The sequence below is a fragment of the Eubacterium sp. ER2 genome (genome assembly GCF_000765215.1).
Classification (GTDB): Bacteria; Bacillota; Clostridia; order Lachnospirales; family Lachnospiraceae; genus Claveliimonas; species Claveliimonas intestinigallinarum.
On the sequence record NZ_JPJE01000006.1, the window covers coordinates 56787 to 113313 of the forward strand.

At 54.8% G+C, this 56527-nt stretch carries 60 protein-coding genes (2 of these 60 only partly in view); 50 read left to right on the forward strand and 10 right to left on the reverse strand.

What is annotated here, in order from left to right:
• From NI21_RS0102675 to nspC, 6 genes are all read left to right on the forward strand, one after another.
• Positions 1-356, forward strand: the 3' portion of a protein-coding gene (locus NI21_RS0102675; protein WP_033124699.1) for a DUF47 domain-containing protein. Its footprint begins 268 nt before the window's first position; only the last 356 of its 624 coding nucleotides appear in the window; the start codon falls outside the window, past its left edge; its stop codon occupies positions 354-356.
• Between the two features lie 472 nt (positions 357-828).
• The gene (locus NI21_RS0102680; protein ID WP_033124700.1) at positions 829-2295 is read left to right on the forward strand and encodes an aminotransferase class I/II-fold pyridoxal phosphate-dependent enzyme; all 1467 of its coding nucleotides are present in this window, start codon (positions 829-831) and stop codon (positions 2293-2295) included.
• A gap of 3 nt (positions 2296-2298) precedes the next feature.
• Positions 2299-3150 carry a polyamine aminopropyltransferase gene (speE, locus tag NI21_RS0102685; protein WP_033124701.1) on the forward strand — a complete coding sequence of 284 codons (852 nt, stop codon included), beginning with the start codon at positions 2299-2301 and terminating at the stop codon, positions 3148-3150.
• Positions 3140-4000 carry an agmatinase gene (gene speB / locus NI21_RS0102690; protein WP_033124702.1) on the forward strand — a complete coding sequence of 287 codons (861 nt, stop codon included), beginning with the start codon at positions 3140-3142 and terminating at the stop codon, positions 3998-4000. The genes speE and speB overlap by 11 nt, the downstream gene beginning before the upstream one ends.
• A gap of 30 nt (positions 4001-4030) precedes the next feature.
• The gene (locus NI21_RS0102695; protein ID WP_033124703.1) at positions 4031-5233 is read left to right on the forward strand and encodes a saccharopine dehydrogenase family protein; all 1203 of its coding nucleotides are present in this window, start codon (positions 4031-4033) and stop codon (positions 5231-5233) included.
• Positions 5234-5242: 9 nt separating this feature from the next.
• Positions 5243-6388, forward strand: a complete 1146-nt coding sequence (gene nspC, locus NI21_RS0102700; protein WP_033124704.1) for a carboxynorspermidine decarboxylase — start codon at positions 5243-5245, stop codon at positions 6386-6388.
• Positions 6389-6418: 30 nt separating this feature from the next.
• Here the strand turns inward: nspC and NI21_RS0102705 are convergent, their stop codons facing one another.
• Positions 6419-7297, reverse strand: coding sequence for an AraC family transcriptional regulator (locus NI21_RS0102705; protein ID WP_081957951.1), 879 nt, complete (start codon positions 7295-7297; stop codon positions 6419-6421).
• Between NI21_RS0102705 and NI21_RS0102710 the strand changes: the two genes are divergently transcribed.
• From NI21_RS0102710 to yfcE, 5 genes are all read left to right on the forward strand, one after another.
• Positions 7263-8546 carry a beta-galactosidase trimerization domain-containing protein gene (locus NI21_RS0102710; protein WP_052083827.1) on the forward strand — a complete coding sequence of 428 codons (1284 nt, stop codon included), beginning with the start codon at positions 7263-7265 and terminating at the stop codon, positions 8544-8546. The genes NI21_RS0102705 and NI21_RS0102710 overlap by 35 nt on opposite strands.
• A gap of 20 nt (positions 8547-8566) precedes the next feature.
• Complete coding sequence (locus NI21_RS0102715) at positions 8567-9919, forward strand: glycoside hydrolase family 30 beta sandwich domain-containing protein (RefSeq protein WP_242842798.1); 1353 nt, start codon at positions 8567-8569, stop codon at positions 9917-9919.
• Between the two features lie 25 nt (positions 9920-9944).
• Positions 9945-11468 carry a family 43 glycosylhydrolase gene (locus NI21_RS0102720; RefSeq protein WP_033124706.1) on the forward strand — a complete coding sequence of 508 codons (1524 nt, stop codon included), beginning with the start codon at positions 9945-9947 and terminating at the stop codon, positions 11466-11468.
• Between the two features lie 288 nt (positions 11469-11756).
• Positions 11757-12524: a hypothetical protein gene (locus tag NI21_RS0102725; protein WP_033124707.1), complete on the forward strand. Its 768-nt coding sequence runs from the start codon at positions 11757-11759 to the stop codon at positions 12522-12524.
• Complete coding sequence (gene yfcE / locus NI21_RS0102730; RefSeq protein ID WP_033124708.1) at positions 12521-13066, forward strand: phosphodiesterase; 546 nt, start codon at positions 12521-12523, stop codon at positions 13064-13066. Before NI21_RS0102725 ends, yfcE begins: the two co-directional genes overlap by 4 nt.
• A 32-nt stretch (positions 13067-13098) precedes the next feature.
• On the opposite strand, the gene NI21_RS0102735 is transcribed toward yfcE, so the two are convergent.
• Positions 13099-13728, reverse strand: a complete 630-nt coding sequence (locus NI21_RS0102735; protein ID WP_052083828.1) for a YitT family protein — start codon at positions 13726-13728, stop codon at positions 13099-13101.
• 222 nt (positions 13729-13950) lie between these two features.
• Here NI21_RS0102735 and NI21_RS0102740 point away from each other — a divergent pair, with 222 nt between their 5' ends.
• The 3 genes from NI21_RS0102740 to NI21_RS0102750 are packed head-to-tail and all read left to right on the forward strand — an operon-like array spanning position 13951 to position 16623.
• A complete protein-coding gene (locus NI21_RS0102740; RefSeq protein ID WP_033124710.1) occupies positions 13951-14934 on the forward strand; it encodes an AraC family transcriptional regulator in 984 nt (327 codons plus the stop codon).
• Entirely contained in the window at positions 14927-15652 is a 726-nt protein-coding gene (locus NI21_RS0102745; protein ID WP_033124711.1) for an ABC transporter ATP-binding protein, read from the forward strand. Before NI21_RS0102740 ends, NI21_RS0102745 begins: the two co-directional genes overlap by 8 nt.
• Positions 15653-15690: 38 nt before the next feature.
• Positions 15691-16623, forward strand: coding sequence for a SufD family Fe-S cluster assembly protein (locus tag NI21_RS0102750; protein ID WP_033124712.1), 933 nt, complete (start codon positions 15691-15693; stop codon positions 16621-16623).
• Positions 16624-16717: 94 nt separating this feature from the next.
• On the opposite strand, the gene NI21_RS0102755 is transcribed toward NI21_RS0102750, so the two are convergent.
• Positions 16718-17740 (reverse strand): LacI family DNA-binding transcriptional regulator, encoded by a 1023-nt coding sequence (locus tag NI21_RS0102755; protein WP_033124713.1) that lies wholly within the window; start codon positions 17738-17740, stop codon positions 16718-16720.
• 307 nt (positions 17741-18047) lie between these two features.
• On the opposite strand from NI21_RS0102755, the gene NI21_RS0102760 reads away from it, so the two are divergent.
• From NI21_RS0102760 to NI21_RS0102880, 25 genes are all read left to right on the forward strand, one after another.
• Complete coding sequence (locus tag NI21_RS0102760) at positions 18048-18677, forward strand: hypothetical protein (protein WP_033124714.1); 630 nt, start codon at positions 18048-18050, stop codon at positions 18675-18677.
• Between the two features lie 26 nt (positions 18678-18703).
• The gene (locus NI21_RS0102765; RefSeq protein ID WP_033124715.1) at positions 18704-19918 is read left to right on the forward strand and encodes a sugar MFS transporter; all 1215 of its coding nucleotides are present in this window, start codon (positions 18704-18706) and stop codon (positions 19916-19918) included.
• An 87-nt stretch (positions 19919-20005) separates the two neighbouring features.
• Positions 20006-21379: an NCS2 family permease gene (locus NI21_RS0102770; protein ID WP_033124716.1), complete on the forward strand. Its 1374-nt coding sequence runs from the start codon at positions 20006-20008 to the stop codon at positions 21377-21379.
• A gap of 24 nt (positions 21380-21403) precedes the next feature.
• Entirely contained in the window at positions 21404-22816 is a 1413-nt protein-coding gene (locus NI21_RS0102775; RefSeq protein WP_033124717.1) for an NAD(P)/FAD-dependent oxidoreductase, read from the forward strand.
• A gap of 138 nt (positions 22817-22954) precedes the next feature.
• Positions 22955-23773 (forward strand): hydroxyethylthiazole kinase, encoded by an 819-nt coding sequence (gene thiM, locus NI21_RS0102780; protein WP_033124809.1) that lies wholly within the window; start codon positions 22955-22957, stop codon positions 23771-23773.
• Positions 23760-24389, forward strand: coding sequence for a thiamine phosphate synthase (gene thiE, locus NI21_RS0102785; protein WP_033124718.1), 630 nt, complete (start codon positions 23760-23762; stop codon positions 24387-24389). The genes thiM and thiE overlap by 14 nt, the downstream gene beginning before the upstream one ends.
• Positions 24386-25087, forward strand: a complete 702-nt coding sequence (locus NI21_RS0102790) for an HAD family phosphatase (RefSeq protein ID WP_138302795.1) — start codon at positions 24386-24388, stop codon at positions 25085-25087. Before thiE ends, NI21_RS0102790 begins: the two co-directional genes overlap by 4 nt.
• Positions 25084-25878 carry a bifunctional hydroxymethylpyrimidine kinase/phosphomethylpyrimidine kinase gene (thiD, locus tag NI21_RS0102795; protein WP_033124720.1) on the forward strand — a complete coding sequence of 265 codons (795 nt, stop codon included), beginning with the start codon at positions 25084-25086 and terminating at the stop codon, positions 25876-25878. The genes NI21_RS0102790 and thiD overlap by 4 nt, the downstream gene beginning before the upstream one ends.
• A gap of 156 nt (positions 25879-26034) precedes the next feature.
• Positions 26035-26466, forward strand: coding sequence for a hypothetical protein (locus NI21_RS0102800; protein WP_033124721.1), 432 nt, complete (start codon positions 26035-26037; stop codon positions 26464-26466).
• Between the two features lie 136 nt (positions 26467-26602).
• Positions 26603-26914, forward strand: a complete 312-nt coding sequence (locus tag NI21_RS0102805; protein ID WP_033124722.1) for a hypothetical protein — start codon at positions 26603-26605, stop codon at positions 26912-26914.
• A gap of 3 nt (positions 26915-26917) precedes the next feature.
• On the forward strand, positions 26918-27964 hold the full coding sequence (locus NI21_RS0102810) for a V-type ATPase subunit (RefSeq protein ID WP_033124723.1): 1047 nt from the start codon (positions 26918-26920) through the stop codon (positions 27962-27964).
• Positions 27961-29907 (forward strand): V-type ATP synthase subunit I, encoded by a 1947-nt coding sequence (locus NI21_RS0102815; protein WP_033124724.1) that lies wholly within the window; start codon positions 27961-27963, stop codon positions 29905-29907. The genes NI21_RS0102810 and NI21_RS0102815 overlap by 4 nt, the downstream gene beginning before the upstream one ends.
• Positions 29908-29909: 2 nt before the next feature.
• Positions 29910-30344 (forward strand): ATP synthase subunit C, encoded by a 435-nt coding sequence (locus tag NI21_RS0102820; protein ID WP_033124725.1) that lies wholly within the window; start codon positions 29910-29912, stop codon positions 30342-30344.
• Between the two features lies 1 nt (position 30345).
• Positions 30346-30654 (forward strand): V-type ATP synthase subunit F, encoded by a 309-nt coding sequence (locus NI21_RS0102825; RefSeq protein WP_033124726.1) that lies wholly within the window; start codon positions 30346-30348, stop codon positions 30652-30654.
• Positions 30655-30672: 18 nt separating this feature from the next.
• On the forward strand, positions 30673-31260 hold the full coding sequence (locus NI21_RS0102830; protein WP_242842799.1) for a V-type ATP synthase subunit E: 588 nt from the start codon (positions 30673-30675) through the stop codon (positions 31258-31260).
• Positions 31247-33019 carry a V-type ATP synthase subunit A gene (locus NI21_RS0102835; RefSeq protein WP_369792759.1) on the forward strand — a complete coding sequence of 591 codons (1773 nt, stop codon included), beginning with the start codon at positions 31247-31249 and terminating at the stop codon, positions 33017-33019. Before NI21_RS0102830 ends, NI21_RS0102835 begins: the two co-directional genes overlap by 14 nt.
• Before the next feature lie 17 nt (positions 33020-33036).
• Positions 33037-34467, forward strand: a complete 1431-nt coding sequence (locus NI21_RS0102840; RefSeq protein WP_033124728.1) for a V-type ATP synthase subunit B — start codon at positions 33037-33039, stop codon at positions 34465-34467.
• A gap of 182 nt (positions 34468-34649) precedes the next feature.
• Complete coding sequence (locus tag NI21_RS0102845) at positions 34650-35273, forward strand: V-type ATP synthase subunit D (RefSeq protein WP_033124729.1); 624 nt, start codon at positions 34650-34652, stop codon at positions 35271-35273.
• A gap of 308 nt (positions 35274-35581) precedes the next feature.
• Positions 35582-35923, forward strand: coding sequence for a hypothetical protein (locus NI21_RS0102850; protein WP_033124730.1), 342 nt, complete (start codon positions 35582-35584; stop codon positions 35921-35923).
• Positions 35924-35937: 14 nt separating this feature from the next.
• A complete protein-coding gene (locus tag NI21_RS0102855) occupies positions 35938-36246 on the forward strand; it encodes a DNA-binding transcriptional regulator (protein WP_033124731.1) in 309 nt (102 codons plus the stop codon).
• 85 nt (positions 36247-36331) lie between these two features.
• Positions 36332-36661, forward strand: a complete 330-nt coding sequence (locus tag NI21_RS0102860; RefSeq protein ID WP_052083830.1) for a hypothetical protein — start codon at positions 36332-36334, stop codon at positions 36659-36661.
• Positions 36662-36840: 179 nt separating this feature from the next.
• Positions 36841-37356: an RNA polymerase sigma factor gene (locus tag NI21_RS0102865; protein ID WP_033124732.1), complete on the forward strand. Its 516-nt coding sequence runs from the start codon at positions 36841-36843 to the stop codon at positions 37354-37356.
• Positions 37357-38178 (forward strand): hypothetical protein, encoded by an 822-nt coding sequence (locus NI21_RS0102870; RefSeq protein WP_033124733.1) that lies wholly within the window; start codon positions 37357-37359, stop codon positions 38176-38178.
• Positions 38163-39053: an ABC transporter ATP-binding protein gene (locus NI21_RS0102875; RefSeq protein ID WP_033124734.1), complete on the forward strand. Its 891-nt coding sequence runs from the start codon at positions 38163-38165 to the stop codon at positions 39051-39053. The genes NI21_RS0102870 and NI21_RS0102875 overlap by 16 nt, the downstream gene beginning before the upstream one ends.
• 1 nt (position 39054) lies before the next feature.
• Positions 39055-40326, forward strand: a complete 1272-nt coding sequence (locus NI21_RS0102880; protein WP_033124735.1) for a hypothetical protein — start codon at positions 39055-39057, stop codon at positions 40324-40326.
• A 34-nt stretch (positions 40327-40360) separates the two neighbouring features.
• Here the strand turns inward: NI21_RS0102880 and NI21_RS0102885 are convergent, their stop codons facing one another.
• The gene (locus NI21_RS0102885) at positions 40361-41350 is read right to left on the reverse strand and encodes an AraC family transcriptional regulator (RefSeq protein ID WP_033124736.1); all 990 of its coding nucleotides are present in this window, start codon (positions 41348-41350) and stop codon (positions 40361-40363) included.
• A gap of 201 nt (positions 41351-41551) precedes the next feature.
• Between NI21_RS0102885 and NI21_RS0102890 the strand changes: the two genes are divergently transcribed.
• Genes NI21_RS0102890 through NI21_RS0102910 form a run of 5 tightly spaced genes read left to right on the forward strand, consistent with a single transcriptional unit; the run spans position 41552 to position 46715 of the window.
• Positions 41552-42691, forward strand: a complete 1140-nt coding sequence (locus tag NI21_RS0102890; RefSeq protein WP_033124737.1) for a Gfo/Idh/MocA family protein — start codon at positions 41552-41554, stop codon at positions 42689-42691.
• A gap of 49 nt (positions 42692-42740) precedes the next feature.
• Positions 42741-43742, forward strand: coding sequence for a sugar phosphate isomerase/epimerase (locus NI21_RS0102895; protein ID WP_033124738.1), 1002 nt, complete (start codon positions 42741-42743; stop codon positions 43740-43742).
• A gap of 19 nt (positions 43743-43761) precedes the next feature.
• Positions 43762-44796, forward strand: a complete 1035-nt coding sequence (locus NI21_RS0102900) for a TIM barrel protein (RefSeq protein WP_033124739.1) — start codon at positions 43762-43764, stop codon at positions 44794-44796.
• An 18-nt stretch (positions 44797-44814) separates the two neighbouring features.
• Complete coding sequence (locus NI21_RS0102905; RefSeq protein WP_033124740.1) at positions 44815-45648, forward strand: class II fructose-bisphosphate aldolase; 834 nt, start codon at positions 44815-44817, stop codon at positions 45646-45648.
• An 8-nt stretch (positions 45649-45656) separates the two neighbouring features.
• Entirely contained in the window at positions 45657-46715 is a 1059-nt protein-coding gene (locus tag NI21_RS0102910) for a carbohydrate kinase family protein (RefSeq protein WP_033124741.1), read from the forward strand.
• 20 nt (positions 46716-46735) lie between these two features.
• Here the strand turns inward: NI21_RS0102910 and NI21_RS15970 are convergent, their stop codons facing one another.
• Positions 46736-48370: a sensor histidine kinase KdpD gene (locus NI21_RS15970; RefSeq protein WP_147581157.1), complete on the reverse strand. Its 1635-nt coding sequence runs from the start codon at positions 48368-48370 to the stop codon at positions 46736-46738.
• Positions 48342-49055, reverse strand: coding sequence for a response regulator transcription factor (locus NI21_RS0102920; protein ID WP_033124742.1), 714 nt, complete (start codon positions 49053-49055; stop codon positions 48342-48344). Before NI21_RS0102920 ends, NI21_RS15970 begins: the two co-directional genes overlap by 29 nt.
• Before the next feature lie 163 nt (positions 49056-49218).
• Between NI21_RS0102920 and NI21_RS0102925 the strand changes: the two genes are divergently transcribed.
• The 3 genes from NI21_RS0102925 (at position 49219) to NI21_RS0102935 (ending at position 51743) form a co-directional block, all read left to right on the forward strand.
• The gene (locus NI21_RS0102925; protein ID WP_033124743.1) at positions 49219-49722 is read left to right on the forward strand and encodes a PH domain-containing protein; all 504 of its coding nucleotides are present in this window, start codon (positions 49219-49221) and stop codon (positions 49720-49722) included.
• Positions 49709-51223, forward strand: a complete 1515-nt coding sequence (locus NI21_RS0102930; protein WP_033124744.1) for a PH domain-containing protein — start codon at positions 49709-49711, stop codon at positions 51221-51223. Before NI21_RS0102925 ends, NI21_RS0102930 begins: the two co-directional genes overlap by 14 nt.
• 97 nt (positions 51224-51320) lie before the next feature.
• Positions 51321-51743 carry a sugar transporter gene (locus NI21_RS0102935; RefSeq protein ID WP_033124745.1) on the forward strand — a complete coding sequence of 141 codons (423 nt, stop codon included), beginning with the start codon at positions 51321-51323 and terminating at the stop codon, positions 51741-51743.
• 166 nt (positions 51744-51909) lie between these two features.
• Here NI21_RS0102935 and NI21_RS0102940 read toward each other — a convergent pair whose 3' ends face one another.
• From NI21_RS0102940 to NI21_RS0102955, 3 genes are all read right to left on the reverse strand, one after another.
• Positions 51910-52371 carry an Hsp20/alpha crystallin family protein gene (locus NI21_RS0102940; protein ID WP_033124746.1) on the reverse strand — a complete coding sequence of 154 codons (462 nt, stop codon included), beginning with the start codon at positions 52369-52371 and terminating at the stop codon, positions 51910-51912.
• Positions 52372-52683: 312 nt separating this feature from the next.
• Positions 52684-53700 carry a YARHG domain-containing protein gene (locus NI21_RS15975; protein WP_052083853.1) on the reverse strand — a complete coding sequence of 339 codons (1017 nt, stop codon included), beginning with the start codon at positions 53698-53700 and terminating at the stop codon, positions 52684-52686.
• A 135-nt stretch (positions 53701-53835) separates the two neighbouring features.
• Positions 53836-54495 (reverse strand): DUF6198 family protein, encoded by a 660-nt coding sequence (locus NI21_RS0102955; protein ID WP_330635878.1) that lies wholly within the window; start codon positions 54493-54495, stop codon positions 53836-53838.
• 273 nt (positions 54496-54768) lie between these two features.
• On the opposite strand from NI21_RS0102955, the gene NI21_RS0102960 reads away from it, so the two are divergent.
• The 3 genes from NI21_RS0102960 to NI21_RS0102965 are packed head-to-tail and all read left to right on the forward strand — an operon-like array spanning position 54769 to position 55899.
• Positions 54769-55029: a hypothetical protein gene (locus tag NI21_RS0102960; protein WP_033124749.1), complete on the forward strand. Its 261-nt coding sequence runs from the start codon at positions 54769-54771 to the stop codon at positions 55027-55029.
• 19 nt (positions 55030-55048) lie between these two features.
• On the forward strand, positions 55049-55210 hold the full coding sequence (locus NI21_RS16855) for a hypothetical protein (RefSeq protein WP_171031491.1): 162 nt from the start codon (positions 55049-55051) through the stop codon (positions 55208-55210).
• Positions 55210-55899 (forward strand): HAD family phosphatase, encoded by a 690-nt coding sequence (locus NI21_RS0102965; RefSeq protein ID WP_033124750.1) that lies wholly within the window; start codon positions 55210-55212, stop codon positions 55897-55899. Before NI21_RS16855 ends, NI21_RS0102965 begins: the two co-directional genes overlap by 1 nt.
• A 129-nt stretch (positions 55900-56028) precedes the next feature.
• Here NI21_RS0102965 and nagB read toward each other — a convergent pair whose 3' ends face one another.
• Positions 56029-56527, reverse strand: partial view of a glucosamine-6-phosphate deaminase gene (gene nagB, locus NI21_RS0102970; RefSeq protein ID WP_033124751.1) — the 3' portion only. The gene runs 239 nt beyond the window's last position; 499 of the gene's 738 nt are visible here — the last part of the coding sequence; the start codon falls outside the window, past its right edge; the stop codon is at positions 56029-56031.

Sequence of the window (56527 nt, forward strand, 5' to 3'; positions counted from 1 at the left end):
AGGCGGAGGAGGTCTTCATCCGCATCTACATGAACAATGTGCAGACCATCCGTCCGGACGCCCTCAGGATGCTGGACATCGTCATCGCCTGCACGGAGGAGGTGTGCGCCCTTGTGAAGGAGTTCCCGGATTTCCGCCGCTCCAAAAAGCTGAATGAGAGTATCATCCGCATCAACTCCCTGGAGGAGCAGGCGGACAGGATCTATTTTGCCAGCATGAGGGCGCTCCATACGGAGGTAGGAGATGTGCTGGAGATCCTGGCCTGGAGAGAGATCTACACCTACCTGGAGAAGTGCGCGGACGCCTGCGAGCACGTGGCGGACGTGGTGGAAGAGGTTGTGATGAAAAATTCCTAGACCGGTTTTTTTCGAAAATATTTCTTGCATGTTTACAAAAAATATGATATAAGTAAACACGTATGGAAAACAGATATGGCTTCCATGCAAATATTTTTTCGGCAGCAGAGAGACAGGCTGCCTTATTGATTGAGTTAGAAGCTCAAATTTTATAAGTTGGTTACTTTATAACCAGTGTGCAAAAAGGCATACAAAACTTGTGAAACGGTCAATAAGAGTAGTAAAAGTAAAAATATTTGCTATATAGACTCTAAAAGGTCCCATATCTGTCCATAACATGACACCAGGAAACGCGAAAGGATTTTTCTGCGGGTGTGTCTGTATGTATATTTGTGATAGAGTGATGAAACGCAAGTGGAAGGTGCCCTTCTGCCTGCGTTTTTTTGTTCTGCCGGAAAGTCCCTGGGACGCCCGGGCAGGATAAGAGTCCTCCGGCGGGACCGCAGGCGCTGCAGGAAGGAGTGAGTGAAGCATGAAAAAATATGTACAGGAGGATGCCCCCATCTACGAGGCGCTGGAGCAGTTCCGGAGGATGCGGATCGTGCCCTTTGACGTGCCGGGGCACAAGAGGGGAAGAGGGAACCCGGAGCTCTCAGAGCTTCTGGGGGACAGGTGCGTCAATATCGATGTAAACTCCATGAAGCCGCTGGACAATCTGTGCCATCCGGTCTCTGTGATCAAGGCGGCGGAGGAGCTGGCGGCGGAGGCCTTCGGGTCGGCCCACGCCTTTCTCATGGTGGGCGGCACCACATCGGCGGTCCAGAGCATGGCCCTGGCCTGCTGTAAAAAGGGGGATAAGATCATCATGCCGAGGAATGTCCACAGGAGCATTATCAATGCCCTTGTCCTGTGCGGCGCAAGGCCGGTGTATGTGAACCCGGATGTGGACCGGCATCTGGGGATCTCCCTTGGCATGAAAGTGGAGCAGGTGGAGCAGGCCATCCGCGACAACCCGGACGCGGTGGCCGTGTTTGTGAACAACCCCACATACTACGGCATCTGCTCCGATCTTCGGACCATTGTGGAGGCGGCCCACAGCCACGGCATGAAGGTGCTGGTGGACGAGGCCCACGGCACCCACTTTTACTTCGGGGAAAACTTCCCTGTGACAGCCATGGCCGCAGGGGCGGATATGGCGTCGGTGAGCATGCACAAGTCCGGCGGGAGCCTGACCCAGAGCTCCCTCCTCCTGGTGGGGAAGGACATGCACCCCGGCTACGTGCGGCAGATCATCAATCTGACCCAGACGACCAGCGCCTCCTACCTGCTGCTTTCCAGCCTGGACATCTCCAGGAGAAATCTGGCCCTGCGGGGGAGGGAGGCCTTCGCGAAGGTAGCGGAGCTGGCAGAGTACGCGCGGGAGGAGATCAACCGGATCGGCGGCTACTACGCTTTTGGCGATGAGCTGGTGAACCGGGACAGCGTCTATGCCTTCGACCCCACAAAGCTGTCTGTCCACACCCTGGACATTGGCCTGGCCGGCATCGAGGTGTACGACATCCTGCGGGATGAGTACGACATCCAGATCGAGTTCGGGGATCTGGGAAACATGCTGGCTTACCTGTCCATCGGCGACAGGAAGCAGGAGGTGGAGCGCCTGGTCAGCGCCCTGGCGGACATCAAGCGGCGTTACCAGAAGGACAAGACAGGTATGCTCTCCCAGGAGTACATACCGCCCCGGGTGGTGATGACGCCCCAGGAGTCCTTCTACGCGCCCAAGGAACAGCTCCCCATCCAGGAGGCGGAGGGGCGGATCTGCAGTGAGTTCGTCATGTGCTATCCGCCGGGGATCCCCATCCTGGCGCCGGGGGAGGAGATCACGGACGAGATCATCGAGTACATCCTCTACGCCAAGGAGAAAGGCTGCTCCATGACCGGGCCGGAGGATGAGAAGATCGAGAAGCTCAATGTTGTCACAGAGAAGAAGGGAGGCGTGTAGACCATGGAAATGTGGTTTTCAGATGAACACACAGAGGACGTGAAGCTGTCCATCCGCATCAAGGAACAGCTTTTCAGCGCCCAGAGCGAGTTCCAGCGGATCGATGTGCTGGACTCCCGGGAGTTCGGCCGGATCCTTGTGGCGGACGGGGACCTGATGCTGACAGAGAAGGATGAATTCATTTACCACGAGATGATCACCCACGTGCCCATGGCGGTGCACCCCCATGTGGAGGACGTGCTTGTCATCGGCGGGGGCGATGGCGGTGTGGTCCGGGAGCTGATCAAGTACGAGGAGATCCGCCACATCGATGTGGTGGAGATGGATCCCCTTCTTGTGGAGGTCTGCCGGAAATATATCCCGGAGATCGCCTGCAGTCTCAACGATGAGAGGGTGGAGATCTTTCACGAGGACGGCCTGCGGTTCATCCGCTCCCAGACGGACCGGTACGACCTCATCATCATCGACTCCCCCAACCCCTTCGGACCCGGGGAGGGACTGTTCACAAAAGAGTTTTACGGGAACTGCTATAATGCCCTCCGGGAGGACGGCATCATGGTCAACCAGAATGAGAGTCCTTTTTACACGGAGGAGGCTTTCCAGTGCCAGCGGATGCACAAGCGGATCGTGGAGACCTTTCCCATCTGCCGGGTGTACCAGGCCCACCTGCCCTCCTACCCGTCGGGGCACTGGCTCTTTGGCTTTGCGTCAAAGAAGTACCACCCCCTGGAGGATTTAAACGCTGTGGCCTGGAAGCTGAAAGGCATCCGCACAAGATACTATGAACCAAGACTGCACGCAGGGGTGTTTGCACTGCCTGTCTATGTGGAGGAGCTGCTGGAAGATGTTGAATAAAAATATTGTAGATTACATGGGATGTGACTGTACCTACGAGGAGGCGGACATTGTCCTTTACGGGGCGCCCTTTGACTCCACCACCTCCTTCCGGCCGGGGACCCGCTTTGCCGGAGGCGCCATCCGGGCGGACTCCTACGGGCTGGAGACTTACAGCCCTTACCAGGACAGAAGCCTGGAGGAGTGCCGGGGCTTTGACATGGGAGATCTGGAGCTGGCCATCGGAAGCTCGGAGAAGGTGCTGGATCAGATTGAGGAGACGGCCGGGGAGATCTTCCGGGACGGGAAGCTGCCCTTCCTCATCGGGGGAGAGCACCTGGTGACCCTGGGAAGTGTCCGGGCGGCGGCCCGGAAATATCCGGATCTTCACATCCTGCACTTTGACGCCCACACGGACCTGCGGGAGGATTACCTGGGGGTGGAGCTGTCCCACGCCTGCGTCCTTCGGCGGTGCTGGGAGCTGCTGGGGGATGGCCGCATCCACCAGTTCGGCATCCGCTCCGGGGAGAGGGCGGAGTTTGGCTGGGCCCGGGAGGGACACACGGATCTTCATCCTTTCACCCTGGAGGGACTGGGGGAGACGCTGGAGAAACTGAAGGGCGTCCCGGTGTACTTCACAGTAGATCTGGATGTGATGGACCCTTCCGTCTTTCCCGGGACGGGAACGCCGGAGCCGGGAGGCGTAAGTTATATGGAGCTGCAGAGAGCCGTGACGGAAGTGTGCCGGAAGGCAGAGGTCATCGGGTGCGACGTGACAGAGCTGAGCCCGCCTTTTGACCCCACAGGGGCTTCCACGGCCGCGGCATGCAAGATCATAAGGGAGATGCTCATCGCCCTTGGAACAAAATAGAAAAGAGAGAAGAAAAGGAGGATATTAGAAATGGGAAAAGTACTGATCATCGGATGCGGAGGAGTGGCCAGCGTGGCTATCCAGAAATGCTGCCAGAACAGCGAGGTGTTTTCAGAGATCTGCATCGCCAGCCGCACCGTGTCCAAGTGTGACGCGCTGAAGGAGAAGCTGGAGGGCACTACAAAGACAAAGATCACCACCGCCCAAGTGGATGCGGATAACGTGGAGGAACTGAAAGCGCTCATCAGAAAAGTGGAGCCGGAGGTGGTGCTGAACCTGGCTCTTCCCTACCAGGACCTTCACATCATGGACGCCTGCCTGGCCTGCGGCGTACACTATGTGGACACGGCCAACTACGAGCCCGAGGACACGGCAAAATTTGAGTACAAATGGCAGTGGGCCTACCGGGACGCCTACGAGAAGGCAGGCCTTACAGCCCTTCTTGGAAGCGGTTTTGATCCGGGAGTGACCAGTGTGTTCTCCGCCTACGCGCTGAAGCACTATTTTGACGAGATCAACTATATCGACATCCTGGACTGCAATGCGGGAGACCACGGCTATCCCTTTGCCACCAACTTCAACCCGGAGATCAACATCCGGGAGGTGTCCGCCAAAGGCTCCTACTGGGAGGACGGACACTGGGTGGAGACAGAGCCCATGGAGATCAAGCGGGTCTACAACTTCCCGGAGATCGGCCCGAAGGATATGTATCTTCTCCACCACGAGGAGATCGAGTCGCTGGCTCTCAATATCCCTGGCATCAAGAGGATCCGCTTCTTTATGACATTCGGGGAGAGCTATCTCACTCACCTGCGGTGCCTGGAGAATGTGGGGATGACCTCCATTGAACCCATTATGTTTGAGGGGAAAGAGATCGTGCCCCTGCAGTTCTTAAAAGCCGTACTGCCGGATCCCTCCTCCCTGGGACCGCGGACAAAGGGAAAGACAAACATCGGCTGCATCTTTGTGGGAAAGAAAGACGGAAAAGAGAAGAAGATCTACATTTACAATACCTGTGATCACCAGGAGTGCTACAAAGAGGTGGGCTCCCAGGCAGTGGCCTACACTACAGGCGTGCCGGCCATGATCGGCGCCATGATGATCTTAAACGGCACATGGAAGAAGCCGGGCGTGTATAATATGGAAGAGTTTGACCCGGATCCGTTCATGGAAGCGCTGAACAAGTGGGGACTTCCCTGGAAGGTCAGCGAGGACCCGGAGCTGGTGGACTAGGAGAGAAAGATGAGAGAAAGCAAGATACATACGCCCTGCTACATCGTGCAGGAGCGGGCGCTCAAGGAAAATCTGGAGCAGCTTGCCGGCCTGGCCCGGGAGACGGGATGCCGGATCCTGCTGGCTCAGAAGGCCTTCTCCATGTTCCGGGTCTACCCCCTCATAGGAAACTATCTGGCAGGGACCACAGCCAGCGGCCTCTACGAGGCCAGGCTGGGGGCGGAGTGCATGGGGAAGGAGAACCACATCTTCTCCCCCGCCTACCGGGAGGAGGAGATGGGCGAAATCCTCTCCCTTTGCGGACACGTAGTCCTCAACTCCCCCCAGCAGATACGGAGATACAAGAGGCAGATCCTGGCGGCGGGGAGGAGCCCGGGACTTCGTGTCAATCCGGAGTGCTCCACCCAGGAGGGCCACGCCATCTACGACCCCTGCGCCCCCGGCTCCCGGCTGGGGACTACCCTCTCCCAGCTTGAGAGGGCCCTTGCGGAGACGCCGGACCTGCTGGAGGGGATAGAGGGGCTGCATTTCCACACTCTGTGCGAGCAGGACGCGGACGCCCTGGCAGTGACCCTGGATGCAGTGGTGGAAAAGTTCGGTGTGTACATGGCGAAGATGAAGTGGGTGAACCTGGGCGGAGGACATCATATCACCCGCCCGGGGTACCACATGGAGACGCTGAAGCAGTGCATCCGCCGGGTGCAGAAGCTCTGCGGAGGGACAGTCTATCTGGAGCCCGGGGAGGCGGTGGCGCTGCAGGCCGGGACGCTTCGGACCAGTGTGCTGGAGATCACGGAAAACGGCGTGCAGACAGCCATCCTGGACGCATCTGCCGCCTGCCACATGCCGGATGTACTGGAGATGCCCTACCGCCCGTCCCTTTCCGGGGCAGGCCTTCCGGGCGAAAAGCCTTTTACATACCGTCTGGCAGGCCCCACCTGTCTGGCGGGGGATGTGATCGGAGACTACTCCTTTGACCGGCCCCTGGAGACCGGGGACGTGCTGGAGTTCCAGGACATGGCCATCTACTCCATGGTAAAAAACAATACATTCAACGGCATGGCCCTTCCGGATATTGTCCTTGAGAGGGAGGACGGGAGCAGGGAACTGGTGCGCCGGTTCGGCTATGAGGATTTTAAAGGCAGGCTTTCGTAAGCCTGCCTTTTCCGTGGCCGTGCGGGAAGCTCAGAATTCCCGCACGCCGTACTGATCCCTGTACTGCTTCAGCGTCATGCCGGTGTGCTTCTTGAAGGTCTTTCCCAGATGGCTCTGAGAAGAAAAGCCCAGGTAGGCGGCGATCTCACTGTAGGAGTAGGGGGAGTAGGAGAGCAGGTTTTTTGTCAGCCCGACCTTTTCGCGCAGGATAAAATCCGTGATGGTGAGACCCTCGTGCTGGCGGAAGATCTCGGACAGATAATTGGCGTTCAGGTACAGCTCGTCGGCAATGTCCTGGATGCGGATTTTTTCATGGAGATGCTTGAATATATAGTCCTTGCACTGGTCCACCCGGGGGTTCTGGTCTTTCCTTGGCCGGCCTGCCTTCTGGGAATTTAAGTCCGCCACCATCTCTGCATATTTGAATTCAAACTGGTGCATCATGTTCAGCAGGACAGCCGTGTCTGATTCCTCCTCCAGCTTCTGGATGAAGACGTCGCTCATGGAGAAGGATACCTCCGGGAGAAGGCCGCCTCTGATGGCTGCACGGCTTGCCAGCGTGACCACCACAATGCCCCGGTTGCGCATGTGGCGGACCTCGTCTTTGGCCAGTGTCCCGATCTTTCCCGTGTAGTCCTCCTGCAGGCTGCGCCGGAGCATGCCGATGTCCCCGTGCTCGATGCTGGAGAACTCCCGCAGCTCCTGGTCGTAAGGATTGTGGGGCTGCTCCTGCTCCCTCCGGTCAAAGACCAGGGAGGAGAAGTCCTCCATGATGGCGTCGTCCATGGAGCTGTCCATGCAGTTGGCGGTCACCAGGTCGTCCCGGGAGAGGAAGCTGGTGTGCAGCAGGTTGTAGACGAGGAGCACATGGGAGGTGAAGTCGGAGAACTCGCACTCCGGGGCAGACATTGCCCAGGACGGGTATTCCTATTGCGTACAGCCGGATCTCAATCACTATGAGGCATCGAAGTGCGTAGACCTTGCGGGCACGGATATCTACTTTCCCACCCAGGATGAGCTGACCGGAACGGAGGCAGCATTTGGCGGGGACTCCATACGAAGCCTGAAGAATGAAAATTATCTGGTGCTGGAGAGCCAGACTCAGGCATTCAAGTACTGGACTCCTTATCCGGGACAGCTCCGGCTCCACGCCTACAGCCACCTGGCCAGCGGCGCTATAGGGGAGCTCTACTGGAACTGGCACTCTATCCACAACGGGTATGAGACCTACTGGCGCGGCATACTGAGCCATGACCTGCTTCCAAATCCGGCCTACACAGAGATATGCGATATCGGCCGGGAATGGAAGGAACACGGGGCGGAGCTGGCCGGGCTGAAGAAAAAGAACCGGATTGCTCTCCTTGTGGACAACCGCTCACTGACTGCTCTTCAGTGGTTCCCCATTGACAGGGACTTAAGCTACAACGATGTGGTCCGGTGGATGTACGACAGCCTCTATGAGCTGAACCTGGAGTGCGACGTGGTGGACGCCCACGCCCTGGAGGAGGACCGTTACGATATGATCGTCACCCCGGCCCTCTACTGCGCCGGGGAGGAGCTCATTCACCGCCTTGACGCCTTTGTAAAGCGGGGCGGAGTCCTTGTCAGCTCCTTTCGCTCCTTTGTGGCGGATGAGCACTCCAGCGTGTACCCGGATGTCCAGCCCCATGGACTGACGGACTGCTTCGGAATGACCTACAATCAGTTCACAGAGCCCGGCAGGACTTCCATCGCAGGAGAGAAGGTCCGGTATTTTATGGAGCTTCTAAAGCCGGAGACAGCGGAGGCGAAGGCATCCTATGCGCACCCCTACTGGGGGCAGTACGCGGGGATCACGAGGAACCGCTGCGGAGCCGGAGCTGCCTGGTACGTGGGCTGCTGCACGGAGAAGAGGCTTCTGAAGGATGTGTACAGGCAGGCAGCGGCAGACGCGGGAATTTCCCTGCCATCCTGTGAGTGGCCTGTCACTCTCAGAAGCAGTGAGACAGAGGACGGGAGAAGGCTGCACTTTATCCTCCACTACAGCCAGGAGGAGCGGACAATCCCCTGCCCCTTTGATCACGGGACAGACATTCTGACAGGGAAAAGCTATGACAGGCAGGCTCCGATCCATCTGAAGGACTGGGATGTGGTGATCCTGGAGGAGAGACGGAAGTAAAAGCGTGGAGGAGAGAGGAAATGCTGCATTTATATATGGCAGAGAGCCCGGAGAGACTTTATCCGGAGCGAAGAGAAGAACAGTATACATTTATCCCGGAGGACGGCACAGAGAACGAGGTGGTCAATCTGTATCCTGACGTCACCTTCCAGACTATGGAGGGCTTTGGAGGGGCTGTCACAGACGCGGCCGGATATGTGTTTTCCAGGATGGACAAAGCCAGGCAGGAGGAGCTGCTGGACATGTATTTCGGGGAGGAGGGCATGCACTACAACCGGGTGCGCCTTCACATGGACAGCTGCGATTTTTCCACCCGGCTCTACTCAGCCGTGGAGGACGAGACAGACGATAATCTGGACACTTTTTCCTTTGCTCACACGGAAAAACACATGATTCCTCTCCTGGAGGCGGCCCAGAAGAGAGCGGGGAAAAAGCTGAAGATCATGCTCTCCGCCTGGTCTCCGCCGGAGTTCATGAAGACAAACGGGAGCCGCATCGGAGGCGGCTCCCTGAAAAAGGAGTACTACGGGAGATGGGCCCGGTATCTGTGCCGCTACATTGAGGAGTTTGAAAAGAGGGGCTATGAGGTGGAGCGCATGTCCCTCCAGAACGAACCCGCCGCCGTGCAGACATGGGACTCCTGCGTCTACACGGTGGAGGAGGAAAAGATATTTCTGCGGGATCACCTCTTCCCGGAGATGAAGAAGAGAGGGCTGGAACACGTGGAGATCTTTGGCTGGGACCACAACAAGGAGCGGCTTTTTGAGAGGGCCCGGGGGCTCATCGATGAGAGGACGGACTCCATGATCACAGGGCTGGCCTTTCACTGGTACAGCGGGGATCATTTTGAGGCCCTGGATCTGGTGCGGCAGATGTACCCGGACAAGAAGCTGATCCTGTCCGAGAGCTGTCTGGAATTCGGAAAATACGACAAGGACTTGGAGACGGAGAACGCCATCCGCCTCTCCCACGATATGATCGGGAACCTGAACCACGGCATGTCCGCTTTTTATGACTGGAACATCCTGCTGGACGGCCAGGGCGGCCCCAACCACCAGGACAATTTCTGTGACTCGCCCTATCTCTACCATGAGGAGGAGGGACGCCTGGAGGAGAGGAGGATCTGCCGGTATTACTGGCATTTCGCCCACTTTATCGAGGCCGGGGCTGTCCGCATCGCCCACACGAAGTACACGGAGAAGCTGGATATGACGGCCTGGAAAAATCCCTCCGGTGACATTGCCTGCATTTTCATGAACAAGTCAGACGAAACGCTGCCGGCGGTGATCCGCATGGAGGGAGAACTCTGTCCTATCGAACTGGAGCCAAGGGCTATCGCCAGCTGCGTGATCAAAGAAGAAAGAGAAGCATGAGAGAGACTGGAAGGAGAGAACAGACATGATAACAAATCCAATTATTCCCGGGTTTAATCCCGATCCATGTATATGCCGGAAGGGGGAGGACTACTATCTGGCGGTGTCCACATTCGAGTGGATGCCGGGCCTTCCGGTCTACCACTCCAGAGACCTGAAGCACTGGGAGCTGTACACCCATGTGATCACCGACGATGAGAAGGTGGACTTAAAGAAGCTGCCATCCGCCAAGGGGATCTGGGCCCCCTGGAGCGAGCCCGTGTATCTCCATTCCTCAGGCTTTGACGCCTCTCTCTTCCACGACGATGACGGACGCAAGTACGTGGTGGCCCTGGAGTGGGAGACAAGAGAGGGCTACGAGAAGCCGGGAGCCATCTGCATGGTGGAGTATGACCCGGAGAAGAAGGAGATCAAAGGGTATCCGAAGCGGATCTGGAACGGGGGAACAGACCGGGGCTGCATTGAGGCTCCTCACCTGACCAAGAAAAACGGCTATTACTATATTATGTGCGCGGAGGGTGGCACTGGTTATAACCACTGTGTCACCATGGGCCGATCCCGCAGCGTGTGGGGCCCCTACGAGAAGGATCCCACCAACCCCATCCTTACCTCTGTGCCAGGAGAGTCCTACGAGAGACACAACCCGGATCATTTAAAGCCCAAATACTATAACCCGGACTCCGTCCTTCAGAAGGCGGGGCACGGCAGCTATGTGGAGACGCCGGCGGGGGAGGTCTACATGGTCTTTCACGTGTCCAGGCCCTTTGTCCCGGAGCTGTGCTGCACTCTGGGACGGGAGACGGCGATCCAGAAGATGATGTGGACCGAGGACGGGTGGCTCCGGTCTGCCTCCGGAAGCAACATGGCCCAGGAGGAGACGCAGGAGAGCTCTCTGCCGGAGCGCCCGCTGCCGCAGACGCCGGATTTTGATGACTTTGACAGTGGGGAGCTGGGAAATTGGTACTATGCCCCCAGGATCATTCCCCGGAGATTTGCGGATGTGAAAGCCAGGCCCGGCTGGGTGCGCCTCCGGGGACAGGAGTCCAGGACGTCCCTCAACAGGGTCAGCATCCTTGCCAGAAAGCTGACAAGTGTCTACGCCCGGATCACCACGAAGATGGAGTTCCTGCCTGAGGTGCACCAGCACAGTGCGGGCCTCATCCTCTACTACGACAATATGAACTACATCAATCTCCGGAAATATTACAGCGAGACGCTGGGAGGAAGCGCCCTGTCCATCATCCACCTGGAGAACGGCGTGAAGACGGAGTTCCTCAATACCAGGACTGCTGTGGAGGACTGTCCCATTTACCTGCGTCTCTGGATCCAGGGGAGAAAGTCCTGGTTCGAGTGGAGCTACGATGGGGAACACTACACGAAGATCGGCCGGATCTTTGAGACGGCGAAATTCTCTGACGAGTACTGCCAGTACGGGGAATTCACCGGCACGATGGTAGGCCTGACCTGCGCGGACAGGGTGAGGCACCAGCACTGTGCGGATTTTGATTTCTTCGAGTACATCGCCGATGAGACAAAGCCGGTAGATTAGTATATGGGGACGTAATATTTTTCAAAAGTATTACGTCCCTCTTTCTATGTCACATATTCTTGCGGCGGCGGTGGAAGTGTGCTATCCTGTTGACAGGCATTATTTTTCTCATATTCTTATGTGGCATCTGTCATGTCAAAGAAGGGCCGGGAGTATCTCCGGCGTTCCTGTCAGAAATCTTAATGCTTATTTTCACAATCAGAGTAAGCAGAGAGGTTTCAAAGGAAGGAGAGAAATATTTCTGAATGTCTTCTGAGGCCTCCTGCGAAAATTAAAGGAGGAGGGCCTATGGAACAGAAGACAAGGCTGCAGTGGCACCCGGCGTTTGCAGCTGTTCTCAGGATTGAGCTGGAGAAGGAGCTTGACCGGCTGGAGATTGAAGATGAGGTCCAGCTGACGAAAAAACCGCTGCAGATGGATGTGTTGCTCATCAAAAAGGACGGGGAGAAGCCAATCGAAAAGAATATTGGCCGCATTTTCAGGAAGCACAATATCATTGAGTACAAGTCGCCGGGAGATAGCCTGAGTGTAAACGATTTCTATAAAGTATACGGCTATGCATGTATTTACCAGTCTGACACGGACAGGGTGATGGAGATCCGTCCGCAGGAGCTGACGCTGACATTTGTGTGCAGCCGTTTTCCGAGAAAGCTGCTGCAGCATTTGCGGGGCAATCTGCGCAGGGGCAGAGAGATTGAAGAGCTGATGGAGAGGTATGAGGAACACAGTCATTCCCGGTGGTATCAGTCGGCGATGGATCTGATCGTCCGGGCCAACTGGGAGAAAGTGAAGGAGGAGAAGGATATGTGCGAAGCGTTAAGAGAACTGTTTGCGGATGAGCTTCAGGAGTCGGAAGATGCTGGAGCGGAGAAGCAGATCATTTCCGTCGTGTGTAAGAAGCTGGAGAAAAACAGAGGGGTGTCTGAGATTTCTGAGGCCTTGGAGGAGCCGGAGGAAAAGATCCGCCTCATCTGTGAGGCCGCCGCGGACTATGCGCCGGATTATGACGTAGATAAAATATACAATAAGCTGAGAGAAGGAGAGAGCAGGAAATGAAGATACTGATCGCATCTGACATACACGGGAGCGCCTATTACTGCCGCTGCCTTTTGGAGAGATACCGGGAGGAGAAGCCGGATAAGCTGCTCCTTCTGGGGGATATCCTCTATCACGGCCCCAGGAACGACCTGCCCCGCGAGTACGCGCCCAAGGAAGTGCTGGCTATGCTCAACAAGGTGAAGGAGGAAATCCTGTGCGTCCGGGGGAACTGTGACACGGAGGTGGATCAGATGGTGCTGGAGTTCCCAATCCTGGCGGATTACTGCATTTTGTATACCGGAGACAGGATGATCTTCGCAACCCACGGGCATCAGCACAATACAGCCCATCCCCCTATGCTGAAAGAGGGAGACATTCTTCTGCACGGGCACACCCATGTGCCGGTGCTTGAGGAGTTTGATGGAAAATACTATATCAATCCCGGATCCGTGTCCATTCCAAAGGAGAACAGTGCCCACAGCTATATGATGCTGGAGGACGGCGTGTTCACCTGGAAGGATGTGGAGACGGGAGAGACATACAAGGAGGCAGCGCTGTAGGGCGCTGCCTCCTTTATGCCGGGCAGTTTTCCTCATGCCCGTGCGGCTCTTTTTTTCCCGTACCGCAGCGGTTCCGACACATGTCTTCGGAAGAAGGCAATGACAGGCCCCATGAAAAAGGCTGTGATCACAGTGCCAATCCCCACCGTGGCATGCAGGGAGAAGCCGATGACAACACAGATTACATCGGTGGTGATGCGAAGATACTGGAACTGGAACCGGGTGTGGGCGTCCAGGTACAGGGCGATGACATCGTAGGTGGACACGCCCAGATCTGCTGTGAAATACAGAGCGGCAGCCAGGCTGACGAGAAGGACACCCGCCACAAGAAAGACGCATTTCAGAGCGAGGCCGGGATGGGGGAAGAGAGTGTCCCAGACCCATCCGGAGAACTCGGCCACATAGCCCAGGAGAAAGAGGTTGATAAAGGTGCCCAGACCGATCTTTGCCCTGTCCATGAAGAACATGGCGGCCAGCAGGATCAGATTCAGAATCATATAAAAGGTGCCAAAGCCTATGGAGGTCAGATTCCACACACCGTGGGCAAAGACCTGGAAGGGATCCATGCCGAAATCAGAGAAGTTGAACATGCCCACGGCGATACCGTTCAGGGTGATCCCGCAGACAGTCATCAGGATACGTCTTGTCTTTTCGTTTTTCATCACTTTATCTCTCCTTTGCGATTGAACAGGCAGTACCGGAAATGCTTCTGTCAGGACTCGCCAACAGCCTGGTTTGAGGCAGCCTGTCCTGTAATCGGGCTGCCCCACTTGACATACCGGGTGTATACTATATAATTATAGTGCCGGAAACATCCAGCGTCTGTCAAATTCAGACCAATTTATATAATATTTGTACCAGAAATGATAAAGGAGGGGACATGCGTGAGCTATCTGCAGACACAGGACAGGATCCGGGTGGACCAGAGGATGTACGAGCTACAGAAGCACGGGACAAAGGAGTTCCCCTTCCAGGTATATTTTAATGATTTCCCGCACTTTCGGGATCATCTTGAGGACTGGCACTGCCATGCCGAGATGGAGTTTACCGTGGCGCTCAAGGGGGCCTTTGAGTGCGGACTGAATGAAAGGCGGTACAGGATCGAGGCGGGAGAAGGTATATTTGTGAATTCGGGCGTGCTGCATATGTACCGCGCCCTCGGCAAATACGAGGACAGTGAGAGCATATCCATTGTCTTTCTCCCCCAGTTTCTCTCAGGAGGGACGGAGAATCTGATCTTTCATAAATTCATTGAGCCGGTCATGGAGGATGCCGGGATGCGGGGAGAGCCTCTGCGCCGCGGAAGCGGCTGGCAGGAGGAGCTGCTCGTCTGTCTGCGCAGGCTGTACTGTCTGAGCAGAGAGGACGGCTGGCTGACAGAGATGCGCCTTAGGAACCAGCTCTCCCAGGCATGGGAGCTTTTTATCAGAAACTATGCCAGGGGGGACGAGGCGGCGGAAAAGCCTTCCAGGGAAATGATCTATGAGGAGAGGGCAAGGAGGATCCTGCAGTTCATCCAGGAGCACTACTGTGAGGACATCACAGTGGAGGATGTGGCGGAGCAGGTCCACATCAGCAGGACAGAGTGCTTCCGGTGCTTTCAGAAGATCACCGGGCAGAGCCCTAAGAGCTATCTGAACAGTTACCGGATCAGACAGGCTATGCGCCAGCTGGAGACAACGGATGACAGTATCACAGCGATCTGTTTTTCATGCGGGTTCAACAGCATGAGCTATTTTGTGAAGCGGTTCCGGGAGAGCGCCGGCATCTCGCCGGGAAAATACCGGGAACTGACAAGACGAAAGGGAAACACAGAGGAGCTGAACATGAATACGCAGCAAAAGAAAGGAGATCAGGAACATGCTTGAAGTAAAGAACCTGACTTTTAAAGTGAATGAAAACGGTGTGGAGCGAAGCATCGTGAAGGATATCAGCTTTACCGTGGAGAACGGGGAGATGCTGGTGATCACAGGGCCCAATGGGGGAGGGAAATCCACCCTGGCAAAGGTGCTGATGGGGATTGAGAAGGCGGATGCCGGACAGATCATCCTGGACGGGGAGGATATCTCCGGATATGATATCGACCACCGCGCAAAAGCGGGAATCGGCTTTGCCTTCCAGCAGCCCCCGCGATTTAAGGGGATGACAGTGGACCGCCTGCTGTCCTTGGCGGCAGGTGAACCGCTTCCGGAGCAGGTGGCCTGCCGGATGCTCAGTTCGGTGGGACTGTGCGCGAAGGAGTATTTAAAGAGGGAGATCGACGGGACGCTCTCAGGAGGAGAGATGAAGCGGATCGAGATCGCCACAGTGCTGGCCAAGAGCCATAAGCTGTGTATTTTCGATGAGCCCGAGGCGGGCATTGACCTGTGGAGCTTTTCCATGCTCATACAGCAGTTTGAAAGAATCCACGAGAAGAAGGATCAGATGCTGATCCTGATCTCCCACCAGGAGAGGATCATCCGCATGGCGGACAGGATCATGGTCATTGACGATGGACGGATCAAGAATATCGGCCCGAGGGAGGAAGTGCTCCCCACGCTCCTCAAGGAGGAGCCGTCCTGCACATGTATGGATCAGCAGGCGTAAGAAGCGGAAGAAAGCAAAAAGAGAGGAGAAGATGACAGATGCCAGCATTATTAGATAAGATCACAGAACAGGTGCTGCGGCAGATAGACAGCGGCTCCGGATTTAAGCAGGAGGGCGCTTTCAATCTCCGCCAGAACGGAATTTCCCTGTGCCACGGCAGCACGGAGCATATTAAGATAAAGAAAAAGGAAGACAAGCCTGGTATAGATGTATATATAGACGGGGACACAAAGGGCGAGCAGGTGCATATCCCGGTTGTGGTGAGCGCCTCCGGCATGGTGGATATTGTGTACAACGATTTCTATATCGCTGACGGCGCGGACGTCACGATCGTAGCCGGCTGCGGCATCCACAACAGCGGCTGCGATGAGAGTCGTCACGACGGTATCCATGCCTTCCACGTGGGGAAGGGGGCCAATGTCCGCTACGAGGAGAAGCACTACGGTGAGGGTGAGGGAACAGGAGCCCGGGTCCTGAATCCGGTGACAAAGATCTATATGGAAGAGGATTCCATGTTTACCCTGGATACGGCCCAGATCAAGGGCGTGGACTCCACCGTGAGAGAGACTGAGGTGACTATGGGAGCCGGAGCGAAGCTCTATGTGGTGGAGAAGCTGATGACCCACGACAATCAGAAGGCGGAGTCCAACATGGCCGTTTACATGAAGGGGGAGGACAGCTCCGCCCAGATTATCTCCCGGTCTGTGGCAAAGGGAAGCTCTACCCAGGTCTTCCATCCAAGGGCTGTGGGAGAGGCAAAATGCCACGCCCACATCCAGTGCGACTCTATTATCATGGATGAGGCGCAGGTGCGCTCCATCCCGGAGATCGACGCCCGCCATCTGGACGCGGCAATCATCCATGAGGCTGCCATCGGAAGGATCAACAACGAGCAGCTCATCAAGCTGCGCACCTTCGGAATGACTGAGGAAGAGGCAGAAGGCGTGATCGTGGAGGCGTTTTTGAATTAAGTTCATAAGAGCTGTTATATCAGGAACATAATCGTAGATTTAATAAAGGACAGGTAAATGAGGTGGAATTCCACTTTATTTACCTGTCCTTTGATTATCTTTGTGTATACATTTTTTCAGATCCCCGCAAACGTATTTCCGGAATCAAAGATGTACGGATTTTTTCGTGATTTGTTGAAGAGGAGATACGTTTTAAGATAGTTTCGGCGGCATATTCACCTATACTAAAGGTTCTTTTGACTATGGAGGTGATATTAAAATTCAGGCTCCAAAGCAGCTCTACATCACCAAACGCCACGATTGATATATCTTTTCCAATCTGTAGATCATGTGTCAAAAGATATTTTACAAGTCCCAGGGTAAAAATGGTATCAGCAGTAAAAATAGCTGTTGGAGGTGGGCTGAGTGAAAACAGGTCGGAAGCCATTTCATAGGCGGTATCAATTTTTGAAGGCCCAAATTTTACATAATTTGGATTGACGGGTTTTCCGCAATTTGTCAAAGCATCAATATATCCTTGATGACGCTGATGCATATAGAGAATTTCAGGTTTTCCGCACATGATAGCAATTCTCTCATGACCATTTCTGAGCAGAAGAGATGTGGCATCAAAGGCGCCTTCCTGTTCAGCCATGAAAATGTTGTCAAAACTGGAACACTTCATATCTCTTCCTACAACTACAACGGGAACAGATAAATCCTGCAGAGCAGAGATGGTTGCAGGCAGAAAGGCCCCTTTATTATTGACCGGAGAAATGATAATCCCGTCAATATTTTGGTGAGAGAGTTCTCTGATTAGCTCCAGTTCTTTTTTTTCGTCTTCGTTAGAAGAAAAGTACATGATGTTAAAATGCGCTTTTTCGAAAGGATCGTTCAGTCCGGTCAAGATCTCGGCGTAAAAGCTGTCTGTGATGTTAGGGAGTAGGACGGCTATGGTGTTATAGGTTTGTACCTTGACTGTTTGACCTTTCGGACGCTGATAATTTGTCTGAATGAGAATTTCTTCCACCAAATCTCTGGTTTCTTTTTTTACATATCCGTTCCCGTGTATTACACGGGAAACAGTAGCAACGGATACGCCTGCCATCTGAGCGATATCCCTGATAGTAGCTGCCATTTTTTACCTCGCTTGCATTTATACAAAGTAGTAGTGTTTATAGACCCTCTCCAAGGTCTGAATAATCTGTTTTATAATTGTTAATTTATTATATCATATCTCTCTTGCGAAAGCCAACGGTTGAAGTGTAACAAAGTGAATGAAATTACATGTAAAATTGTGTATTATTGCACATATAAAATGTAATTAAATTGTAAAAAATGCGAATTGAATAGAGAGAGATGTATTGATATAATTGCAAATATAAAGGATCCGGATAATATGTAGCATGTTACACAAACTAAATAAAAGAAAGAGGTAAATAGAGATGGCAGAATTTATGAAATATGATCCGTGGGCTAAGATTACAACAAGAAATGGATTTGCAGGCGATGAGATTATCTCAATGTTGCAAAAGTCGATCAGAAAAGCAAAAGAAGAGAATGCAATCAGAGCGGCTTATGAGATGTATATTACAAGTCCTCAAATGGAAGAAAAGCTGTGGAGACGTCTGCTGGCCATTAGTGTAGAGGATATTGGATTCGGAGATCCAAATGCCTGCGTCTATGTATGGACGTTAAATCAGATCCGCAAAGAATTTCTCTATGCAGACGGGGACAGGTCTCTGTTTTTTATTCAGGCTATCAGGTATCTTTGCAGATGTAAAAAAGAACGTTCCTCGGATCATATCAAATGCAGGATTATGGCGGAGTTTGAACACGGGAAAACACTGGAAATACCTGATTATGCGTATGATATGCATACCCAGAAAGGGAAAGCAATGGGCCGTGATGTGATTCATTTCCTTGAAGATGCCAGCTGTGTTACACCAGAGCTTGAGGATGAGGAGTTTAAAAAGATAAAGGCAGACTATATCAAATTTTGTAAGGAAGATAAAGACAGGATGGAGGGTAGGCCGGAAACAGAGCCTTTTGAATACAATGGATGGCAGTATTGATAGCTGATTGAGAAAGAGGTGATACTATGGAAAAAACTGTGAGTAATGGGATAAGGATGCACGCTTTTTATGTGTTTATGCTTATTTTTATGATTGCATTGGCAGTTACGACTACATTTATTGGCAATCTGACGCCCAATATTATTGAGCATTATGGCCTTAATTATTCACAGGCGGGAAATATAAATCTGTTTTTTCAGATTGGCGGCTTCGCATCTCTTTTACTTGGTGCCTTTTTTTCTGATAAGACGAAAAAAAGCAATATTATTATAGCTGCGGCCATTGTGATGAGTGCAGGGCTTTGCCTTATTGGTCTGGTACCGCCGTATATTTTTCTCCTGATCATTTTATTTGCTCTAGGCATGTCAACACAGATATTGAATATCCTTACATCAGGGTATACATGTGATATTGTATGTGCAGAAAAACAGAGCGGTTATGTAACATTTTTGCTGTCCTTTTACAGCATAGGATCCACAGTTGCTTCACAGCTCTCGATACGGCTTGAAGATTTTGTGTGGACGTCCCGATTTCTTATCATAGGGATTGCCAGCGGTGTATTATCATTATTGTTTCTGGCGTCAAAGCTTATTTTAAAAGAACCTGATAATATCGGAATTGAGGAGGCGGCATCTGTAGAAAGGGCGGAGAAAAATCCATATTCGCTGGCCCATCTTGGAAAAATGCTTCACAATTACAGATATTTTCTAATTCTGATCATGGCATTTTTATATACGGGACACCAGACAACCATTACAATGTGGTTCCCTACCTATCTGACAGAGGATCTGAAATTTTCAGCTGCTTTCATGGGCAGTGTGATTTCGCTATACTGGACCGGAGTGCTGATCGGGCGCATATTATATACTTTTGTTTTTAAAAAGATAAAGGCGGCAGTGTTTATAATGGTCACATCTATCCTCGGAAGCGTGCTGCTTGCTGTGGCCATTCTGGGCGGAACGCAGATCCTATGGCAGATAGGAGTGGCTGGCCTTGGAATTCTGACGGGAGCCTTGTTTCCCCTGTTTATTATGTTGGGATGCTCTCTTTTCCCGCAGAATTCCGGAAGTGCAAGCTCCTTTGTGGGTGTAGCTTTTGCACTGGGTTCTGCACTGTTCCCCTATATGCTTGGCTTTGTGGCAGAGTATGTGGAACTGAGAATTGCTATATATATTTCAGTATTAGCGTTGTTGGTTATCGGTATTTTGATTCCAGCAGGAAGATTTAACAGTGATAAATAATAGCAGAGCAAGGTGCGGTATAGGAAAAGGTATGTCGCACCTTGGTTTCTGTATAGATTATCAGATATTGTGGAAGAGAGGAAGAAAATGAAGAAGCAGTTAGATAAAATTTTTCATCTGAGCGACAATAATACAAATATAAGGACAGAACTTGTTGCGGGAATCACTACATTTATGACTATGTCATACATTCTTGCGGTTAATCCATCGCTTCTTTCGGAGACGGGGATGGATAAAGGAGCTGTTTTTACGGCGACTGCTCTGGCTGCATTTGTCGGAACGTGGGCTATGGCATTGCTGTCAAATTACCCGGTTGCCCTTGCTCCTGGTATGGGACTGAATGCCTATTTTGTGTATACTGTTGTACAAAGCATGGGATATACATGGCAGATGGCATTGGCGGCAGTTTTTATAGAAGGAATCATATTTATTATATTGTCCTTGTCTCATGTCAGAGAGGCTTTGTTTAATGCAATTCCTCAGAATCTCAAAAATGCGGTTTCTGTAGGCGTAGGAATTTACATTGCGTTTATAGGGCTGCAAAATGCAAAGATTGTTGTGGATAGCACGACTCTTGTTAAAATATACTCTTTTAAAAATTCTATTGATGAGGGAATGTTTAACCGTGAAGGAATTACAGTTGTACTGGGGCTGATAGGGATTCTGATTACATCTGTTTTAGTGATAAAAAAGGTGAAAGGAAATATTCTGTGGGGAATTTTGATCACTTGGGGATTGGGGATTATCTGTCAGCTGACGGGGGTATATACACCAGGTGAAGGCGCTCCCAGCCTGCTGCCGGATTTTTCAGGTGGTATCTCTGTACCGAGTCTTGCGCCTACTTTTATGAAATTTGATTTTTCGCAGGTTTTCTCTTTGGAATTTTTAGTTGTTATGGCCGCGTTTCTTTTTGTGGACATGTTTGATACATTGGGAGCACTGATCGGAATAGCTGGGAGGGCCGATTTGTTGGACAAAGATGGAAAGCTGCCTCATATAAAAGGTGCGCTGACTGCTGATGCAATTGCTACAACAGTCGGAGCCGTATTTGGTACATCCACTACAACCACCTATATAGAAAGTGCCTCAGGAGTAGAAGAAGGAGGGCGTACGGGCCTGACGGCGATCATAACGGGCCTGCTTTTTTTGGCGGCACTTTTCTTGTCTCCTGTTTTTCTGGCTATCCCGTCATTTGCGACGGCACCGGCACTGGTTGTTGTTGGTTTTCTGATGATGACATCTATTACCAAGCTGGATTTTGAGGATATGACGGAGACAATTCCCTGTTTTATTGCTATAATCGCTATGCCTTTTATGTACAGTATCTCAGAGGGTATTGCAATGGGTATTATTTCATATGTTATAATTAATGTCGTATGTGGTAACGCCAAAAAGAAAAGAATAACACTGCTGATGTATATTCTCATGGCGATCCTGCTGATAAAATATATATTGATTTAATTTGTACAATGGAAAGGACAAGTTATGAAAAAATATGACGTGATCATTATCGGGGCAGGCCCGTCCGGGATCTTCTGCGCCTGCCGCCTGAAAGAGCTGGATCCGGACATAGAGATACTGATGATCGAGAAAGGGCGGTCCATAGAGGACCGCTCCTGCCCCAAGCGGGTGACAAAGGAATGTGTGGGATGCCGTCCCTGCTCCATCACCACCGGCTTTGCCGGGGCGGGGGCCTTCTCCGATGGAAAGCTGTCCCTCTCCCCGGATGTGGGAGGCACCCTGCCGGAAATACTGGGGTATGACAGGACACAGGAGCTGATCCGCAGGGCAGATGAGATCTATCTGAAATTCGGCGCGGACAAAAAGGTCTATGGTATCGATGACCCGGATGCCATTGACACCATACGGACAAAGGCCATCCGCGCCAATCTGAAGCTCATCGAATGTCCCATCCGCCATCTGGGGACAGAGGAAGGCTACAAGATTTACGCAAGGCTCCAGCAGCATCTGCTGGACGCGGGTGTGGAGATTTTATTCCGCACTATGGTCCGGGATATCCTGGTGGAGGACGGCCGGGCCGTGGGCGTTGTGACGGAGGACGGACAGGAGTACCGCGCCGGGGCTATCGCGGCCGGCGTGGGAAGAGAGGGCTCCGAATGGTTTGCAAGGCTGTGTGAAAACCACCAGATCCAGACAAAGAGCGGCACAGTGGACGTGGGTGTCCGGGTGGAGGTCCGGGACGAGGTCATGAAGGAGCTGAACGAGAAGCTCTACGAGGCCAAGCTTGTCTACTATACCCCCACATTTGACGACAAGGTGCGGGTGTTCTGCACCAACCCCTCAGGGGAGGTGGCCACAGAGTACTACGACGGCGGACTGGCTGTGGTAAACGGACACGCCTACAAGTCCCGGGACATGAAGACGCGGAACACCAATTTTGCCCTCCTCGTGTCCAAGAATTTTACCGAGCCCTTCAAGTCCCCCATTGAATATGGAAAACACATTGCCCAGCTTGGAAATATGCTGAGCGGTGGAAAGATCCTTGTGCAGAGGTACGGGGATCTGAAGAGGGGACGGCGGACAACCGAGGAGCGGCTTGTGCGAAGCAATGTAGTGCCAACCCTGAAGGATGCAGTGCCCGGGGATCTCTCCCTTGTGCTGCCTCACCGGATCATGACAGCCATCCAGGAGATGATAGAGGCTCTGGATAAGGTGACGCCCGGCATTGCCAGCGATGAGACCCTGCTCTACGGCGTGGAGGTGAAGTTTTACTCCAACAAGGTGGTGACGGACAGACAGTTCCGCACCTCCCTTCCAGGGCTCTACGCCATGGGGGACGGCGCATCCATCACAAGAGGGCTGATGCAGGCCTCTGCCAACGGGCTGTGTGTGGCGGAATGTATCGACGCAGAGCGAAAAGAGAATACGCAGGCATAGCTCCTGCATGACAACGCCCGGCTCTTGTATTTTTACAGGCCGGGCGTTATACTGTAACTAATTTTCCGGTACAACCGGGAAAAAAGAAAGAGGAGGGAGAACGGCATGAACGGGGAAGAGAGACGGGAGAGAGGCGGTATGTCCATGGCGGAGCAGGCGGCGCTGCTGCTGGACAGACTGCAAAGGAGAAGGCCCCTTGTCCACTGCATCACCAACTATGTGACCGCCAACGACTGCGCCAACATCCTCCTGGCCATAGGGGCCTCCCCCATCATGGCGGACGACCCGGAGGAGACGGAGGAGATCGCGGCTGCGGCCTCCGCCCTTGTCCTCAACATGGGAACCCCCTCCAGGCGGAAGCTGGAGGCCATGATCCGTGCCGGCAGGAGGGCCAATGAAAAAGGAATTCCCGTGATCCTGGACCCGGTGGGGGCAGGCGCCTCCCGGCTTAGAAGAGAGATGGCAGAAAGCCTCATCCGGGAGGTCAGAGTGGACATCCTGCGTGGCAATGTGTCGGAAGTCTCCTTTGCGGCGGGCCTTGCCTCCCGTGAAAAGGGGGTGGACGTATCCGAGGCGGACCGGGGGATCGACCGGACAGAGGCGGCCCTGGCGGCGGCCAGGCGACTTGGCTGCACTGTGGCAGTGACCGGCGAGGTGGACGTGGTGACTGACGGAAGACGGACGGCCAGGATCCGGGGCGGCAGCTCCATGATGGCCAGGGTGACCGGGACCGGCTGTATGACCAGCGCCCTGGCAGGGGCCTTTGCCGGAGCAGAAAGAGGAGATGCCTTCCCCGCTGCTGTGGCTGCTCTGGCATCCATGGGGATCGCCGGGGAGACGGCCTTTGAGAAGGCAGGACATTTAGGATGCGGCAGCTTTCATATAGCCCTCCTGGATGCCGTGGGAGGCCTGAACGAAAAAAGTATAAGGGAGAGAGCAGAAATTGAAGAAGGATAAGATTGATTATACATTATATCTGTGCACGGACCGGGGACTTATGAGCACAGACACTTTGGAAGAAGCGGTAGAGCAGGCAGTCAGAGGAGGCTGCACCGTGGTGCAGCTCCGGGAGAAGGACTGCACGTCCCTGGAGTTTTATGAGACCGCGAAAAAGGTCAAGAAGATCACGGACAGATACCAGGTACCTCTCATCATCAACGACCGGGTGGACATTGCCCTGGCTGTGGATGCGGACGGCGTCCACGTGGGACAGGACGATCTTCCGGCAAAGGAGGTCAGGAGGATCCTGGGACCGGACAAAGTAGTCGGCGTATCTGCCGGGTGTGTGGAGGAGGCCGTGAAGGCGGCCGCAGACGGGGCGGACTACCTGGGAGTGGGAGCCATGTACGCTACCAGTACAAAGGAGGACGCGGATGTCACCTCCAGGGAGGAGCTTCTTCGGATCCGGGCGGCTGTGGATATTCCTATCGTGGTGATCGGCGGCATCAACCAGCATACCTATCAGAACTTTAAGGGCATTGGCATTGACGGCCTGGCCGTGGTGTCGGCAGTGATCGCGGCGGAGGATATTGAAAAGGCGGCCAGGGAGCTGTCAGAAGGCTTTCGCAGTTGAAACGAGAATGGCAGGAGAGGAACCAGGGAATGATAAAGTACAACGGAAAAATGTGGGAGGGCGCAGTGTTTGACCTGGACGGGACGATCCTGGACTCCATGTGGATCTGGGAGAGCGTAGACGGCAGGTTCCTTGCAAATCACGGCCTTCCCGTTGAGGAGAGCTACCTGAAGGCCCTGACCAATATGAATTTTCCCCAGGCGGCAGCCTACACAAAGGAGCGGTACGCCATGGCGGAGAGCGAGGCGGCCATCATGGAGGAGTGGTATGCCCTGGCCAGGGGGATGTACGAGAAGGAGATCGGCCTGAAGCCCCACGCGGCGGAATACCTGGAGTACCTGCATCGGGCAGGTGTGAAGATCGCCGCGGCCACATCCTCGGAGCCGGTGCTCTTTGAGGCGGCTCTCAAAAACAACGGAGTCTACGACTATTTCCACACCTTTGCCCTCTCGTCGGAGACGCCCCACGGGAAGGACACGCCGGAGGTATACTGCCTGGCGGCCAAAAGGCTGGGGACAGAGCCCCAGAGGAGCATTGTGTTCGAGGATATTTTAAAGGGGATATGCAACGCCAGACAGGCCGGATTTTACACCGTGGCCGTGGAGGATAAGTCCGCCGCGGAGGAGATGGAGCAGATCCGGGCGGAGGCGGATGTGTACATTACAGACTACAGACAGATGAAGGAGATTGAAAAATGAAGTGTGTGCTGACTATAGCCGGGAGCGACTGCAGCGGAGGCGCAGGCATCCAGGCGGACATTAAGACCATGGAGGCAAACGGGGTGTATGCTATGAGCGCGGTGACGGCCCTGACGGCCCAGAATACCACCGGCGTGTACGGAATTATGGAGTCCACGCCGGAGTTTCTTGAGAGCCAGCTTAACTGTGTCTTTTCAGATATTTTTCCGGACGCGGTGAAGATCGGCATGGTCTCCTCCGTACCCCTCATCCAGGTGATCGGGGACAGCCTTACAAAGTGGAAGGCTTCCAATATCGTGGTGGACCCGGTGATGGTATCCACAAGCGGCAGCAGGCTCCTCAAGGAGGATGCCCAGGCGGCGCTTATGGAGAGACTTTTGCCGCTGGCGTCAGTGATCACCCCCAACATCCCGGAGGCGGAGGTGCTGACAGGAATGTCCATCGTCAGTGAAGAGCAGATGGAGGAGGCGGCCTGCCGGCTGGGAGAGCTGTACCCGGGGGCGGTGCTGATCAAGGGGGGACACCAGGTCAGCGACGCCAACGACCTGCTGTATGATCAGGGAAAGCTGGTCTGGCTGCGGGGAGAGCGCATCGACAACTCCAACACCCACGGCACCGGATGCACCCTGTCCTCGGCCATTGCCAGCAATCTGGCCAAGGGCTTTTCCATGGAGGAGAGCATCCGCAGGGCAAAGGCCTATATCTCCGGAGCTCTTCGGGCAGGCCTTGACCTTGGCAAGGGGAGCGGTCCCATGAACCACGGCTATGGGATCCCGGAGATCGAGCTGTAGACAGAGAAGAAAATTTTCCTCCAGAGTATATAAAGGCGTATTCTGGCCCATACTATCTGTATCGGGGACCTTCGCCGGCCCGGCATGCCGGAGCCGGCAGGACAGGTGCCGGGGACAGTGCGGCAAGCAAATATGATAAAAAGGAGTCGTGGATGTATGGGTGAGCAGACAAGAAAGCTTTTGGAGGAGTGCAGCAAGGGGTGTAAGATGGCCATAGGCAGCATAGATCAGATCCAGGAGCACGTAAAGGACAGGAAGCTGAAGGAGCTGATCAGTGGCTACAGAAAGAAGCACAGAGATCTGGAGGAGGAGAGCGGAGCCCTTCTGGCAAAAGAAGGAGAGGGGGCGCCGCCGGCAGGGCTGGCCGCATCGGCCATGTCCTGGATCACTACCAACGTGAAGCTGATGATGGACGAGAGCAGCAGCAGGATCGCGGGGCTCCTCATGGACGGCTGCAACATGGGCGTCCAGGGGATCACAGAGGCAGCCAACAGGTATAAGGAGGCCTCCCGGGAGAGCCGATCCGTGGCGGAAAAGCTGGTGAAGCTGGAGGAGCAGTTCGCAAAGGATTTGAAAGTGTATTTATAAAGGTAAGGCGCTGATTTCAGATATGGAACCAGCGTTTTTTTAATATACTGAAATATTTCCAAAATCCTTTGCTTTTTTTGCGCAAAAGGTGTACCATTAGGGTAAATTGGCATTTCGTACAAAAAGGAGGCTTGTTATGGACTCTGTTATCAACAAATTGACTGAAATTGAAGAGGCCGCTTCTGCCATTGTCTCCCATGCGGAGGAGCAGAAGGCGGCTCTGGACAAGGAGTACGAAGAGAAGAGGAAGGCCTTTGACGAGGAACTGGAGGAGAAGACACAGCGAAAGCTGCAGGCGATCCGGGATGAGCTGGAGGGGGAAAAGAAGCGGCTCCTTCACGGACAGTCGGCGGGAAGCCAGAACTCTATCCAGCTCCTGCGGCAGGAGTATGAGGCAAACCATACAAGGTATGCCAGGGAGATCCTGGAGCGGATCACAGAGGTGTAGCCTATGGGAAATTTACTTGCTTACAGCGGCATTGCCACAAAGGTGAGGGCTATGGAGGCGAAGCTTCTGGGACCGGGGAATTTTGAGGAGATTGCAGCCATGAAGAGCGTGCCGGAGGTGGTCTCCTGGCTGATCCGGAATTCCACCTACAAGGAGGTGCTGGAGAGCCTGGATCCGGAGCTGATCCACAGGGGAAATATTGAGAAGCTCCTGCAGCTCTCCCTCTATCACGACTACACGAAGATTTACCGGTTCTGCAGCCTGGAGCAGAGGAAGTTCCTGCGGCTGTATCTGAAACGGTATGAGGTGGAGCTGATCAACTACTGCCTCCGCATTGTCATCAACCACTACCAGGAGCCCTTTGACCTGAACTACAAGAAGGAATTTTTTGACAGGTATTCCCGGATTTCCATCGAAAGGCTGATCCGGTCCAGGACCACGGATGAGCTCATCGAGAACCTGCGTGACACGGAGTACTATGAGACTTTGAAAAAAATGCGGGACGGGCGGGCGGTGACTCTTTTTGACTATGACCTGGCTTTGAACCTGTACTATTTTACGACTATGTGGAAGGGCAGGAAAAAAGTGCTGAAAAAGAAAGAGCTGGAGATTTTCACCAGGGACTGCGGCTCCAAGATCAACCTTCTGAACATTCAGTGGATCTACCGGGCCAAGAAGTATTTCAGCCTGGCGCCGGCAGACATCTACGCGCTGCTCATACCCATCCACTACAAGCTGCGGACAGAGCTGGTGCAGGAGATGGTGGAGGCCGAGACGATGGAGGATTTTGACAGGGCCGTTGCAAAGACAGCCTACGCCCGGCACAGTCATTTTTCAGATGAATATACAATAGAAAAAATGTATGGGGACTGCCTGTATCATCTCTATCTGACGGACCGCAGGAACAATCCGTATTCCATTGCCTGCATCAACACCTATCTCTTTTTGAAGGAGCAGGAGCTGGAGAAGCTGACAACAGCTATGGAGTGCGTCCGCTACGGCGTTTCGCCAGATGAGACACTACAGTATGTGGGAGGTCGCAAATTATGATCGTGAAAATGAAATTTATCAATATATCAGGGCCCAGAGACGACATTGACCGGGTGATGGACCTGTATCTGTCCAGGTACGAGATCCAGCTCGAGTCAGCCCTCTCGGAGCTGAAGACCGTGGAGAACCTGCGGCCCTTTGTGGAGATCAACCCCTACAGGGACGCCCTTCTGAAGGCCCAGCAGTATGTGGGGTATTTGAGCGAGCCGGAGAAGATCACGCCGGATACATCCATGGGGCTGGATGACATATTTGAGCTGATCCGGGCGACCAACGAGGAGTACCTCACCTTCCAGTCCCGAAAGGATGTGCTGAAGAGGAAGCAGGAGGAGCTGCAGGCAAAGCAGAAGGTCATCGAGCCCTTCCGGCCCATGGACGGGGACCTGGGGAAAATCCTTTCCTTTAAGTACATTACCTGCCGGTTCGGAAAGCTGCCGGCGGAGCAGTATCAGAAGATGGAAAAATATCTCATGAACGACCTGGGAGCCATCTTTGTGAAGGGGCAGCAGGACGAGAGCAGCGTATACGGCGCCTATTTTGTCTCTCCGGGGGAGGCCCAGAAGGTGGACGCCGTATTCCGGTCCCTCCACTTTGAGCGAATTGAGATCCCGCCCCAGTACAAGGGGACGCCGGAGCAGGCCTGCCGGGATCTGACACAGCAGATATTTGACATCCAGAAGGAGATGGACGACATAGACAAGGAGGCTGCGAAGATGCTGGGCGAGAAGGCCCCCCGGCTGGTGGCGGCCCGGAACCGGCTGGAGGAGCTGGCGCACAACTTTGACGTGCGAAAGATGGCCGCCAGGGTGGCGGACAAGAAGGAGGACTACTACATCCTCTGCGGCTGGATGGCGGACGACGACGTGGAGAAATTCATGGAGGAGTCCAAGGACGACGACAAGATCTTCATCGTGGTGGAGGACGACCATGACAGCTACTTCGGGGAGCCCCCCACCAAGCTGGAGAACCCGAAGATCTTCAAGCCCTTTGAGATGTTTGTGCGGATGTACGGCCTTCCGGCTCACGGGGAGATCGACCCCACCGTGTTCGTGGGGATCACCTACTCCTTTATCTTTGGCGTCATGTTCGGAGATGTGGGGCAGGGGCTTCTCCTGGTCATAGTGGGAGCGCTGATCTACCATTTCAAAAAGGCACCCCTGGCGGGTATCATCGCCACGGCGGGAGTCTTCTCCACGATCTTTGGATTTATGTTCGGGAGTATTTTTGGATTTGAGGACATCATAAAGCCGCTGTGGCTGCGGCCCATTGACCACATGACCACCCTTCCCTTTGTGGGCAAGCTGAACACGGTGTTCATCGTGTCTGTGGCCTTTGGAATGGGGATCATTATCATAGCCATGATCCTGCATATCGTCAACGGCCTGAGGGAGCACGATACCCAGGGAACCTGGTTTGACGCCAACGGGGTGGCGGGACTTGTGTTCTACGCCTCGGTGGTGGCGGTGATCGTCCTTTTCATGACCGGCCACAGCACGCCGGCGGGGATAGTGCTGGCAGTCATGTTCGGGCTGCCGCTGCTCCTCATCCTCTTTGGAAAGCCCATCACAGACAGGCTGAAAAAGAGGAAGGCAAAGCAGGAAGAGGGGGCGGTGATGTTCCTTGTACAGGGATTTTTCGAGCTCTTCGAGACGCTGCTGAGCTACTTTTCCAACACCCTCTCCTTTGTCCGTATCGGAGCCTTTGCCGTCAGCCACGCCGCCATGATGGAGGTGGTGCTGATGCTGGCAGGAGCGGAGGAGGGAAGTCCCAACTGGGTCGTCATTGTCCTGGGCAACCTGTTTGTGTGCCTGATGGAAGGCCTGGTAGTCGGCATCCAGGTTCTCCGTCTGGAGTACTACGAAATGTTCAGCCGCTTCTACAAGGGAAGCGGACGGGCGTTTGATCCATATACGAAAAAGAACAAAAATAAAGGAGGAGCTTAATTATGACTCTTGCATCCAGACTCATTCTCATCGCAGCACTGATCTTAAGTATCATCATCCCCTTCGGGTACTACCTGCTGGGGGAGAAGAAGAAGGGGCGCTACAAGGCCGCCCTCGCGACAAACATATTTTTCTTCTTCGGCGCCTGCATCATCGGCAGCATCATGATGTTCCATGGGGCTGACGTGCAGGCTGCGGACGCGGCCGCCCAGGCGGCGTCCAATGCCACAGGACTTGGCTATATCGCCGCCGCTCTGGTAACCGGTTTATCCTGTATCGGAGGCGGTATCGCCGTGGCCAGCGCTGCCAGCGCGGCTCTGGGGGCCATCAGCGAGGACTCCAGCGTGCTGGGCAAGTCGCTGATCTTCGTGGGACTTGCGGAAGGTGTCTGCCTCTACGGGCTTATCATCTCCTTCATGATCCTGGGACAGCTGTAGGATGAAAATGTATCTCATCAGTGATAATGTAGACACTTATACGGGTATGCGCCTGGCAGGGGTGGACGGCGTGGTCGTCCACGAGAGGGAGGAGCTTTACGGAGCGCTCCAGGATGTCCTGCAGGACAAGACAGTGGGCATTGTGCTTCTCACAGAGAAGCTGGGCCGGGAGTTCCCGGACATGATCGACAAGTTCCGGCTGGAGCGGAAGATGCCCCTTCTTGTGGAGATACCCGACAGGCACGGAACCGGCCGCAGCAAGGACTTTATCACATCATATATCACGGAAGCGATCGGGCTGAAACTATAAACAAAGGAGGGATACCTCTTGACAGTAGAAGAAAAAATCGCCCACATACAGGCAGTCTCCATGGAGGAGGCCCGGGCGGAGGGAAATGAGATCATCAGCGCCTATAAGGCGGCCCTTGAAAAGGTGTTTGAGGATCACAAAAGAGAGGCTGTCCGCCAGTCTCAGACGCGGGTGCGGGCGGAGAGCACCAATGCCAGGCAGCAGAAGAACCAGGCCATGGCAAAGGCCCAGCTGGATCTGAAGCGGGAGCAGGGCAAGGTTCAGCAGGAGCTGAAGGACAAACTCTTTGCAGAGGCAGAGGAGCTTGTCCGGGAGTTTATGAAGACAGCGGACTATGACGGCTTCCTTGTAAAGTGCATACGAAGCGCTCTGGATTTCGCGGCCGGCGAGGAGATGACGCTCTACATCAATCCCTCCGACGCGGACAAGAAAGAGAGGCTGGAGCGCGAGACAGGGACGGCCCTGACAGTCAGCGCCGAGGATTTCACAGGAGGCATGCGGGCTGTGCTCAGGGGAAGAAATATCCTCATCGACCACTCCTTCAAGACCGCCCTTGCCAACGAGTATGACAAATTTGTGTTCTCAGGAGGTGATGACATTGGTTAAGACGGGAAAAATCTACGGCATCAACGGACCGGTCATTTATCTGAAGGGAAACACAGGCTTCTCCATGTCAGAGATGGTCTATGTGGGAGAAGAGAGACTGGTGGGAGAGGTCATCGCCCTTGACAAGGACCGGACCACCATCCAGGTGTACGAGGAGACCAGCGGACTGCGCCCCGGCGAGACCGTGGAGGCCTCGGGGGGACCGGTGTCCGTGACCCTGGCCCCCGGCATCCTGAACAATATATTTGACGGCATCGAGCGCCCCCTGGAGAGGATCGCGGATATCGGCGGCGCCTTCATCACAAGGGGAGCGGCCGTGGACTTCCTGGACAGGGAGAAAAAGTGGGAGACCCACATTACGGTGAAGGAGGGGGATTACCTTCACGGCGGGGACATCTTCGCGGAGGTGCCTGAGACAAGGGCCATTGTCCACAAGTGCATGGTGCCCCCGGATCTGGAGGGGACGGTTGTCTCGGTGGTCAGCGATGGCAGCTACACTATCGAGGAGCCCCTTCTCACACTGCAGGCCGGAAACGGGACCCAAAGCCAGATCCCCATGGCCCAGAAGTGGCCCATCCGCAAGGCCCGCCCCGTGAGCCAGCGGTGCGGCGCCTCTGTCCCCCTTGTCACGGGGCAGAGGATCATAGACACTATGTTCCCTATCGCCAAGGGAGGCACCGCGGCCATCCCGGGAGGATTTGGAACCGGAAAGACCATGACTCAGCACCAGATTGCCAAGTGGTCGGACGCGGATATCATCATCTACATCGGATGCGGTGAGCGTGGCAACGAGATGACCCAGGTGCTGGAGGAGTTCGGGGAGCTGACAGACCCAAGGACCGGCAACCCTCTGATGGACCGGACCACCCTCATCGCCAACACCTCTAACATGCCTGTGGCCGCCCGTGAGGCCAGCATTTACACAGGGCTCACCCTGGCGGAGTACTACAGGGATATGGGCTACGATGTGGCCATCATGGCGGACTCCACCTCCCGGTGGGCGGAGGCCTTAAGAGAGCTCTCCGGACGTCTGGAGGAGATGCCGGCCGAGGAGGGCTTCCCGGCCTACCTGGCATCCCGCCTCTCCGCCTTCTACGAGAGGGCGGGCATGATGCACAACTTAAACGGCACAGACGGTTCCGTCAGCATTATCGGCGCCGTGTCCCCCCAGGGAGGAGATTTCTCTGAGCCTGTGACCCAGAACACAAAGCGTTTTGTGCGCTGCTTCTGGGGGCTGGACAAGAGCCTTGCCTACGCCAGGCATTTTCCGGCCATCCACTGGCTCTCCAGCTACAGCGAGTATCTGACGGATCTGGCGCCCTGGTACCAGGACAATGTGTCACCCAAGTTCATCGACTACCGGAACCGGCTCATGGCTATCCTCAACCAGGAGAGCAGTCTGCTGGAGATCGTGAAGCTGATCGGAAGTGACGTGCTGCCCGACGACCAGAAGCTGATCCTGGAGATCGCCAGAGTGATCCGGCTGGGCTTCCTGCAGCAGAACGCCTTTCACAAGGATGACACCTGTGTGTCCATGGAAAAGCAGTTCCTTATGATGGACACCATCCTGTATCTCTATAAGCAGGCCAGAGCCCTTGTGACCATGGGCCATCCCATGTCTGTGCTGAAATCAGAAAATATCTTTGAGCGGGTCATTGCCATCAAGTACGATGTGCCCAACGACCGCCTGGAGATGTTTGCCCAGTATAAGCGGGACATCGACAGCTTCTACCAGCGCGTGCTGGAGAAAAACGCATAAAGGGGGAAGAAAGAATTATGCCAATAGAATATCTGGGACTTAGCAGTATCAACGGCCCCCTGATCGCGCTGGAGGGTGTCCAGGACGCCTTCTACGACGAGATCGTGGAGTTTATCATTAACGGCAGTGAGCGGCGGATCGGCCGCATCATAGAGCTGTACGAGGACAAGGCTGTGATCCAGGTGTTTGAGGGCTCGGAGAACATGTCCCTCAAGAACACCCACACCCGCCTTACAGGCCGTCCCATGGAGATCACCCTCTCCAAAGATATGCTGGGGCGGACCTTCAACGGCATCGGCCAGCCCATTGATGACCTGGGCCCCATTGTCTCAAAGCTGAAACGGGATGTAAACGGACTGCCCCTCAACCCGGTAAAAAGGGAATATCCAAGGAACTATATCCGCACCGGCATCTCAGCCATCGACGGGCTGACCACGCTGATCCGGGGACAGAAGCTGCCCATCTTTTCCGGCAACGGGCTTCCCCACGACCAGCTTGCCGCCCAGATCGTGAAGCAGGCCTCCCTGGGGGAGGACTCGGACGAGGAGTTTGCCATCGTGTTTGCGGCCATGGGCGTCAAGCACGACGTGGCGGATTTCTTCCGCAGGACCTTTGAGGAGAGCGGAGTGGCGGACCATGTGGCCATGTTCCTGAACCTTGCCAACGACCCGGTGGTGGAGCGTCTTATCACCCCAAAGGTGGCGCTCACCGTGGCTGAGTATCTGGCCTTTGAACAGAATATGCACATCCTTGTTATCCTGACGGATATGACCTCCTTTGCGGAGGCCATGCGAGAGGTCTCCTCCTCCAAGGGAGAGATCCCCAGCAGGAAGGGTTATCCCGGCTATCTGTACAGTGAGCTGGCCGCCATCTACGAGAGGGCGGGCATTGTCCAGGGAGTGAACGGGTCTGTGACCCAGATTCCCATCCTGACTATGCCAAACGACGACATCACCCACCCCATTCCGGACCTGACAGGCTACATTACAGAGGGGCAGATCGTGCTGGACCGGAGCCTCAATGGCCAGTCCATTTACCCACCCATCAGCGTCCTTCCATCCCTGTCCCGTCTCATGAAGGATGGCATCGGGGAGGGCTACACCCGGGAGGATCACCAGGATCTGGCAAACCAGCTCTTTTCCGCCTACGCCAAGGTAGGAGACGCACGGAACCTGGCCTCTGTCATCGGCGAGGATGAGCTGTCTCCCATAGACAAGGAGTATCTGGCCTTTGGAAAAGAGTTTGAAGAGAAATACATCGGACAGGGCCCCGACGAGAACCGGACCATTGAGGAGACCCTGAACCTTGGCTGGGAGCTCTTGGGGCGTCTCCCCAAGGAGGAGCTGGACCGTGTGGACACGAAGATACTGGACAAATACTATCATCCCACCAAGCGGGACGAGGGCGTCACCACAAGTGCCAGCCTTGGATCCATCGCAAATATGTGACAACGGATAAGCAATGCGCAAGGTGCGGGAAAAGGGAAGGACAAATTTATTTGTCCATACGTTTTCCTGTACCTTGCATATGGCGCTCCGCCATCATCCGCGGGAACGGCTGGAGGACGTTCCCGCGGATGGCATTGCTGTTTTATGAATAACATCGGATATACCAGGAAGGGAGGAGTTTCATGGATCCGCGCACATTTCCCACAAAGGGCAACCTGATGCTGGCCAAGAATTCGCTGGCTCTGGCCCAGCAGGGCTATGAGCTGATGGATAAGAAGAGGAACATCCTGATCCGGGAGCTGATGGAGCTCATCGACCAGGCCCGCAGCATCCAGGAGGAGATTGACAGCACCTTCACTTACGCCTACCAGTGCCTGCAGAAGGCCAACATCGAGAACGGGATCAGCATGGTCTCCCAGATTGCCTACACGGTGCCCATCGAGGACTCCATTGTGATCCAGACGAGGAGCATTATGGGGACGGAGATACCCCATGTGAAATACACGCCGCAGACGCCGGTGCCCACCTACGCCTTCAGCACCACAAGAGAGTCAGTGGACCGGGCAGTGGACGCCTTCCGCAAGGTGAAGGATCTGACGGTGAAGCTCTCCATGGTGGAGAACGCGGCCTACCGTCTTGCCACCAACATCAAGAAGACCCAGAAGAGGGCCAACGCCCTCCAGAATATCACGATCCCCATGTACACCACTCTCGTCCATGACATCAACAACGCCCTGGAGGAGAAGGACCGGGAGGAATTCACCAGGCTGAAGGTGATCAAGAGCCGGAAGCAGAAGGCGGAATAGGAATCCATGCCCCGGCAGAATAAGCGGAATATATCAGGAAGATGGCAGAGTTTTTCAGCGGAAATCTCTTGCTGTCTTCCTCTTTTTATGTTATCTTATATAGTATACTCATATTGTGTCGGCAGAGCTCTTCTGCCGGAAATATCTCTCAACGTGAGAGAACATCTATAAGCCTCAGGGCTTTCTCATTTTCGGAGCTTCCGTATCGGAGATCATACCCGTAAATGAATGGAACCAAAAGAGAAACGGTGTCTTTGATGACATTGACAACCCCTATTTAATAGGGTATATTGTAAGGAGAAATCTGGATGACGAGAACCTTTATACAGACGACAGAATTTTCAAAATGTCGGGATAGTTTTGGATTAGATGACGATGATCTGCGCAGACTGGAGTATGAGATATTGACCAATCCGAAAGCCGGTCCGGTCATCCGCGGGACAGGGAAGCTGAGAAAAATGCGTTTTTCCTTTGAGGGCAGGGGGAAAAGCAGGAGTACCAGAGTCTGCTACGTTGACTTCCCCGGTGCCGGCATAATTTATCTTATCACGATATACGAAAAGAAAGGGAAAGACAATCTTACGGCAGCTGAACGCAGCAGCATTAGAAAAATGATACAAATTCTTGAACGGTCGTTTACCGGCCAATGAAAGGAGCGTAAAGTATGAGTGAAGTGTATAGCAGCATTATGGCTGGATTGTCCGAGGCAGTGGACGACACCAGGCAAAAAAATTTGCGGAGACGTGTTGTGACGATTACTCCCGTAAAAATATACTCTTCTTCTGAGATCAAAAGGATACGTCAGAAAACCGGGATGTCGCAAAAGCTGTTTGCAGGGTATATGGGAGTCTCGGTCAAGGCTGTGGAAGCGTGGGAGAGGGGCAGAAATCATCCATCTGGTCCGGCCAGCAGACTTCTCTCCATGCTGGAGAAGGACCCGGAGTTGACCAGGGAATTTCCATTTGTCCAGTGAGTAATCATACTGCTTTATCGCACTTGACATATTTACCGGAATTGTGCAGAATAAAGGTATCAGAAACAAGCTGGAAGCATGGCTTTTGTTCTTCAGTACAGACGACCCGACTAAGATAGAGACCCTCCTGGAGTCCTACCCGGAATTTAAGGAGCTATACGAGGAGATCTATGAGCTGTGCCGCAATGTGGAGAAGGTGATGGAGATGTTCTCAAAGGAACTGAAGGAGCTGGACAGGAATACAGTCCAGTATATGATCGATGAGATGCAGGAAGAGATTGACGGGATGAGGCGGGAGCTTTCGGATAAAGATATTGTACTTAAGGAAAAGAACCATGAGCTGGACAAGCGGGATGAGGAGATCGCCCGGCTGAAGCAGCAGCTTGAGGAACTGCAGAACACATCCCAGGAGTGAGAAGTTAAAATGCCCTGCGCAGAGAAAGCAGACCAGAGAAAGCGGATAAAAATATCAGCACCTGGAACGGAAAGAGGAGTTTCACAAAAGAAATTCCTCTTTTTTTGTGGGATTTTAATCCTTTTATTGTCTGCAAAACGTTATAAACTATAGGTACGGAAAACAGGAGGGTTTCATACTTGACGCGGGAAGATGAAATTTTTGAAAAACTGAAAAAAGGCGATCCGGACGCTGCGGGAGAGCTGGCCAGGCTCTACTACGATGACATACTCAGATACTGCCTGTTCCACGTGCCGGACCGGTCCCTGGCCCAGGACGCTGTCCAGGAGACCTTTCTCAAGGTGTTCCGCCATTTCGGCAGCTACAGACACAGAGGACATTTCCGGGCCTTTCTCTACCGGGTGGCCGCCAATGTGTGTGTGGATATTTGCAGAAGGAGGCCCTGGGAGCCCGTGACTGAGCAGGTACCCTTTGAGGAAAAGGGGCTGCGTGAGGGGGAGGACCGGGAGGATTTCAGGAGACTTGTGGAGCTGGTCCCCGAAGAGCTGCGGGAGATCATCATCCTGCGCTTTTCACAGGAGCTGAAGCTCGGGGAGATTGCAAAGGTGACGGGACTTCCGATGCGGACAGTGCAGTCCAGGCTGAGGAAGGCACTGCGGATATTGAAAACAGAACTGGAAGGGAGAGAGACGTAAATGAAGACAGGCCAGGTAAAAAGAGAGCTGGGCAGGCTGGCTGCCCGGGAGAAGCTAAGGGAGAGGACTCTGACGGATGAGAGCCATGTGGACCGGACAGCGGCCCTGGCCGCAGACGCCTGCCGGATGGCCATGGAAAGAAGAGACCTGGGCTTCCCTGCCTTTGTGGCGCGGCAGATCCGGTACACGGGCAGGTACGTCTGGGTCTGGCAGGGGATTTTGCTCCTTATGATCGTCTGCGGCTTTGACCTGACAGCCGGGATACAGAGCCTGGAGGATCCGGAATTTACCATGTTCCTTTACAGGCGGGTGCCCCTGTTTTTGTGCGGCGCCGGCATCCTGTCGGCCTGGAGCTGCGTGCCCTTCTTTGCCAGATCCGGCATATGGAGGATGACAGAGGTGGAGGCGGCGGCCGCGTCCTGGCCCCGGCTGCGGATGGCGCAGCTTCTCATCACGGGAGTGAGCGCTGTTTTGATGGAGCTGGGAGTTGCCGCGGCGGCGGGCATATACTGGACTATGGGTCTTGGGAGCCTGGCGGCCTGGCTTTTCCTCCCCTTCCTGCTGGCCTGGAATTTAATCCTGTTCCTTCTCGACAGGGGGAGGGAGAGATATTTTGCAGTCAGCAGCAGTGCTGTGATGGGGGCGGGATTTCTCCTCTTTGCCCTTGGGTGGAGATATGTGAGCCGGGGAGCGGCCGGGCCACAGGATTATATGGTAACCTCCGGGTATGTGTGGGTCCTCTGCGGGGCGGCGGCTCTTCTTTGGATTTTCCAGATACGGAGACTTGGAAGAAAGGAGACTGACAAATGGAGTTATGCATAAATGACCTGACAAAGCGATTTAAAGACAAGCTGGCGGTGGACCATGCCAGCCTGACCATCTCACCCGGCGTGTGGGGGCTTCTTGGCGCCAACGGAGCCGGGAAGACCACCCTCATGCGGATGGCGGCGGGGCTCATACGCCCCACGGAGGGGGAAGTAAAGTATGATGGAGTGCCCATCCAGGTGCTGGGAAAGAGCTACCGGGATATTTTCGGCTATCTGCCCCAGGAGTTCGGGTTCTACCCGGAGTTCACGGTGTACGACTATCTGGACTATGTGGCTGCTCTGAAGGGCCTTACCAGGAAAAAGGCAAAGGAGAAGATCGACCGGCTTCTGGACACCTTTTCCCTGGCAGATGTGAGGAAAAAGAAGATCACAAAGCTCTCCGGCGGGATGAAGCGGCGGGTGGGCATTGCCCAGGCCCTCTTAAATGACCCGGAGGTGCTGATCCTGGATGAGCCCACCAGCGGGCTGGACCCGGGGGAGAGGGTGCGCTTCCGCAACCTTCTGTCCGAGTTCGCCTCGGACCGGATCGTGCTCATCTCCACCCACATCGTGTCCGATGTGGAGTACATTGCCTCCAGGAATGCGATTATGAAGGAGGGACGGATCATCGCCCAGGGAACCACAGACGAGCTTATCTGGGAGATGGAGGGCAAGGTGTGGTCCGCCCTGATCCAGGAGCAGGATCTCCACAGATACGAGCAGAAGGTCCGGGTGGTGAGCATCCGGAACGAGGAGAGGGGAGCCGTGTCCATCCGGTATCTGGCGGACGCGCCCGCGGTGCCGGACTCCCGGCCTAAGGAGCCCCGGCTGGAGGACCTGTATCTCTGGCTCTTTCCCCAGGAGCATACAGACGGAAAGGAGAGTGCGTGATATGAGAATATTTACAGCGGAGATCAAAAGGCTTCTGAAGACCAGGTCGGTCCTTATCCTGATACTGGCGGCCCTTCTGCTGGCGCCAGTCCTGGCCTATTTTCCGGCCTCCTTTGAGACCTGGACCTACAGGGACGACAGCGGGCAGGAGGTGACTGTGAAGGGCCGGGATGCCCTTCTTAAAGAGGCGGAGAACCAGGGACAGTTCCAGGGGGAAATTACCGAGGAGAAGCTGCTGGCGGCCCTCCAGAGATGGAAGGATTTCGCCGCGGGCTACGAGGGGGGACTGCCCGATGGCATCTACGATGAGCGGGTGACAGCCAGTGATTACTGTGAGAAGGTATCCAATGTAGATGGCATCCTGAACCGGATGTGCGAGGCCTGGGCGGAACCGAAGACAGGCATGGCCCCCGGGAGGGATGACCTGACCGAGGAGCAGGCGACAGGCTTTTACAGCCAGTGCAGACAGCATATTAAGGATCTTATCTATCTGGAAGGCGGAGGGGAGAGCGCCCGCACGGACAGCGCTGTGGGGCAGGCGCTGGCTCTCTACGACCGGGTGGAGATGCCCTTTACCTACGAGCCTGGCCTGACGGCAAATGCCATAGAGTACGTGGGGATTTATGTATTTCTGCTGGTGCTGATCTGTACCTTTATCCTGGTGCCGGTCTTTGCCAGCGACTGCCAGACCCAGGCGGACCAGATCCTGAAGTGCGCTAGGGACGGGAGGAGGCGCCTGGCCGTGAGCAGGATTTTGGCGGGACTTCTCCTTGTGAGCGCTCTGTATCTTATCTGCATGGCCCTGTTCCTTCTGCTCCTCAATGCCTCCTTTGACTTCAAAGGGCTGAACACCTCCCTGCAGCTGCTGGTGTCGGTGTCTGTGTTCCTGCCCCTGACAGTGGGACAGCTGGAGCTGCTTATCGGGGCGGCTGGCTTTGTCACCCTGCTGGCCACGGCCGCCTTCACCCTCTTCCTGTCCGGAAGGATGAAGACAGTGGCCTCCGCCAGCATAGCAGCCTTCGCCTTTCTTATCCTGCCTATGGTAGTGTACATGATCCTGAGCGGGAATATAGGAAAGTGGCTCCGGTGTCTGCTTCCCGCCGGCGGCGTGGGATTGATAAACAGCTTTACCTACGCGGCCATGGACACGGGCTTTGCCTACCTGGGAAATACAGCCATCTGGCTCCCGTACCTGATGATGGGAGCGGCGGCAGTGGAGTGTATCCTCTTTGCAGTGCTGGCGGGAGTGAGCTGGTGCAGGCGGGGGAGATGAGAACAAAGCCTGCGCTGCTGATCGTCAGGGGGATTTACCGATTTCCTGTCGGAAGCGTGCGGATCTGGCCTGGCAGATACTTCTCCAGCGTCACCCGGCTGGCCGCCGGCGACAGGAATTCCTGGGTGGAGAGCATGGATTTCTGCTGCTGGGACAGCTCCTCGTGTTCAAAATGCTGCCTGTACTGCCGGGGAGAGCAGCCGAACTGCCGCCGGAACCCCTGGTTAAAATATTTGATGTCAGAGAAGCCGCAGGCAATGCTGATGTCCAGGAGAGAAAAGTCCGTCAGAAGGAGAAGCTGGCGGGCTTTTTCGCATCTCATTTTCATCACATAGGACTGAAAGGACATACCGAAGACAGACTTGAAAAAGTGGGACAGGTAGCTCATGGACAGTCCCAGCTCCTGCGCCAGGTCCGTGAGGAGCAGCTTCTCGGAGTAGTGGCTGTCTATGTAGCTGCTGATCTTCCTGACCCGCCGGGCTCTGGTGGCGGAGAGCTGCCGCTCCTTTTCCGAGATGCGGACGCAGGGAAGATACCGGGGCAGTCTCTCGAAAAAGAGACAGATCAGTCCCGCGCAGCGGAGGGCGGAATAGTCCCCGGGATGGAAGTAGGCGCTGGCAATGTTAAGGAGCATCCCTGCCAGAGAAGCCCGTATATCCGAAGCCCATGTATCCGGAACCAGCACGTCCGTATCCTGCGCATCCCGGGAGTGAGGCTCCAGGGAGAACTCCATATTTTCTATCTGGGGAAAGATCGGCCCGAAAAAGGAGGGGGAGATCTGCAGGGACAGGATCAGGGCGGGCTGCTTTGCGATCAGCTCGTGGCTGGTAAAGGGGTTAATGACCCAGAGGCTGCCCTTCTCATAGGTGTGCTCCCTCCCCCTGGACAGCAGGCACACCGTCCCCTCCAGGAGCAGACAGATCTCAAAATCCTTATGTATATGGGGCGTCCGGTAGAGGAGATTGACCATGAAAACCTTGTACTGGCCGGCCCCGTGGGAAATCACTTCAAATTCATCTTTCATCTGTTATCCACCTCCCTTCCAGTATACAGAAATCACAGAAGACGTGCAAATAAAAAAGCTAATTTGTCATAGTCCGAACATGAATTAATCCATGCAGGATCTCTCCCTCTGTCCTATAGTAGAGCTATAGAAATTCTCACGGAAGAGACCGCCAGGAGGCTGGCGGGAGACAGGAGAAATGAAAAAAGGAGGTTTGACAGTATGAGCAGAAGATTAACCTACGGAATGGTGGGCGGAGGCCCGGGATCCTTTATCGGGGACGCCCACAGGAGAGCCATCAGCCTGGACAGCTCTGCCAGGCTGGCGGCGGGCTGCTTCTCCAGGACACCGGAGAAGTCAAAGAGCCAGGGAGAGGCACTTGGACTTGAGCCGGAAAGATGCTACACGAACTACAGGGAGATGGCCCAGGCAGAGGGAAAGAGAGAGGACGGCATTGACTTTGTCGTTGTGGTGACACCGAACGCCACCCACTATGAGATCTGCAAGGCGTTTCTGGAGGCGGGCATCCATGTGGCCTGCGACAAGCCTCTGGCCACAGACAGCGCCCAGGCGGAGGAGCTTCAGAAGCTGGCCCAGGAGAAAGGGCTTCTTTTCATGGTCACCTACACCTACATGGGACATGTGACGGCCAAGTACATCCGGGATCTCATCAAAGCCGGAGAAATCGGACAGATCCGAACCGTCATGGCAGAGTACCCCCAGGGATGGCTCTACAATGAGAACGACTGGGGGGGCAAGCAGGGCGAGTGGAGATGCGATCCGGCCCAGTCCGGAAGGGTCAACTGTCTGGGAGATCTGGGCACCCATGTGGAAAACGCGGTGGCTACCATGACAGGGCTGAAGGTAAAGAGAGTCCTGGCAAAAATGGATGTGGTAGTGCCGGGCAGGAAGCTGGACGACAATGACCAGATCCTGGTGGAGTACGAAGGCGGCGCCACGGGCGTCAACTGGTCCTCCCAGTTTGCCATCGGCTGTGACAACAGCCTGCGGGTGCGCATTTACGGGTCAAAGGGAACCATCCTCTGGTTCCAGGAGAACCCGGAGGAGATAACCCTCATCAGGGAGGACGGCATTGCCCGCACCATCAAGAGAGGCTACGGAGCGGTCACGCCGGACGCGGCAAAGTACGGCAGGCTTCCGGCAGGACACACGGAGGGCTGGCTGGAGGCAATGGGAAACCTGTACGACAGCTTTACCCAGTGCGTGGAGGCCAAAGAGGACGGAACATTTACAGAGGACATGATCGATTACCCCACTGTGGCAGCAGGCGTGCAGGGCATCAGATATGTAGAGGCCTGCCTGGAGAGCAATGAGAAGGGAAACGTGTGGGTAGAGGTTTAGAAGCTGTGAATTGATCAAACAGGAAATGTCAGAAAGGAGAGACAAAGAAATGGCAAGACCGGTAACAATTTTTACAGGACAGTGGGCAGACCTGCCCATGGAGGAGATGTGCCAGACTGCGCAGAAGATGGGATACGAGGGACTGGAGATCGCCTCCTGGGGACAGATCGACGTGGAGAAGGCAGCAAAGGATGAAAATTATGTGAAAGAGCTGAAGGACACGCTGGCTAAGTATGGCCTGGGATGCTGGGCCATCGGCATGCATCTGCCGGGACAGTGCGTGGGCGATGCGGAGCAGTGGGCCTATGATCCCCGGCTGGACAACTTCGCCCCCTCGGGGCTGGCGGGCAAGCCGGAGGAAATCCGTGCCTGGGGGACTCAGCAGATGAAGTACGCGGCCCAGGCGGCAAAAAATATGGGAGTGGATACAGTCACCTTCTTTATGGGCTCTCCCATCTGGAAGATGTGGTACTCCTTCCCACAGACAAGCGAGGAGCAGGTGGAGACCGGCTATCAGAGGATCAAGGAGCTCTGGTCTCCCATCATGGATGTGTACGATGAGTGCGGCGTAAAGCTGGCTCTGGAGGTACATCCCACAGAGATCGCCTACGACTACTGGAGCACAAAAAAGCTGCTGGAGACCTTTGACTACAGACCTACCCTGGGCATCAACTTTGACCCCAGCCACCTGATCTGGCAGGGACTGGATCCGGCTATGTTCCTCTACGACTTTGCGGACCGGATCTATCACGTACATATCAAGGACGCCAAGCTGAACCTGAACGGCCGCAACGGCATCCTGGGGTCACACATCACCTTCGGCGACCAGCGGAGAGGCTGGAACTTTGTGTCTCCGGGACACGGGGATGTAGACTTTGACAACATCATCCGGGTGCTGAACCAGATCGGCTACGACGGCCCTCTTTCCATCGAGTGGGAGGACAGCGGCATGGAGAGGATATTCGGAGGGACAGAGGCCTGCGAGTTCACAAAGCAGATCAATTTCTCACCCTCAGACGTGGCCTTTGACGATGCCCTGAAGACAGACTAAATGAAAGGAAGAAAAGACAATGACAAAATTTAAATTTTCAGTAGGACCATGGAATGTACACGAGGGAGCGGACTCCTATGGACCGGCAACAAGAAAAACCATACCCATTGAGGAAAAATTTAAGAAATTCGCGGAGCTTGGCTTCTCCGCCGTGCAGTTCCACGACGACGACGCTGTGCCGAACATCAACGACTACACGGAGGAGGAGATCAAGGAGAAGGCAAGAGAGCTGAAGAAGACGCTGGATAAGTACGGACTGAAGGCAGAGTTTGTGGCTCCCCGTCTCTGGATGGATGAGCACACTATGGACGGCGGTTTCATGAGCACCTCCAAGGAGGACAGGGACTATGCCATGTGGAGAGCTTATCGCTCCATCGACATCGCCAACGAGCTGGGGACGGATATGGTGGTTCTCTGGCTGGCAAGAGAAGGCACGCTCTGCGCGGAGAGCAAATCCCCTGTGTGGGCCACGAAGATGCTCATCGAGGCCATCAACAAGATGCTGGAGTATGATCCCAAGATCCGGGTCTGCATTGAGCCAAAGCCAAACGAGCCCATCGACAGGAGCATCTGCGGCACCATGGGACATGTGATGGCCATCTCGGCCGCTACCATCGACCCCTCCAGAGTGGGAGGAAACCTGGAGAGCGCTCACGCCATCCTGGCAGGCCTTGACCCGGCCCACGAGATCGGATTTGCCATGGCTATGGGCAAGCTGATGACCGTGCATCTCAACGACCAGAACGGCATCCGCTACGACCAGGACAAGACCTTTGGCGTGGAGAACCTGCGCGCCGCCTTCAACCAGGTGAAGGTGCTGAAGGAGAACGGCTACGGAAGCCACGGCGAGTATGTTGGACTGGACGTAAAGGCTATGCGCACCACAAAGGATGAGGACAGCTACAAGCATCTGGAGAACAGTCTGAATATCTTCAAGGCACTGGAGGAGAAGGTGGAGAGATTTGATTATGACTTCCAGAAGAAATGCGTGGAGAACCGGGATTTTGAGGCCCTTGAGATGTATGTCATGAACCTGCTCATGGGCATCGACTAGACTGGAGGTAGAAGAGAAATGCTTGTTACACTGAGAGAAGTACTAAAGGACGCCCGGGAGAAAAAATACGGTGTGGGACTTTTTAACACCGTCAGCCTGGAGATGGCAAAGGGCGTCCTGGGGGCGGCGGAGGAGCTGAAAAGCCCGGTTATCATCGGCACGGCCGAGGTGCTCCTTCCCTACGCCAGCCTGGAGGAGCTGGCCTATTTCCTTGTCCCCATGGCAAAGAAGGCGTCTGTTCCGGTGGTGCTCCACTTTGACCACGGGCTGACGGACACAAAGATCGTGGAGGCCCTGCGGCTGGGCTTTTCCTCCATCATGTACGACTGCTCCACGGACACCTATGAGAACAACATCGCCCGGGTGGCCCAGATGGTGAAAATTGCAGGCATGTTCGGCGCCTCCGTGGAGGGAGAGCTGGGACATGTGGGCGCCAACGACGAGAGCGCCGGGGATGACAGCATCTACACAGAGCCGGACCAGGCCAGGGATTTTGCCCTGCGCACCGGGGTGGACGCCCTGGCGGTGGCCATCGGCACGGCCCACGGCACCTATAAGGAGAAGCCGAAGCTGGATATCGGGCGTCTGGCCCAGATTGCCGAAACCGTCCCTGCCCCGCTGGTCCTTCACGGCGGCAGCGGGCTCTCTGACGAGGATTTTAAAAACTGTGTGGCAAACGGCATCAGCAAGATCAATATCTTTACAGACATCAACTGCGCGGCCGCAAAGGCAGCCCACGACAATTACAGCCAGGGCTGCGGCCTGACAGACATCCAGAATCAGATCACAGAGGCAGTGAAGCAGGAGACCATGAAGAAAATGCGTATCTTCGGAAGCGCAGGCAGAGGGTAGGTGAGTCTATGGCGGGAAAGATCATTGTAGCGGGGCACATCTGCCTGGACATCACCCCAGTCTTTGCCTCCGGGAAGACGCAGCCTCTCGCCAGCGTCCTGACACCCGGAAAGCTGGTTCAGATGAAGGACGTGAACATCAGCACCGGCGGCGCCGTGGCCAACACGGGGCTGGCGCTTAAGGTGCTGGGGGCGGACGCGGAGCTCATGGGAAAGGTGGGGGACGACGAGTTCGGACAGATCGTCCTGGACCGTCTGAGAAAATACGGAGCGGAGGGAGGCATGCTGGTGTCCGCGGACAGCAGCACCTCCTACTCCGTGGTCATCGCTCCCCCCGGGACGGACCGTATCTTCCTCCACAACCCGGGGGCCAACGACACCTTCCGGGCAAAGGACCTGGATTTTGAAAAAATTGCACAGGCCGATTTCTTCCACTTCGGCTATCCCCCCATCATGCGGCACATGTACGAGAACGAGGGGGAGGAGCTGGCGGGGATCTTCCGCCGGGTGAAGGAGGCAGGCCTTACCACCTCCCTTGACATGGCGGCTGTGGACCCTGACTCAGACGCAGGGAAGGCGGACTGGGGGAAAATCCTGGAAAAAGTGCTCCCCTATGTGGATTACTTTGTGCCCAGCGCGGAGGAGCTCTGCTTTATGGCGGACAGACCCCGCTATGAGGAATGGATGACCCGGGCAGCAGGCGGGGATGTGACCTCTGTCATCAGCGTGGAGGAGGACATCCGGCCGCTGGCAAAGAGAGTCCTTGACATGGGGGCTTCCTGCCTCCTGATCAAATGCGGCGCGCCGGGCATGTATTTTACAGACGGGAAAAAAGAGATATTTGAGAGAAGCTATAAACCGGAGAGAGTGCTCTCCGGGACGGGAGCCGGGGACACCAGCATCGCGGCGTTCCTGAAGGCCCGGATGGAGGGGCGCTCCATAGAAGAAAGCCTCCATCTGGCAGCGGCCACAGGGGCCAGCTGCGTGGAGGCCTACGACGCTCTTGGCGGTCTTCGCTCCTTTGAGGAGCTGGAGCGCAGGATAAATGAAGGATGGGAGAAGCTGTAGGGTGAAGGAAATGGTGCTGGTCACGCCATCACCCTTGTCTCCTCCACAACAGGAAAGGTGAGCTGTACCTTGAACTGGTCGCCGTCCACGGTGACCTGCAGCCCGCCTTTCATGTTTTTTACAAAGCTTTCCGCTATGGCGAGGCCCAGGCCGTGTCCCTCCGTGTTCCTGGATTTATCTCCCCTGGCGAACCGCTCCATGATCTCCTCCGAGGTAAAATCCATCTCGTAGGCGGCGGTGTTCTTGATGGTGACCTGGACCTGGGAGGCCCGCCGCTCGGCGATGATGTAGATGCGGGTTCCGGCAAGGGAGTATTTCAGGGCGTTTCCGATCAGGTTCTGGAGCACCCGGTACATCTTTTTGCCGTCCCCTGTGAACTTGAGGGGCATCTCCGGCAGAGCCTCCCGGATGACCAGGCCGCTGCTCTTTATGGCGTCCTCCATGTCCCCCAGCGTCTGCTCCAGCAGCTTTTTCATGTCCAGCGTCTCCAGGTGGAGCTCCGCGGTGCCGCTGGTGGATTTGGACAGGTCAAAGATGTCCTGGATCATGTCCTTTAAGCTCTCCATCCGGGAGGACAGCACCTCCACGTAGTCCTTTGCCGCGTCGCTTAGGGGCTCCTGCTTTAAGAGGTCCACATACCCGATCATGGAGGTCAGAGGAGTCTTCAGGTCGTGGGATACATTGGTGATAAGGTCGATCTTCATCCGCTCCGCCCGCATCTGCTTATCCAGGATGGTCTGCAGGCTTTCGCTGATCTCTTCCAGCTGGCAGGAGGCGGGATACAGGTCCGACCTGGCACCCAGGGAGGTGCGGACAGACAGGTTCCCGTCTGCCATGGCCCTTATCTGCCCGAGGAGCTGCCCAAGATCTGCGTAGAGCCGGTTGTTCTCAAAGGTTCGGGCGGCGGCCAGAAAGGCCAGAAGCCCGCCGGCGATGCCCAGGATGGTCAGCTCGTTTGCCCCGTACCAGGTGGAGAGCAGAAAGAAGCAGAAGATGCCAAGGAGGATGCCTCCTGCCACCAGGAAGAAGGACAGGAGATATTTTGTGCGCAGCTGCTTCTCAAAGGGAGTGGAGCTCTTCCACCTCCGGTACAGCCTGCATGTGAAGGAGGTGTCCCCCCAGATGCCAAGAAGACGGCGCCGGATCAGCAGGATGAGGCAGCTGAGAAAGAGAAGGGCCAGGGGAAAGAAGAGGAGCGCACAGCCAAGTGTCAGGCTCTCCAGACCGTAAAAGACGAAAAAGCCTGCCAGGGACTCGGACTGAAAGATCACAGACCTTAGCTCACCCACCCACAGAAATCCTGTGAGGACAGCTGCGGCCAGCAAAAGCTCAGCGCTGAGCTGGTCCAGAGCCCGCACCTTCAGCTTTTTCCAGCCGTCTGCCCTGGAGCGGAAAAAGTGCAGGTAGAGATAGGCGGCCAGCGCAGCCCCCGCCAGGAGTCCAAGGCCCAGGGCGTACGTCTCCCAGATGGGGGACGAGTAGGAGACGCTGTACCACCTGATGTAAAAATTGCGCTGGTAAATAAACCTGTACGCCGCAAATGCGGCCACAGCGCCGCCAAGCAGCCAGAGCCCGAAGGCGGCTTTCGCCCAGAGGGGTACAGATCTCAGTTTTTCTGCTGCGGATTTAATCATATTTTTCAATCTTGTAGCCAATTCCCCACACCACCTTTAAATATTTTGGATTTTTCGGAGTGATCTCGATCTTCTCCCGTATCCTGCGTATATGGACCATCACCGTCTTCTCACCGGCGTAGGCGTCCTCCTGCCACACCCGGCTGTAGATCTGCTCTGCCGAGAAGACGTAGCCAGGGTGCTCCATGAGAAGCTCCAGGATCTTGTACTCTGTGGCTGTCAGCCGGACCGGCTCCCCGTCCACGGTGAGCTGTTTTGTGTTCCGGTCCAGCAGGAGACCGCCGTTTTTCAGCACATTGCCGGAGCCGCTCCCCTCACCTGCCGGAGCCGCTCCCAGAGAAAAATATCTTCTCAGCTGGGACCGCACCCGGGCCATCAGCTCCGCCGTGTTGTAGGGCTTTGTCACATAGTCGTCAGCGCCCATGGTGAGGCCGGAGACCTTGTCGCTCTCCTCCGTCTTGGCGGACAGGATGATGACAGGGATGTTGTGCTTCTGGCGGATGCGCATGAGGGCGGAGAGCCCGTTAAGCTGCGGCATCATCACGTCCAGGAGGATCAGGTGGACCGTGTCAGTCTCCAGCCGGTCCAGAGCCTCCATGCCGTTAAAGGCCGTCAGCACCCGGTAGCCCTCCAGCTCCAGGAGCTTGCCCAGAGAGCGGACGATCTCCCGGTCATCGTCCACTACTAAAATACTGTATTGTTCCATCAAAATCCCCTCCGTTTTTGTTTTCAAATGCAGTATAGCAGATGGATATGAGTTTTTTTCTTCATAATTCTAACATTTTTTTTAAGAAATGAGAATGGATTGACCTGCTTGTATTATTGTGATAGTATAAAACAACAAAGACGATACAGAGGAGGAAATGAACATGGTATATGAGAGGCTGTCAAAAAATGCCCTGCGCTGCATGTACGCGGCGGGGGCGGTCACAGGCGTCATCCTGCTGGCAATCATAGGGGCCGTGGATTACTTCTGGGTGTTCCCAAAGGATATTGTCATCGGGAAATGGCTCTCTTTTGGGGCGGCCCTCCTGATCCTGTTCGATGTGTGTGTCAGCCCCTGGTTCCGCTTTTATCGTTACCGCTATGGCATCAATGAGGAGTGCATTGACATACAGGAGGGCTACCTCTTCGTGAAAAGGCATATCGTACCCATTGAGAGGCTTCACAAGCTGGAAATGCGGATCGGCCCCCTGGACCGGGCCTTCGGGGTGGCGAAGGTGATCGTCACCACAGCGGGAGGGGACGTGACCATCGCTTTCCTGGACACAGAACGGGCGGAGAGGATCGCGGAAGCTCTTAAGAAGCGGATCAATGAGATCGTGGCAGAGCAGAGAGAAGAGAGGCGGGAGATGGGCCATGGAAGAAAATAAAAAGTTCAGAAATCATGTGTCCGTGGTAGCGGAGCGAGTGGGGGCCGGAACCTACGCCCTTCTGGCAGTCCTGGCGGGCATCTTTATACAGAACGCGGACGAGCTGCTGGATGTGGGCGGCTCTCTTCTGGCGGACAGAAGGGCCCTTTTGTACCTTCTCATCTGTCTCGGCCTTCTGCTTGTCAGCATCGGAAAGACCTGGTGGACCTGGTCGAAAACATGGATCTCCATCCAGGATCAGGCCATTGTCATTGAGAAGCGCACGGTCAACGGCTCGGAACATGTCATCGGCATTAAAAATATCTCCAACATCAACCTGGAGCAGAACCTCTTTGAGATGCTCATGGGCACCTGCAAGGTCAAGATGGACACAGGGAGCCTCTCCACCGCCAACAGCACAGATGTGACCATTGTCCTGAAAAAGGCGAAGGCGGAGGCCTTTAAGGACAAAGTGGAGTCTCTCCTGAGAGGGGAGGATGCGGCAGCTGCGCCGCGGGAAGTCCAGGAGGAGACCTACGACTTCCGGGCCGGCTCCGGGGACATTATCCGCCACGGCGTCTGCTCCATGAGCGTACTGTCCATCGTAGTCGTGATCCTGGGCCTTGTGGGCGCTGTGGTTATGGCGGCGGAGGCGCTGGGGCAGGAGAACGCCCTGGACTCCCTCCTTCGGTCCGCGGTGAGCCTTCTGGCAGCCATCGCCATCATCCTGTCCGCCGTGTGGGACATTGTGAAGGACTTTGTGCGGTATCTGGATTTCCGCGTGAAGCGGCAGCGGGACCGGATCTGTATCCGATACGGCGTGCTGAAGAAGGTGGAGTACACCATTCCCGTGGATATGATACAGGCGCTGAAGCTCCGCCAGACGCTGATCGCCCGCCTTCTGGGGAAATATATGGTGGAGATCGTGAATGTGGGCATGGGGGACGACAAGGCGGAGAAAAACTCCTTTCTCATTCTCTACAGTTCGGAGAAGGAGGTATATGAGAGGCTGCGGGTCATTTTGCCGGAGTTTGCTGCTATCGCGGCCCGGCAGGTGCAAAGGCAGCCCCGTTCCGCCTGGGCTGCCTGGCTCTGTCCCCTCTTCCTGTATGAGGGATGTGTGGCAGCGGCAGGAGCGCTGGCTCTTCTGTGGATGCCGGACTATATTCCGGCGGCGTACATGCAGCTGTACCATGTGGCGGCGGCAGCAGGCCTTATCCTCCTCGCGGCGGCGGGTCCGGCTGTCCTGGCTCTGCGCTATCTCACATCCGGTCTTATCATGAGCGACGGATTTGTCAAGGCCGTCTCAGGTTGCTTTGGGCGCAGAGTGGTGGCGGTGCGGTATGCGAATGTGCAGTACGTGACCCTGGAGCAGAATTTCATCGCCCGGGCCTGCGGCATATGCAAGGGGACACTCCACCTTCTGGCGGGGGCAGAGAACATGGCCCACGGGCTCCCCTATTTTGATGTCCGGCGGGCGGATCAGATGAGGGAGAAGATGTGCGGAGGGACCGAAGATTAATAGATTTCATCTATAAGTGTATTTTCAAAATCAATTGGCAATTATGCTCCGAAATTACTATACTTAGAGATAGAAAAAACATTAGGAGGTAATGGAAATGTCAATTACAGCGGAAACCGCAAAACAGCATGAAAATGATCCAGCAGTGCTTTGCTGCAGGGCGGAGGCAGGGATCACCATTGAGGCCGCAAACCTTGAAGATCCTGCCATTTTTGATGAGCTGGTTGACTCCGGACTGCTGTCTCTGGACGGCTGCCTGAAGATCAAACAGGTACTTGGCGCAAAGCTGACCAAGACAAGCGACTCCTTATGTCCTCTTACACCTGACAATGTGGAAGGATACAAGGATGACAACGGCGAGGAAGAAACGCCGCAGGAGGAGACAGCTGAAGAGACGTCAGCAGCACCGGCAGTGGAGGCAGCTGCCAGCGTGCAGGGAGCAGTTACGACCATCAAGAGCGGTAAGGTTGTAATCTCTATCAAGGAAGGAAAGGATATCTATCTGGAGCTTCCTATCTAATCCAGCCAGAAAGCCGGCAGAGAAAAATGGGGTGAAATGATCTGCCGCAGGCCCGCATATCCGAATTGTTTTTTGTTGCTATGGAATGATAAATAAGGCATATAAAAAGGCGGCTCCCTTTCGGGAACCGCCCATTCCATTTCCGGGGAAATGATCCTCCGGAAAATTATCCTTCAATGGCAATGTAGTCATTTTTTTCAACAGCCTTTGCGTCCTTCTTCGGAACAGTCAGCTTCAGGATACCGTCCTCATATTTGGCTTTGATCTCATCCTGAGTTACGCCCTCGCCCACATAGAAGCTTCTGCTCATGGCACCTGCGTAACGCTCCTTGCGGATGTATTTGCCTTTCTTATCCTTCTCGTCCTTGTCAAGGCCCTTGGCAGCGGAGATGGTAAGGTATCCGTTCTCCAGCTTGGCATTGATCTCGTCCTTCTTAAATCCAGGCAGGTCAATGTCTACCTCATAGGTGTCATCGGTCTCCTTTACATCGGTCTTCATCATATTTTTAGCATGTTTTCCATATAACGGGTTCTTCTTTCCAAAGAAGTATTTGTCAAAATCATCGTCGAATGGGAAGTCCATCCAGTCATCAAATAAGTTTTCTCCAAAAATACTAGGCATCATCATAAGTCATATCTCCTTTCAAAAGATCATATGTTGTAAGTTGTTAGCACTGTCGGAGAAATCCGAGGTGTTGTGTTCCCTGAACATCGGAGACGTTCTGTTCTTCCGGAGCGCTGCTCCTTTTTGAACCCCTTTCCTTTGTTCTAGTTGTACTATAACACTTATTACTAGCACTGTCAATAGGTGAGTGCTAATTTTTTTAAAAAATTTTTGACCTTTTTTGCAAAGGTACATCTGTTTACACCTCCTGTGCCCATTTTACCCCTCATATGGCGCGGCAGGCAATCTACTGGCAGGAGAGTTGCGCCTTTTGCCTCAGTTTGCATCAAGCTGGTAGCCGCTCGGATCCATGGAGAACTCCGCGCTGGAGAGGAACTGCGCGTTCTGCTTCTCCACATCGGACAGGACAGACTCGCTGAAGTCCTCCGGGGAGACAGTCCCGCTGTACCAGCTCTGGCCGTTGAAATAATCCTGAAGCTCACGGGAATGGAACATCCGTCCGTGGCGCGCGTAAATCTCATTTTTGGCATAGTTGATCTCCTTCAGGGACAGGCCGCTTAAGTCCTTTTCCGTGAGAAGCCGGGTGCTGCTCTGTGGAAGAATGTAACCGCCGCTGGCAGAAATAGAAGAGGAGGCAGAGTCGTCTTCGGATCCCATCTGACTCTTCTCGTAAGCTGTGATCAGATCCTTCCCGTCCCCGTCGGAAATCTCATAGGGCATGATGTACAGCTCATTGCTGTCAATGTACATCTGTCCGTCAACCCGGATCTTCTGGTTGGAGCTGAGCTCATCCAGCATGCCCTCCGGGAGCAGGGAGTCATCGATGGAGGCCCTGTCTATATCCTCCAGAAGGATCTCCGTCCCATCCGAATTTCTCCCGTAAAAGGAAAGCCCGTCATCCCAGCGGAGGAGCTTCTGGTTCCCCGCTGCGCTCCTGACATACCCCTCCAGGCGGAGCTGGCCTCCGGTAGTCAGGTTGAAATCCGCGTCAGAGGGATCTGGCTTCTCCTCTGTCTCCGGGTCAGCCCCGTCCTCAGCTTCCGTGTCATTTTCCGCGGCATCCTCTGTCTTTGCAGTCTGGCCGCCTTTGGAGGAGCTGTCCCCGGGAGTGCGTGTGAAGAAAAATACCGCTCCGGCTATGGCGAGCACCAGCACCGCCGCGGCGGCCGCTATCAGCAGGGGCATTTTTTTCTTTCCCCGGGGTTTTTGTTCCTCCGGGTCCTCCGGAAAATCGAGGGAGGGATCCAGGGGCATGTCGTCCAGCCTTTCGCCGCACTCAGCGCAGAAGGTGGAGGCGTCGGGGGTCTCTTGACCGCAGTAAGGGCATTTCATGGCAGTGTCCGTCCTTTCATAGATTTTTCTTGATTTACAGTCTCCTGGTAAAGATACTTTGATTATACATTTTGCGCTAAGATCCGTCCATAAAAACCTTTACACAGCCTGCCCGTCCCCGTCCCGGTCAGTGCTTTACGCGCTCTGCTCATCCTCCAGCTTCCATCTGGCCAGCACCTTGCCGAACTGTCTGGCGATGAGCCCCACCATGACGGCCGCGGCCACGGTTCCCTCCCGGACGCCCTGAAGGCGGCCGGTAAAGCTGATGGATAAGATACAGGCAATGATGACGAGAATCACGTCAAAGCCCACCTTCATGTAGCCGAATTTGAGCGAGGGGATTGCCCTGCAGATGGCCAGCACCACCCCTTCTCCGGCCAGCACTACCACGCCGGCCTTCACCTCCAGGCTGACGCCGGCAGCCACCAGCAGGATACCGATGAGGCAGACGATCCACTGCTGCCAGTATGTATGGCAGGAGATGCCCTGCACGGCCCACACGCCGAAGTCCGTCAGATAGCCGAAGAAAAAGGCCACCGGGAGCTGCATGAGCTGGATGGGATGATAGTTCCTCCGCAGGATCAGGATCTGCAGGAGGATAAAGAAGCAGTGCATGACGATGGTGGCTGTCCCCACAGTTAGGGGAGAGAAAAGGCTGACCACATAGGGTACGCTTGATATGGGAGAAGTGCCAAGGCTCGCTTTGATGGAGAAGGCCACGCCGAAGGCCATGATGGCCAGGCCTGCAAGAAGGAGCAGATAGCGCTTCAGAATGTAGATAGTTAGTCTGTTCAATGTTGTCATTCCTTTCTGAAAATACAGCGCCGATGACGGGCGCCTGGATGTCTGTCAGCCAAAGCCGCACTTTTGCCGACGTCTCTATTATAACACTTTCAGACAAAACTGTATCCTGCAATATGCCGGTGCAAAATATGCCGGTGCGGATCAGTGTGGCGGAGGAAAGAGTGTAATAAACGAAAATAAAAACAACAATTATCAGATAAATAATTGACTAATACAGAAAAAGGAACTACAATTATAGCAAAGACAAGAAGGGAGGCGGAAGCTATGACGAGAGAAATTCTTTTGATCATTCTTTTTGCGGCAGCGCTGGTTGCGGTGTGCTGGATGCTCACAGAATACTGGCTTGGCACAAGAAGCCTTGGGATGAACGGAGAGATCGGAAGACTCCGTTTTGGAAGCCGGACAGCCTTTCTCCTCGCTCATTTCTGGAGGAGAGTGGACGAGGCAAAGGATATCCCCGATGAACCGCTGAAGCGGGAAATGGGACTGGCTGACAACGGTCTTCCGTCCCGGGAAAAACGATGAGCGAAGGAGAGACGCTGTTATGACAGAAGAACTGATCCGTGAACTGAAACACGTAAAAAACGCACTTGTGAACAAGGAAATGAAAGGGGAAGCCTGGGAGGAGAAGCAGGAGATGATCCAGAAGCTGGAGGATGTCACCAGCTATCTGAAGGATGCCCTGGGACAGGGGATTGAATTCTGATGGGCGCCGAAAGGCCGGGGAGTATAGAAGCCCTGGTGTTTGACATGGACGGACTTCTGTTTGACTCAGAACGAGTTGTGCAGCGAACCTGGAACATGGCCGGAGAGGAGCTGGGAGCAGGACAGGTGGGAGAGCAGATCTACCACACTCTGGGCATGAACCTGAAGAGCAGGACGGAATTTTTTCACAGGGTCTTTGGCCCGGACTTTCCCATGGAGGAATTCGCCGAGAGGACGAGAAGGTATTACAGGCAGATCGAGGAGACAGAGGGCGTGCCCCTGAAGCCGGGAGTCCGGGAGCTCCTCTCCTATGGAAAGGAGAACGGATACAGAATGGCGGTGGCCACCTCCTCCAGGAGGGAGCACTCCACCTACATGCTGAAGCGGGGCGGGATCTACTCCTTTTTCGACGGATTTATGTTCGGCGATATGGTGGAGAACGCCAAGCCCGACCCGGAGATCTACCGGAAGGCCTGCAGCCTTTTGGGCACAGCGCCGGAGCGGGGCATGGCTCTGGAGGACTCCCCCAACGGCATCCGGTCCGCATCCGCCGCCGGCATGGCGGCAGTCATGGTGCCGGATCTGGTGCAGCCGGATGAGGAGCTAAAGAGGCTGGCTTTCCGGGTGTGCCAGGACCTGACGGAAGTGATAGGGATCCTGGAAGGACTGAAGCCGCAGGCGAAGACCTGAAAGAGCGGGAAAAAGCGAGACAAAATAAGACAAAATGGGACAAAAGAAAAGCATGGGCAGCAGAAGAGATACTTCCTGTCCATGCTTTTTCTGTTTGTCAGAGGACCGTGAACCGGTCGGTCTGCCTTTTTATTTCAGCTTTGGCATTTTTGAGAGAGCGGCCTCGTCAGCTACCAGAGTCACATCGTTGTGCATCTGAAGGATGGAAGCCGGAACCGCGGGAGTGACCGGACCAAAGAAGGCGTCCCTTACGATATCCGCTTTTCCCTCTCCGTTTACGACTACAAGAATCTTCCTGGCCTGCATGATGGTCTTGATGCCCATTGTGTAGGCCTGACGGGGAACATCGTCGGCGGAGGCGAAGAAGCGCTTGTTTGCCTCGATGGTGCTCTCCTGGAGATCCACGCAGTGGGTCTCCTTCTCGAAGGCCTCTCCTGGCTCGTTGAAGCCGATGTGCCCGTTGTGGCCCAGGCCAAGGAGCTGCAGGTCCACGCCGCCCAGAGACTGGATCAGCCTCTCGTAGCGGGCGCACTCCTTGTCGCTGTCAGGCTCTGTGCCGTCCGGAAGATGGGTGTTTTCCGGAAGAATGTTTACGTGGTCGAAAAGATTGTGGTGCATGAAATAGTAG

Bases quoted from the DNA above. Each gene is read 5' to 3' on its own strand.
- NI21_RS0102680 (WP_033124700.1), top strand. From the start codon at position 829: ATGAAAAAATATGTACAGGAGGATGCCCCCATCTACGAGGCGCTGGAG.
- speE (WP_033124701.1), top strand. From the start codon at position 2,299: ATGGAAATGTGGTTTTCAGATGAACACACAGAGGACGTGAAGCTGTCC.
- speB (WP_033124702.1), top strand. From the start codon at position 3,140: ATGTTGAATAAAAATATTGTAGATTACATGGGATGTGACTGTACCTAC.
- NI21_RS0102695 (WP_033124703.1), top strand. From the start codon at position 4,031: ATGGGAAAAGTACTGATCATCGGATGCGGAGGAGTGGCCAGCGTGGCT.
- nspC (WP_033124704.1), top strand. From the start codon at position 5,243: ATGAGAGAAAGCAAGATACATACGCCCTGCTACATCGTGCAGGAGCGG.
- NI21_RS0102705 (WP_081957951.1), bottom strand. From the start codon at position 7,297: ATGTCTGCCCCGGAGTGCGAGTTCTCCGACTTCACCTCCCATGTGCTC.
- NI21_RS0102715 (WP_242842798.1), top strand. From the start codon at position 8,567: ATGCTGCATTTATATATGGCAGAGAGCCCGGAGAGACTTTATCCGGAG.
- NI21_RS0102720 (WP_033124706.1), top strand. From the start codon at position 9,945: ATGATAACAAATCCAATTATTCCCGGGTTTAATCCCGATCCATGTATA.
- NI21_RS0102725 (WP_033124707.1), top strand. From the start codon at position 11,757: ATGGAACAGAAGACAAGGCTGCAGTGGCACCCGGCGTTTGCAGCTGTT.
- yfcE (WP_033124708.1), top strand. From the start codon at position 12,521: ATGAAGATACTGATCGCATCTGACATACACGGGAGCGCCTATTACTGC.
- NI21_RS0102735 (WP_052083828.1), bottom strand. From the start codon at position 13,728: ATGAAAAACGAAAAGACAAGACGTATCCTGATGACTGTCTGCGGGATC.
- NI21_RS0102745 (WP_033124711.1), top strand. From the start codon at position 14,927: ATGCTTGAAGTAAAGAACCTGACTTTTAAAGTGAATGAAAACGGTGTG.
- NI21_RS0102750 (WP_033124712.1), top strand. From the start codon at position 15,691: ATGCCAGCATTATTAGATAAGATCACAGAACAGGTGCTGCGGCAGATA.
- NI21_RS0102755 (WP_033124713.1), bottom strand. From the start codon at position 17,740: ATGGCAGCTACTATCAGGGATATCGCTCAGATGGCAGGCGTATCCGTT.
- NI21_RS0102760 (WP_033124714.1), top strand. From the start codon at position 18,048: ATGGCAGAATTTATGAAATATGATCCGTGGGCTAAGATTACAACAAGA.
- NI21_RS0102765 (WP_033124715.1), top strand. From the start codon at position 18,704: ATGGAAAAAACTGTGAGTAATGGGATAAGGATGCACGCTTTTTATGTG.
- NI21_RS0102770 (WP_033124716.1), top strand. From the start codon at position 20,006: ATGAAGAAGCAGTTAGATAAAATTTTTCATCTGAGCGACAATAATACA.
- NI21_RS0102775 (WP_033124717.1), top strand. From the start codon at position 21,404: ATGAAAAAATATGACGTGATCATTATCGGGGCAGGCCCGTCCGGGATC.
- thiM (WP_033124809.1), top strand. From the start codon at position 22,955: ATGTCCATGGCGGAGCAGGCGGCGCTGCTGCTGGACAGACTGCAAAGG.
- thiD (WP_033124720.1), top strand. From the start codon at position 25,084: ATGAAGTGTGTGCTGACTATAGCCGGGAGCGACTGCAGCGGAGGCGCA.
- NI21_RS0102800 (WP_033124721.1), top strand. From the start codon at position 26,035: ATGGGTGAGCAGACAAGAAAGCTTTTGGAGGAGTGCAGCAAGGGGTGT.
- NI21_RS0102805 (WP_033124722.1), top strand. From the start codon at position 26,603: ATGGACTCTGTTATCAACAAATTGACTGAAATTGAAGAGGCCGCTTCT.
- NI21_RS0102810 (WP_033124723.1), top strand. From the start codon at position 26,918: ATGGGAAATTTACTTGCTTACAGCGGCATTGCCACAAAGGTGAGGGCT.
- NI21_RS0102815 (WP_033124724.1), top strand. From the start codon at position 27,961: ATGATCGTGAAAATGAAATTTATCAATATATCAGGGCCCAGAGACGAC.
- NI21_RS0102820 (WP_033124725.1), top strand. From the start codon at position 29,910: ATGACTCTTGCATCCAGACTCATTCTCATCGCAGCACTGATCTTAAGT.
- NI21_RS0102825 (WP_033124726.1), top strand. From the start codon at position 30,346: ATGAAAATGTATCTCATCAGTGATAATGTAGACACTTATACGGGTATG.
- NI21_RS0102835 (WP_369792759.1), top strand. From the start codon at position 31,247: ATGACATTGGTTAAGACGGGAAAAATCTACGGCATCAACGGACCGGTC.
- NI21_RS0102840 (WP_033124728.1), top strand. From the start codon at position 33,037: ATGCCAATAGAATATCTGGGACTTAGCAGTATCAACGGCCCCCTGATC.
- NI21_RS0102845 (WP_033124729.1), top strand. From the start codon at position 34,650: ATGGATCCGCGCACATTTCCCACAAAGGGCAACCTGATGCTGGCCAAG.
- NI21_RS0102850 (WP_033124730.1), top strand. From the start codon at position 35,582: ATGACGAGAACCTTTATACAGACGACAGAATTTTCAAAATGTCGGGAT.
- NI21_RS0102855 (WP_033124731.1), top strand. From the start codon at position 35,938: ATGAGTGAAGTGTATAGCAGCATTATGGCTGGATTGTCCGAGGCAGTG.
- NI21_RS0102870 (WP_033124733.1), top strand. From the start codon at position 37,357: ATGAAGACAGGCCAGGTAAAAAGAGAGCTGGGCAGGCTGGCTGCCCGG.
- NI21_RS0102875 (WP_033124734.1), top strand. From the start codon at position 38,163: ATGGAGTTATGCATAAATGACCTGACAAAGCGATTTAAAGACAAGCTG.
- NI21_RS0102880 (WP_033124735.1), top strand. From the start codon at position 39,055: ATGAGAATATTTACAGCGGAGATCAAAAGGCTTCTGAAGACCAGGTCG.
- NI21_RS0102885 (WP_033124736.1), bottom strand. From the start codon at position 41,350: ATGAAAGATGAATTTGAAGTGATTTCCCACGGGGCCGGCCAGTACAAG.
- NI21_RS0102890 (WP_033124737.1), top strand. From the start codon at position 41,552: ATGAGCAGAAGATTAACCTACGGAATGGTGGGCGGAGGCCCGGGATCC.
- NI21_RS0102895 (WP_033124738.1), top strand. From the start codon at position 42,741: ATGGCAAGACCGGTAACAATTTTTACAGGACAGTGGGCAGACCTGCCC.
- NI21_RS0102900 (WP_033124739.1), top strand. From the start codon at position 43,762: ATGACAAAATTTAAATTTTCAGTAGGACCATGGAATGTACACGAGGGA.
- NI21_RS0102905 (WP_033124740.1), top strand. From the start codon at position 44,815: ATGCTTGTTACACTGAGAGAAGTACTAAAGGACGCCCGGGAGAAAAAA.
- NI21_RS0102910 (WP_033124741.1), top strand. From the start codon at position 45,657: ATGGCGGGAAAGATCATTGTAGCGGGGCACATCTGCCTGGACATCACC.
- NI21_RS0102920 (WP_033124742.1), bottom strand. From the start codon at position 49,055: ATGGAACAATACAGTATTTTAGTAGTGGACGATGACCGGGAGATCGTC.
- NI21_RS0102925 (WP_033124743.1), top strand. From the start codon at position 49,219: ATGGTATATGAGAGGCTGTCAAAAAATGCCCTGCGCTGCATGTACGCG.
- NI21_RS0102930 (WP_033124744.1), top strand. From the start codon at position 49,709: ATGGAAGAAAATAAAAAGTTCAGAAATCATGTGTCCGTGGTAGCGGAG.
- NI21_RS0102935 (WP_033124745.1), top strand. From the start codon at position 51,321: ATGTCAATTACAGCGGAAACCGCAAAACAGCATGAAAATGATCCAGCA.
- NI21_RS0102940 (WP_033124746.1), bottom strand. From the start codon at position 52,371: ATGATGATGCCTAGTATTTTTGGAGAAAACTTATTTGATGACTGGATG.
- NI21_RS15975 (WP_052083853.1), bottom strand. From the start codon at position 53,700: ATGAAATGCCCTTACTGCGGTCAAGAGACCCCCGACGCCTCCACCTTC.
- NI21_RS0102960 (WP_033124749.1), top strand. From the start codon at position 54,769: ATGACGAGAGAAATTCTTTTGATCATTCTTTTTGCGGCAGCGCTGGTT.
- NI21_RS16855 (WP_171031491.1), top strand. From the start codon at position 55,049: ATGACAGAAGAACTGATCCGTGAACTGAAACACGTAAAAAACGCACTT.
- NI21_RS0102965 (WP_033124750.1), top strand. From the start codon at position 55,210: ATGGGCGCCGAAAGGCCGGGGAGTATAGAAGCCCTGGTGTTTGACATG.